54 protein-coding genes (2 of these 54 only partly in view) are annotated in these 55,499 nt (G+C 71.5%); 35 read left to right on the top strand and 19 right to left on the bottom strand.

The annotated features are described in order from the left end of the window. The 8 genes from ACGFX9_RS29370 to ACGFX9_RS29405 form a co-directional block, all read left to right on the top strand. Window positions 1–876 carry the 3' portion of an ABC transporter permease gene (locus ACGFX9_RS29370; protein WP_393478845.1) on the top strand. Its footprint begins 75 nt before the window's first position, so only the last 876 of its 951 coding nucleotides appear in the window; the start codon falls outside the window, past its left edge; its stop codon occupies window positions 874–876. Beyond that, on the top strand, window positions 873–1,787 hold the full coding sequence (locus ACGFX9_RS29375) for an ABC transporter permease (protein WP_393478849.1): 915 nt from the start codon (window positions 873–875) through the stop codon (window positions 1,785–1,787). The genes ACGFX9_RS29370 and ACGFX9_RS29375 overlap by 4 nt, the downstream gene beginning before the upstream one ends. 15 nt (window positions 1,788–1,802) lie before the next feature. Continuing rightward, the gene (locus ACGFX9_RS29380; RefSeq protein WP_393478854.1) at window positions 1,803–3,875 is read left to right on the top strand and encodes a dipeptide ABC transporter ATP-binding protein; all 2,073 of its coding nucleotides are present in this window, start codon (window positions 1,803–1,805) and stop codon (window positions 3,873–3,875) included. Then, on the top strand, window positions 3,872–4,786 hold the full coding sequence (gene mmuM / locus ACGFX9_RS29385; RefSeq protein WP_393478857.1) for a homocysteine S-methyltransferase: 915 nt from the start codon (window positions 3,872–3,874) through the stop codon (window positions 4,784–4,786). The genes ACGFX9_RS29380 and mmuM overlap by 4 nt, the downstream gene beginning before the upstream one ends. Window positions 4,787–4,942: 156 nt before the next feature. Further along, window positions 4,943–6,034: a WD40/YVTN/BNR-like repeat-containing protein gene (locus ACGFX9_RS29390; RefSeq protein WP_393478862.1), complete on the top strand. Its 1,092-nt coding sequence runs from the start codon at window positions 4,943–4,945 to the stop codon at window positions 6,032–6,034. A gap of 33 nt (window positions 6,035–6,067) precedes the next feature. Continuing rightward, entirely contained in the window at window positions 6,068–6,745 is a 678-nt protein-coding gene (locus ACGFX9_RS29395; RefSeq protein ID WP_393478867.1) for a uracil-DNA glycosylase, read from the top strand. After that, window positions 6,742–7,737 (top strand): N-acetylglucosamine kinase, encoded by a 996-nt coding sequence (locus ACGFX9_RS29400; protein WP_393478870.1) that lies wholly within the window; start codon window positions 6,742–6,744, stop codon window positions 7,735–7,737. Before ACGFX9_RS29395 ends, ACGFX9_RS29400 begins: the two co-directional genes overlap by 4 nt. 140 nt (window positions 7,738–7,877) lie before the next feature. Continuing rightward, the gene (locus ACGFX9_RS29405; protein WP_393478873.1) at window positions 7,878–8,822 is read left to right on the top strand and encodes a sirohydrochlorin chelatase; all 945 of its coding nucleotides are present in this window, start codon (window positions 7,878–7,880) and stop codon (window positions 8,820–8,822) included. A 94-nt stretch (window positions 8,823–8,916) separates the two neighbouring features. On the opposite strand, the gene ACGFX9_RS29410 is transcribed toward ACGFX9_RS29405, so the two are convergent. The 4 genes from ACGFX9_RS29410 to ACGFX9_RS29425 all read right to left on the bottom strand — a co-directional run bounded on the left by ACGFX9_RS29410 (window position 8,917) and on the right by ACGFX9_RS29425 (window position 12,370). Continuing rightward, a complete protein-coding gene (locus ACGFX9_RS29410; protein ID WP_393478876.1) occupies window positions 8,917–9,972 on the bottom strand; it encodes a lactonase family protein in 1,056 nt (351 codons plus the stop codon). A gap of 73 nt (window positions 9,973–10,045) precedes the next feature. Next, window positions 10,046–11,419, bottom strand: a complete 1,374-nt coding sequence (locus ACGFX9_RS29415; protein ID WP_393478879.1) for a nitric oxide synthase oxygenase — start codon at window positions 11,417–11,419, stop codon at window positions 10,046–10,048. Between the two features lie 181 nt (window positions 11,420–11,600). Next, window positions 11,601–11,831: an XRE family transcriptional regulator gene (locus tag ACGFX9_RS29420; RefSeq protein WP_393478882.1), complete on the bottom strand. Its 231-nt coding sequence runs from the start codon at window positions 11,829–11,831 to the stop codon at window positions 11,601–11,603. A 65-nt stretch (window positions 11,832–11,896) separates the two neighbouring features. Then, on the bottom strand, window positions 11,897–12,370 hold the full coding sequence (locus ACGFX9_RS29425; RefSeq protein WP_393478886.1) for an ATP-binding protein: 474 nt from the start codon (window positions 12,368–12,370) through the stop codon (window positions 11,897–11,899). Window positions 12,371–12,583: 213 nt separating this feature from the next. On the opposite strand from ACGFX9_RS29425, the gene ACGFX9_RS29430 reads away from it, so the two are divergent. Together ACGFX9_RS29430 and ACGFX9_RS29435 are read left to right on the top strand one after the other, a co-directional pair. Then, entirely contained in the window at window positions 12,584–13,429 is an 846-nt protein-coding gene (locus ACGFX9_RS29430) for an RNA polymerase sigma factor SigF (RefSeq protein ID WP_393478891.1), read from the top strand. A 16-nt stretch (window positions 13,430–13,445) separates the two neighbouring features. Further along, window positions 13,446–13,868 carry a DUF6003 family protein gene (locus ACGFX9_RS29435; protein WP_393478895.1) on the top strand — a complete coding sequence of 141 codons (423 nt, stop codon included), beginning with the start codon at window positions 13,446–13,448 and terminating at the stop codon, window positions 13,866–13,868. A 60-nt stretch (window positions 13,869–13,928) separates the two neighbouring features. On the opposite strand, the gene ACGFX9_RS29440 is transcribed toward ACGFX9_RS29435, so the two are convergent. The 4 genes from ACGFX9_RS29440 to ACGFX9_RS29455 form a co-directional block, all read right to left on the bottom strand. Next, entirely contained in the window at window positions 13,929–14,492 is a 564-nt protein-coding gene (locus tag ACGFX9_RS29440) for a VanZ family protein (protein ID WP_393478898.1), read from the bottom strand. A gap of 102 nt (window positions 14,493–14,594) precedes the next feature. Then, window positions 14,595–14,987, bottom strand: a complete 393-nt coding sequence (locus ACGFX9_RS29445) for a DUF2267 domain-containing protein (protein ID WP_393478903.1) — start codon at window positions 14,985–14,987, stop codon at window positions 14,595–14,597. After that, window positions 14,959–15,714 carry a GAF domain-containing protein gene (locus ACGFX9_RS29450; protein ID WP_393478908.1) on the bottom strand — a complete coding sequence of 252 codons (756 nt, stop codon included), beginning with the start codon at window positions 15,712–15,714 and terminating at the stop codon, window positions 14,959–14,961. The genes ACGFX9_RS29445 and ACGFX9_RS29450 overlap by 29 nt, the downstream gene beginning before the upstream one ends. A gap of 97 nt (window positions 15,715–15,811) precedes the next feature. Then, the gene (locus ACGFX9_RS29455) at window positions 15,812–17,323 is read right to left on the bottom strand and encodes an FUSC family protein (protein WP_393478913.1); all 1,512 of its coding nucleotides are present in this window, start codon (window positions 17,321–17,323) and stop codon (window positions 15,812–15,814) included. A gap of 292 nt (window positions 17,324–17,615) precedes the next feature. Here ACGFX9_RS29455 and ACGFX9_RS29460 point away from each other — a divergent pair, with 292 nt between their 5' ends. After that, a complete protein-coding gene (locus ACGFX9_RS29460) occupies window positions 17,616–17,762 on the top strand; it encodes a hypothetical protein (RefSeq protein WP_393478918.1) in 147 nt (48 codons plus the stop codon). Here ACGFX9_RS29460 and ACGFX9_RS29465 read toward each other — a convergent pair. Then, complete coding sequence (locus ACGFX9_RS29465; protein ID WP_393478924.1) at window positions 17,746–18,438, bottom strand: response regulator; 693 nt, start codon at window positions 18,436–18,438, stop codon at window positions 17,746–17,748. The two genes, ACGFX9_RS29460 and ACGFX9_RS29465, sit on opposite strands and share 17 nt — an antisense overlap. Further along, window positions 18,435–19,736, bottom strand: coding sequence for a sensor histidine kinase (locus ACGFX9_RS29470; RefSeq protein WP_393478928.1), 1,302 nt, complete (start codon window positions 19,734–19,736; stop codon window positions 18,435–18,437). Before ACGFX9_RS29470 ends, ACGFX9_RS29465 begins: the two co-directional genes overlap by 4 nt. A 223-nt stretch (window positions 19,737–19,959) precedes the next feature. Here ACGFX9_RS29470 and ACGFX9_RS29475 point away from each other — a divergent pair, with 223 nt between their 5' ends. Together ACGFX9_RS29475 and ACGFX9_RS29480 are read left to right on the top strand one after the other, a co-directional pair. Next, window positions 19,960–20,661: an ABC transporter ATP-binding protein gene (locus ACGFX9_RS29475; RefSeq protein WP_393478931.1), complete on the top strand. Its 702-nt coding sequence runs from the start codon at window positions 19,960–19,962 to the stop codon at window positions 20,659–20,661. Further along, window positions 20,658–23,030, top strand: coding sequence for an ABC transporter permease (locus ACGFX9_RS29480; RefSeq protein WP_393478934.1), 2,373 nt, complete (start codon window positions 20,658–20,660; stop codon window positions 23,028–23,030). The genes ACGFX9_RS29475 and ACGFX9_RS29480 overlap by 4 nt, the downstream gene beginning before the upstream one ends. Window positions 23,031–23,038: 8 nt before the next feature. Here the strand turns inward: ACGFX9_RS29480 and ACGFX9_RS29485 are convergent, their stop codons facing one another. Next, a complete protein-coding gene (locus ACGFX9_RS29485) occupies window positions 23,039–23,440 on the bottom strand; it encodes an STAS domain-containing protein (protein WP_393478938.1) in 402 nt (133 codons plus the stop codon). A 79-nt stretch (window positions 23,441–23,519) separates the two neighbouring features. Beyond that, window positions 23,520–24,377: an RNA polymerase sigma factor SigF gene (locus ACGFX9_RS29490; protein WP_393479605.1), complete on the bottom strand. Its 858-nt coding sequence runs from the start codon at window positions 24,375–24,377 to the stop codon at window positions 23,520–23,522. 248 nt (window positions 24,378–24,625) lie between these two features. Here ACGFX9_RS29490 and ACGFX9_RS29495 point away from each other — a divergent pair, with 248 nt between their 5' ends. The 9 genes from ACGFX9_RS29495 (at window position 24,626) to ACGFX9_RS29535 (ending at window position 30,132) form a co-directional block, all read left to right on the top strand. Next, window positions 24,626–24,772, top strand: a complete 147-nt coding sequence (locus ACGFX9_RS29495; protein WP_393478943.1) for a hypothetical protein — start codon at window positions 24,626–24,628, stop codon at window positions 24,770–24,772. After that, entirely contained in the window at window positions 24,769–25,383 is a 615-nt protein-coding gene (locus tag ACGFX9_RS29500) for a PRC-barrel domain-containing protein (protein ID WP_393478947.1), read from the top strand. The genes ACGFX9_RS29495 and ACGFX9_RS29500 overlap by 4 nt, the downstream gene beginning before the upstream one ends. Next, window positions 25,380–25,820, top strand: a complete 441-nt coding sequence (locus ACGFX9_RS29505; RefSeq protein ID WP_393478950.1) for a PRC-barrel domain-containing protein — start codon at window positions 25,380–25,382, stop codon at window positions 25,818–25,820. The genes ACGFX9_RS29500 and ACGFX9_RS29505 overlap by 4 nt, the downstream gene beginning before the upstream one ends. A 93-nt stretch (window positions 25,821–25,913) precedes the next feature. After that, window positions 25,914–26,282 carry a DUF3662 domain-containing protein gene (locus tag ACGFX9_RS29510; RefSeq protein ID WP_393478955.1) on the top strand — a complete coding sequence of 123 codons (369 nt, stop codon included), beginning with the start codon at window positions 25,914–25,916 and terminating at the stop codon, window positions 26,280–26,282. A 308-nt stretch (window positions 26,283–26,590) separates the two neighbouring features. Continuing rightward, on the top strand, window positions 26,591–26,794 hold the full coding sequence (locus tag ACGFX9_RS29515; protein ID WP_355810863.1) for a cold-shock protein: 204 nt from the start codon (window positions 26,591–26,593) through the stop codon (window positions 26,792–26,794). A 307-nt stretch (window positions 26,795–27,101) separates the two neighbouring features. Continuing rightward, on the top strand, window positions 27,102–28,655 hold the full coding sequence (locus tag ACGFX9_RS29520) for a DEAD/DEAH box helicase (protein ID WP_393478960.1): 1,554 nt from the start codon (window positions 27,102–27,104) through the stop codon (window positions 28,653–28,655). 47 nt (window positions 28,656–28,702) lie between these two features. After that, window positions 28,703–28,969, top strand: coding sequence for a CBS domain-containing protein (locus ACGFX9_RS29525; protein WP_393478963.1), 267 nt, complete (start codon window positions 28,703–28,705; stop codon window positions 28,967–28,969). Between the two features lie 52 nt (window positions 28,970–29,021). Beyond that, entirely contained in the window at window positions 29,022–29,333 is a 312-nt protein-coding gene (locus tag ACGFX9_RS29530) for an SCO5918 family protein (protein WP_393478966.1), read from the top strand. A gap of 460 nt (window positions 29,334–29,793) precedes the next feature. Next, on the top strand, window positions 29,794–30,132 hold the full coding sequence (locus ACGFX9_RS29535; RefSeq protein WP_393478970.1) for a MerR family transcriptional regulator: 339 nt from the start codon (window positions 29,794–29,796) through the stop codon (window positions 30,130–30,132). Window positions 30,133–30,156: 24 nt separating this feature from the next. Here ACGFX9_RS29535 and ACGFX9_RS29540 read toward each other — a convergent pair whose 3' ends face one another. Beyond that, window positions 30,157–30,750 (bottom strand): PAS domain S-box protein, encoded by a 594-nt coding sequence (locus tag ACGFX9_RS29540; protein WP_393479609.1) that lies wholly within the window; start codon window positions 30,748–30,750, stop codon window positions 30,157–30,159. Window positions 30,751–30,927: 177 nt separating this feature from the next. Between ACGFX9_RS29540 and ACGFX9_RS29545 the strand changes: the two genes are divergently transcribed. After that, window positions 30,928–34,185: a bifunctional cytochrome P450/NADPH--P450 reductase gene (locus ACGFX9_RS29545; protein ID WP_393478975.1), complete on the top strand. Its 3,258-nt coding sequence runs from the start codon at window positions 30,928–30,930 to the stop codon at window positions 34,183–34,185. Here ACGFX9_RS29545 and ACGFX9_RS29550 read toward each other — a convergent pair. Both ACGFX9_RS29550 and ACGFX9_RS29555 read right to left on the bottom strand, forming a co-directional pair. Beyond that, complete coding sequence (locus tag ACGFX9_RS29550) at window positions 34,155–34,886, bottom strand: HAD family hydrolase (protein ID WP_393478980.1); 732 nt, start codon at window positions 34,884–34,886, stop codon at window positions 34,155–34,157. The genes ACGFX9_RS29545 and ACGFX9_RS29550 overlap by 31 nt on opposite strands. Before the next feature lie 10 nt (window positions 34,887–34,896). Then, window positions 34,897–35,472, bottom strand: coding sequence for a PadR family transcriptional regulator (locus ACGFX9_RS29555; RefSeq protein ID WP_393478985.1), 576 nt, complete (start codon window positions 35,470–35,472; stop codon window positions 34,897–34,899). 91 nt (window positions 35,473–35,563) lie between these two features. On the opposite strand from ACGFX9_RS29555, the gene ACGFX9_RS29560 reads away from it, so the two are divergent. Continuing rightward, window positions 35,564–35,956 carry a nuclear transport factor 2 family protein gene (locus ACGFX9_RS29560; protein WP_393478989.1) on the top strand — a complete coding sequence of 131 codons (393 nt, stop codon included), beginning with the start codon at window positions 35,564–35,566 and terminating at the stop codon, window positions 35,954–35,956. Between the two features lie 13 nt (window positions 35,957–35,969). Here ACGFX9_RS29560 and ACGFX9_RS29565 read toward each other — a convergent pair whose 3' ends face one another. Continuing rightward, window positions 35,970–36,947 carry a LysR family transcriptional regulator gene (locus ACGFX9_RS29565; protein ID WP_393478992.1) on the bottom strand — a complete coding sequence of 326 codons (978 nt, stop codon included), beginning with the start codon at window positions 36,945–36,947 and terminating at the stop codon, window positions 35,970–35,972. A 108-nt stretch (window positions 36,948–37,055) separates the two neighbouring features. Between ACGFX9_RS29565 and ACGFX9_RS29570 the strand changes: the two genes are divergently transcribed. The 3 genes from ACGFX9_RS29570 to ACGFX9_RS29580 are packed head-to-tail and all read left to right on the top strand — an operon-like array spanning window position 37,056 to window position 39,669. Then, the gene (locus ACGFX9_RS29570) at window positions 37,056–37,751 is read left to right on the top strand and encodes a type 1 glutamine amidotransferase domain-containing protein (protein WP_393478997.1); all 696 of its coding nucleotides are present in this window, start codon (window positions 37,056–37,058) and stop codon (window positions 37,749–37,751) included. A 5-nt stretch (window positions 37,752–37,756) separates the two neighbouring features. Continuing rightward, the gene (locus ACGFX9_RS29575) at window positions 37,757–38,344 is read left to right on the top strand and encodes a TetR/AcrR family transcriptional regulator (RefSeq protein ID WP_393479000.1); all 588 of its coding nucleotides are present in this window, start codon (window positions 37,757–37,759) and stop codon (window positions 38,342–38,344) included. Then, window positions 38,341–39,669 (top strand): aldehyde dehydrogenase family protein, encoded by a 1,329-nt coding sequence (locus tag ACGFX9_RS29580; RefSeq protein ID WP_393479004.1) that lies wholly within the window; start codon window positions 38,341–38,343, stop codon window positions 39,667–39,669. Before ACGFX9_RS29575 ends, ACGFX9_RS29580 begins: the two co-directional genes overlap by 4 nt. A gap of 24 nt (window positions 39,670–39,693) precedes the next feature. On the opposite strand, the gene ACGFX9_RS29585 is transcribed toward ACGFX9_RS29580, so the two are convergent. Next, entirely contained in the window at window positions 39,694–40,905 is a 1,212-nt protein-coding gene (locus ACGFX9_RS29585) for an MFS transporter (protein WP_393479009.1), read from the bottom strand. 64 nt (window positions 40,906–40,969) lie between these two features. On the opposite strand from ACGFX9_RS29585, the gene ACGFX9_RS29590 reads away from it, so the two are divergent. Next, window positions 40,970–41,383 (top strand): MerR family transcriptional regulator, encoded by a 414-nt coding sequence (locus ACGFX9_RS29590; protein WP_393479014.1) that lies wholly within the window; start codon window positions 40,970–40,972, stop codon window positions 41,381–41,383. Here ACGFX9_RS29590 and ACGFX9_RS29595 read toward each other — a convergent pair. After that, the gene (locus ACGFX9_RS29595; protein WP_393479019.1) at window positions 41,378–42,076 is read right to left on the bottom strand and encodes a TetR/AcrR family transcriptional regulator; all 699 of its coding nucleotides are present in this window, start codon (window positions 42,074–42,076) and stop codon (window positions 41,378–41,380) included. The two genes, ACGFX9_RS29590 and ACGFX9_RS29595, sit on opposite strands and share 6 nt — an antisense overlap. Before the next feature lie 112 nt (window positions 42,077–42,188). Between ACGFX9_RS29595 and ACGFX9_RS29600 the strand changes: the two genes are divergently transcribed. From ACGFX9_RS29600 to ACGFX9_RS29630, 7 genes are all read left to right on the top strand, one after another. Then, complete coding sequence (locus tag ACGFX9_RS29600) at window positions 42,189–44,018, top strand: glycosyltransferase family 2 protein (protein WP_393479024.1); 1,830 nt, start codon at window positions 42,189–42,191, stop codon at window positions 44,016–44,018. Between the two features lie 6 nt (window positions 44,019–44,024). After that, window positions 44,025–45,089 carry a UDP-glucose 4-epimerase GalE gene (galE, locus tag ACGFX9_RS29605; protein WP_393479029.1) on the top strand — a complete coding sequence of 355 codons (1,065 nt, stop codon included), beginning with the start codon at window positions 44,025–44,027 and terminating at the stop codon, window positions 45,087–45,089. A 10-nt stretch (window positions 45,090–45,099) separates the two neighbouring features. Continuing rightward, on the top strand, window positions 45,100–46,455 hold the full coding sequence (locus ACGFX9_RS29610) for a UDP-glucose dehydrogenase family protein (RefSeq protein WP_393479033.1): 1,356 nt from the start codon (window positions 45,100–45,102) through the stop codon (window positions 46,453–46,455). Next, complete coding sequence (locus tag ACGFX9_RS29615) at window positions 46,452–47,414, top strand: UDP-glucuronic acid decarboxylase family protein (protein ID WP_393479038.1); 963 nt, start codon at window positions 46,452–46,454, stop codon at window positions 47,412–47,414. The genes ACGFX9_RS29610 and ACGFX9_RS29615 overlap by 4 nt, the downstream gene beginning before the upstream one ends. 5 nt (window positions 47,415–47,419) lie before the next feature. Further along, window positions 47,420–49,102 carry a right-handed parallel beta-helix repeat-containing protein gene (locus ACGFX9_RS29620; protein WP_393479044.1) on the top strand — a complete coding sequence of 561 codons (1,683 nt, stop codon included), beginning with the start codon at window positions 47,420–47,422 and terminating at the stop codon, window positions 49,100–49,102. A gap of 179 nt (window positions 49,103–49,281) precedes the next feature. Further along, window positions 49,282–53,766 carry an aminotransferase class I/II-fold pyridoxal phosphate-dependent enzyme gene (locus tag ACGFX9_RS29625; RefSeq protein WP_393479049.1) on the top strand — a complete coding sequence of 1,495 codons (4,485 nt, stop codon included), beginning with the start codon at window positions 49,282–49,284 and terminating at the stop codon, window positions 53,764–53,766. A gap of 7 nt (window positions 53,767–53,773) precedes the next feature. Continuing rightward, the gene (locus ACGFX9_RS29630; protein WP_393479053.1) at window positions 53,774–54,511 is read left to right on the top strand and encodes a class I SAM-dependent methyltransferase; all 738 of its coding nucleotides are present in this window, start codon (window positions 53,774–53,776) and stop codon (window positions 54,509–54,511) included. Here ACGFX9_RS29630 and ACGFX9_RS29635 read toward each other — a convergent pair. Next, on the bottom strand, window positions 54,460–55,499 hold the 3' portion of the coding sequence (locus ACGFX9_RS29635) for a glycoside hydrolase family 15 protein (RefSeq protein ID WP_393479057.1). 850 nt of this gene lie beyond the right edge of the window; 1,040 of the gene's 1,890 nt are visible here — the last part of the coding sequence; its start codon lies beyond the right edge, outside the window — the gene reads right to left on this strand; the stop codon is at window positions 54,460–54,462. The two genes, ACGFX9_RS29630 and ACGFX9_RS29635, sit on opposite strands and share 52 nt — an antisense overlap.

Here is a 55,499-nt window from a genome sequence, read left to right on the forward strand (position 1 = left end):
CTGCTCCACATGCTGCCCGGCGGCCCCGCGCGATCCATCCTCGGCCCCAAGGGCACGCCTCAGCAGATCGAGCACTTCAACCACCAGCAGGGGTACGACCGTTCGCTTCCCGCGCAGTACGTGATGTATCTGAAGCGGCTCTTCACGGGCGACCTCGGGGAGTCCTTCAAGCTGAACTCGCCGGTCTTCGACCTGCTCAAGCAGCGCCTGCCGAAGACGCTGCTCCTGACGGTGCTCTCCACCGCGCTCGCGGTGGTCATCGCCGTCCCGCTCGGCCTGCTCCAGGCCGTGCGGCGCGGGAAGGCCTCGGACTACGCCCTGACGGGGCTCGCCTTCCTCCTCTACGCGACGCCGGTGTTCTTCCTCGGCCTCATCATGATCATCCTGTTCGCGCAGGTGCTGCCGATCCTCCCGGCCGAGGCCCCACAGGGCGAGAGCGTCGGTGAACTCCTGGGCGACTTCACGGGGTTGGTGCTCCCTGTGGTCACCATGGCCTTCGGCATCGTGGCCATGTTCAGCCGCTACATGCGCTCGGCGGTCCTGGACAACCTCACCGAGGAATACGTCCGTACGGCGATGGCCAAGGGCCAGTCGAGCCGCCGGATCATGGTCCGGCACGTCCTGCGCAACGCGCTGATCCCCCTCGCAACCCTCCTCGGCCTCTATCTGCCGACGCTGTTCAGCGGCGCGCTCGTCGTCGAGTCGATGTTCAACTACCCGGGCATGGGGCTGCTGTTCTGGAACGCGGCGCAGGGCTCCGACTTCCCCGTGCTGCTCGGCGTGACGCTCGTCGTCGGTGTCGCCACCGTCGTCGGCTCGCTGCTCACCGACATCCTCTACGCCGTCCTCGACCCCCGGATCCGGAGCGTGGCATGAGTACCGCGACCGCAGACGTCACCCCCGAGGCAGCCCCGGGGCACGAGGAAGCGGCCCAGGCCACGCCCTCCCTCGCCCGCCGCACGCTCCAGGTCTTCACCGGCAACAAGCTCGCCCTGACGGGCGTGGTGGTCCTGGTGCTGCTCCTGGCCTTCAGCTACCTCGGACCGCTCCTTTACTCCACCGAGCAGGTGCACACCGACCTCACCCAGGCCAACCTCGCGCCGGGCGGCTCCGGCCATCTCCTCGGCACCACCGACCTGGGCTACGACATGGTCGGTCGGCTGATGGTCGCCGGACAGACGTCGCTCGAAATCGGCCTGGCGGCAGGGCTGTTGGCGACTCTCTTCGGGACCGTGTACGGCGCTGTCGCGGGGTACTTCGGCGGCTGGGTGGACGCCGCCATGATGCGGATCACGGACGCCGCGCTCGCGATTCCGGCGATGTTCCTGCTCGTCGTCGTGGCCGCGATCATCACCCCGAGCAAGGGCGTCCTCATCGTCATCATCGCGTCGGTGGCCTGGCTCTCCCCCGCCCGTCTGGTGCGCGGCGAGGCTCTCTCGCTGCGCGACCGCGAGTACGTCCAGGCGATGCGGATGATGGGCGGCGGCGGTGCGCGGGCGGTGTTCAAGCACATCGTGCCGAACGCGATCGGCACGGTCATCGTCAACTGCACCTTCCAGATCGCCGACGCCATCCTCTACGTCAGCTATCTCGCCTTCCTGGGTCTTAGCATCCCGCCGCCCTCGGCCGACTGGGGCTCCATGCTCTCGGCCGGCATCACCTACACCCAGAACGGCTACTGGTGGCTGATCTTCCCGCCTGGTATCGCGATCGTCCTTGTCGTCGCCGCGTTCAACTTCATCGGTGACGGGCTGCGGGACGCGTTCGAAGTACGGCTGCGGAAGTAAGGGAGAACGAAGAAGATGACCGAGCCTCTGCTCAAGATCGACGACCTTCGTGCCGACATCACCGGGCGCGACCGCACCGTCCATGCCCTCGACGGCGTCTCCCTCGAACTCGCCCCCGGGGAAGCCCTGGGCATCGTCGGTGAGTCCGGCTGCGGCAAGACGATGACCGCGCTCAGCGTCCTCGGACTGCTGCCGCCGGGCGGTGAAGTCACCGGCGGGCGCGTCCTGTTCGACGGCCGCGACCTGGCAGCCGCCCCCGCCCCGGTCCTCCAGGGCGTACGGGGCAACACCATCGGCATGGTCTTCCAGGACCCGCTCACCTCGCTGAACCCGACGATGACGATCGGCGCGCAGGTGGCCGAGCCGCTGATCCTGCACCGTCCCGAACTGAGCAGGAAGGACGCGTGGGCCAGGGCGGAGGAGATGCTGCGCCTCGTTGGCATGCCGCAGCCCGCGGAGCGCATGAAGGCGTATCCGCATCAGCTGTCGGGCGGTATGCGCCAGCGCGTGGCGATCGCCATGGCCCTGGTCTGCAAGCCGAAGCTGCTCATCGCCGACGAGCCGACGACCGCCCTTGACGTGACGACGCAGGCCCAGATCCTGGAACTGATCGACGGCCTGCGCGAGCGGCTCGGCATGGCGATGATCCTGGTCACCCACGACCTGGGCGTCATCGCCAGCAGGGTCGACCGGGTCGCGGTGATGTACGCGGGCAAGGTCGCCGAACAGGCGGATGTACGGGACCTGTTCGCGCGCCCCCGGCACCGCTACACGGAGGCTCTGTTCGCCTCGCTCCCCGAGCGGGCGGCGGAGAGCGGCACCGAGCTCCACACCATCCCGGGCCTTCCGCCCAACCTCGCGGTGCGCCCCACGGGCTGCCGGTTCGCGCCGCGCTGTTCCTTCGCCACGGACGAGTGCCGTACGGCGGAGCCGCAGCTCACGGACGACGAACTGGGGGGCGGGGAACTGGAAGGCGGGGAACTGGAGGGCGGGGAGCACCGGTTCGCCTGCTTCCATCCGGTGCCGGACAACGCGTCGGATGCGGAGGTCGTGGTCCCGCCGACCGTGCCCGGGCCGCGCGCTCCCGGGGACGTACTCCTCGAACTCGACTCCCTGGTCAAGGACTTCCCCCTCAAGGGCGGGGCCTTCTCGCGCAGCCGGGGCACCGTGAGCGCGGTCGGCGGGGTGTCCCTTCGGATCCGCAAGGGCGAGACGTTCGGCATGGTCGGCGAGTCCGGCTGCGGCAAGACGACGCTTGGCCGGATCGTCGCGGGCCTGGAGGAGCCGACGGCCGGGCACGTGCGCTTCGAGGGGCATGACCCGGCCCGGATGTCGCGGGCCGAGCGGCGGGCGCACCGGCGGCGCGTGCAGCTGATGTTCCAGGACTCCACGGCCGCCATGGACCCCCGGATGCGGGTCGGCGAGATCCTGCGGGAGCCGCTCGTCATCCAGGGCGTCGGCAGCCGCGCCGACCAGGAGAAGCTGATCGCCGGGCTGCTCGACGCGGTCGGCCTGCCGCGCGGAGCCGTGCACCGCTATCCGCACGAGTTCTCCGGCGGGCAGCGTCAACGCCTCGGCCTGGCACGGGCGTTGACGCTCTCGCCCGACCTGGTGGTGGCCGACGAGCCGGTCTCCGCGCTCGACGTCTCCGTACAGGCGCAGATCCTGAACCTGATGCGCGAACTGCAGCGGGAACGCGGCCTGACGTATCTGTTCATCTCGCACGACCTGGCGGTGGTGCGCCACCTCGCGGACACGGTCGGCGTGATGTACCTGGGCAAGCTGGTCGAGTCGGGCCCCGCCGAGCAGGTGTACGCGCACCCGCTGCACCCCTACACGCGGGGGCTGCTCGACACCGTCAACCTGCCGGACCCGGAGGCGGCGGGCGCCGTCGACCGCACTCCCCTGGTGGGCGAGACACCATCGGCGGCGCAGCCCCCGTCGGGCTGCCGCTTCCGCACCCGGTGCCCCATGGCGCAGGACGTGTGCGCCACCACGGAGCCGCGGGTGAGCACACCGAACGGCGCGGGACACCAGGTCGCGTGCCACTTCCCGCTGTCCGCGCCTCGGCTAGCGTCGGCACTGTGAAACTCGCGGATGCACTGACCCGCCGCCCGCTCGTGCTCGACGGCGGCCTCTCCAACCAGCTGGAGGCCGCCGGGCACGACCTGAGCGACGCCCTGTGGTCGGCGAGGCTGCTCGCCGACGAGCCACAGGCCATCGCGGCGGCGCACCGGGCGTACTACGAAGCGGGCGCGGATGTCGCCACCACGGCGAGCTATCAGGCGACGTTCGAGGGCTTCGCGCGCCACGGCATCGACGCGGTGAGCACCGCCGAACTCCTGCGCCTGAGCGTGGAGCTGGCCCGCGACGCCGGATCCGACGCGGGCCGGGAGGTGTGGGTGGCCGCGTCGGCGGGACCGTACGGGGCGATGCTCGCGGACGGCTCCGAGTACCGGGGCCGGTACGGCCTGACGGTGGCCGAGCTGGAACGGTTCCACCGCCCGCGCCTTGAGGTCCTTGCCGACGCGGCGCCTGACATCCTGGCCCTGGAGACGGTCCCGGACACGGACGAGGCACGGGCGCTGCTGCGGGCGGTGCGCGGCCTTGGCGTCCCCGCCTGGCTCTCGTACACCGTCTCCGGAGGCTATACGCGCGCGGGCCAGCCCCTGACGGAGGCGTTCGCCCTCGCGGCCGACGCCGAGGAGATCCTCGCGGTCGGCGTCAACTGCTGCGATCCGCGGGACGCGGAGACGGCGGTGCGTCTCGCCGCGCGGATCACCGGCAAGCCGGTGGTGGCGTACCCGAACAGTGGCGAGACGTGGAACGCCACGGCGAGGACGTGGGAGGGCCCGCGCCACTACACGGCGGGGCACGCCGGTGCTCTGCGGGACGCGGGGGCACGGCTCATCGGGGGCTGCTGCCGGGTGGGGCCGAAAACGATCGCGGAGATGGCGGCGGAGCTGCGGGGGCGGGACGGGACGTCCGCCGGCGGATGAGCCCGCGGGGAGCTGACCGACGAGCCGGGCCGGTGAGCCGACTTGCGTGCGGACACCCCACCTGAACTGCGGGAACGCCACGTCCAGGGGTGACTGTCAGTGGCGGGGTGCAGACTGAGCCCTACCTGAGACAACGTCGTCCCGAAGGTGGCCATCATGGCTGAGATCATCCTGACCGTAGGCACCCGCAAAGGCCTCTTCATCGGCCGTAAGCGCACCGGCACGAGCGACTGGCAGTTCGACGACAAGCCGTACTTCAACGCCCAGGCCATCTACTCGGTGGCCATCGACACCCGCCGCGACACCCCCCGCCTCCTCGTCGGCGGAGACAGCTCGCACTTCGGCCCGTCCGTCTTCCACTCCGACGACCTCGGCAGGACCTGGACCGAACCCGCCAAGGCCGCCGTCAAGTTCCCCAAGGACACCGGCGCCTCCCTTGAGCGGGTCTGGCAACTGCACCCCGCCGCCGCCGAACCCGATGTCGTCTACGCGGGCACGGAACCCGCCGCGCTCTACCGCTCGGAGGACCGCGGCGAGACCTTCGACCTCGTACGCCCCCTCTGGGAACACCCCACCCGCGACAAGTGGGTGCCGGGCGGCGGCGGAGAAGGCCTGCACACCATCCTCACCGACCGGCGCGACCCGAACGCGGTGACGGTCGCCGTCTCCACCGCCGGCGTCTTCCGCACCCTCGACGGCGGCAAGAGCTGGGCCCCGTCGAACCACGGCGTCTCCGCGGCCTTCCTGCCGGACCCCGACCCGGAGTTCGGCCAGTGCGTGCACAAGGTCGCGCGGGACGCGGCCGACCCGGACCGCCTGTATCTGCAGAACCACTGGGGCGTGTTCCGCAGCGACGACGCGGGCGCGCACTGGACGGACATCGGCGAGGGGCTGCCCTCCGACTTCGGCTTCGCCGCCGTCGCCCACCCGCACCGCGCGGACACCGCCTATGTCTTCCCGATCAACGCCGACATGGACCGCGTCCCCGCCGACCACCGATGTCGCGTCTACCGCACGGCCGACGCGGGCAAGAGCTGGGAGCCCCTGAGCGAGGGCCTCCCGGCGGGCGACCACTACGGCACGGTGCTGCGCGACGCGATGTGCAGCGACGACCAGGACCCGGCGGGCATCTACTTCGGCAATCGCAACGGCGAGGTGTACGCGTCGGCGGACGACGGCGACAGCTGGCGGGAGTTGGCCTCCCACCTGCCCGACGTACTGTGCGTGAGGGCGGCGGCCATCGGTTGATCGTCACCCCCGTTACGGCAGTAGGGTGACGCCGTGGCACCACGACCCTTGCATGAGATTGTCGAAGCGGGCTGGGCGAAGGCCCTCGAACCCGTCGCCGGACGCGTCGCCGCGATGGGTGACTTCCTGCGCACGGAGATCGCCGCCGGACGCACCTACGTCCCATCGGGGGCGAACGTCCTGCGGGCGTTCCAGCAGCCCTTCGACGAGGTGCGGGTGCTGATCGTCGGCCAGGATCCCTATCCGACCCCCGGGCACGCGGTGGGTCTGTCGTTCTCGGTCGCGCCCGAGGTGCGCCCGCTGCCCGGCAGCCTCATCAACATCTACCGCGAGCTGGGCTCCGACCTGGGCCTGCCGCAGCCGTCGAACGGCGACCTCACGCCCTGGACGCAGCGGGGCGTGCTGCTGCTCAACAAGGCGCTCACCACGGCCCCGGGGCGTCCGGCCGCGCACCGGGGCAAGGGCTGGGAAGAGGTCACCGAGCAGGCCATCAAGGCGCTCGCAGCACGCGGGCGCCCTCTCGTCTCCATCCTGTGGGGGCGTGACGCCCGCAATCTGCGGCCGCTGCTCGGCCCGCTGCCATCGGTCGAGTCCTCGCATCCCTCGCCCATGTCGGCGGACCGCGGTTTCTTCGGCTCGCGGCCGTTCAGCCGGGCCAACGAGCTGCTGGTCCAGCAGGGGGCACAGCCGGTGGACTGGCGGCTGCCGTGACGGACGCCTCGTGGGTCCTCGGGGTCGACTCGGGCGGCTCCGGGATGCGGGTCGCCCTCAGCGGCCTTGACGGGGTGGGGTGCCCGGCCCCGATCAGCTCGAAGGAATCGGTGCGTACCGGTGCGCGCGGAATCGACGCCGGGGACTTCACGGAGCAACTGCTGCCCATGGCACGGGAGTTGCTGGAGCAGGCGGGCGGGGGGCGGGTAACCGCTGTCGGCATCGGCGCGGCGGGCATGGCGACCCTCGGTGACGACCTGCGCGCCGAGCTGCCGGCCGCGCTCCACCAGGCCCTGGGCGTACGGCGCCTGGCTCTGGCCGCGGACGCCGTCACCGCGTACGCGGGTGCGCTCGGCGAGCGGGCGGGCGCGGTGGTGGCAGCGGGCACCGGCATGATCGCGGTCGGCACCGATCTGATGTCCTGGCGGCGAGCTGACGGATGGGGGCATCTGCTCGGTGACTGCGGCGGCGGCGCGTGGATCGGCCGCGCGGGGCTGGACGCGGCGATGCGGGCGTTCGACGGCCGGCGTGGTGGTTCGAAGGCGCTGCTCACCCGCGCCGAAGAGCTGTTCGGCCCCGCGCCGGGACTGCCCGGTCAGCTCTATCCGCGTACGGACCGGCCCGCGCTGCTCGCCTCGTTCGCTCCCGAAGTGGCGCTCTGCGCCGCCGACGATCCCGTGGCCGAGGAGATCCTGCGGGACGCCGCCCGGCACATCGCCGAAGCCGCGGCGGCCGTCTGCCCCACGTCCCACGCGATGCGGGAGGGCGAGGCCGAGCGGCCCGACGTCGCCCTCACCGGCGGCCTGTTCCGGATGGGCGAGGCACTGCTGGGCCCCGTTCGCGCCGAGCTGAAGGACCTCCTGCCGCACGCGCGACTCGTTCCGGCCGCGGGCGACCCGCTGGACGGCGCCGTGCGCATCGCCGCCGATATCGCCACGAACCGGCTGCGGCTGCCGCTCGATCCGCGGATGCTCACCGTGCACACGGAGTAGAGCGGTTGACCACTCCGGATGACCACTCGGCGGTGTGACAGTCGACCTCTACGTAACTCATAAGACAAAAGCGGACTTATACCGCCCACCTGTACCCTCCCCGAACAGCGAAGCCCCGGAGACCAGTAGCATGCGGGGCCATGAGCTCCCCCACCGGGCCCGCATCAGGCCTGCCCGTACGAATGCCGCGACCCCGCCAGCCGGGGCGGCACCGCCGCCCGGAGCCCGTGGCGGCTCCCGAGAACGCGCCCGCGCTCGTTCTCGCCGTACCGGGCGTACCCACCACCGCCACGCGCAGCCTCGCCGAAGAGGTCGTGAGCATCGCCCGCTCCGAGCTGCCCGGCCTTGACGCCCGCATCGGGTACCTCGACGGGACCGAGGACGCCACGACCGCGTCGTTCCCCGAATTCCCCTCGCTGCAGTCCGTGCTCGCACACGCCGTCGCCGAGCGCACCGCGCGCTTCGAGCAGGCGCGCGCGGCGGGCTCCGACGCCGCCGAGCCCGACGGCCCCGTCGCCGTCGTGGTGCCTCTCCTCGCAGGACCCGACAACGCGCTGATGCGGCGCGTGCGCCAGGCCGTGATGGACAGCCGCGCCCCCGCCGAGCTCACTGATGTCCTCGGCCCGCACCCGCTGCTCGCCGAGGCCCTGCACGTGCGCCTGTCGGAGGCCGGTCTCGCCCGCGCCGACCGCGCCCGCCTGTTCACGGTGGCGACCGCGGCGGACGGCATCATCCTCGCCACGGTCGGCGGCGAGGAGGCCGTGCAGGCCGCCGGGATCACCGGCATGCTGCTCGCGGCCCGCCTCGCGGTGCCGGTGATGGCCGCCGCGCTCGACCAGGAGGGCGCCATCGCGGACACCGCCGAGGAGCTGCGCGGCTCCGGTTCCACGCAGCTGGCGCTCGCCCCGTACCTGATCGGCCCCGAGATCGACCCGAGCCTGCTCGACGCCGCCGCCAAGGAGGCCGGCTGCTCGGTCGCCGAGTCGCTCGGCGCCTACCCGGCGATCGGCAAGCTCGCCCTCTCGAAGTACACGTCGGCGCTCGGCATCGCCCCGCAGCAGCCGTCGGGCGCGCCGGTCCACTGACCGCACCGCGCAGGCAGACCTGATGCCGTCACGCCGATGGGCCCGCCCCCTGATGCAGGGAGCGGGCCCATCGGCGTGAGCGCGACCCGTCGGCTCAGCCGAAGATCACGCAGGACGCCGCTGGCGCCTCGACCGAGCCCATCCGGCGCGGGATGCCCGTCGCCGGGTCGATCGCGAACCAGGTCACGTCGCCGGACCGCTCATTGGCCGCGTACAGAAACCGCCCCGAGGGGTCGATGGCCAGGTCACGCGGCCAGTGGCCGCCGCACGGCACGGTGGCGGCGAGCCGCGGCCGCGTCCCCGCATCGTCGAGCGCGAGGACCGAGATGACGTCCTGGCCCCGGGTCGCGGTCCACAGGAACCGCCCGTCGGGCGCGACGACCACCTCGGAGGGGAACGCCTCGCCGTCGCCGTCCGTGGGACCCGGCAGGACGGCCGCCTCACCGAGCGGCTTGAGGGAGCCCTCGACGGCGTCCCAGGCGCAGATCGTGAGGGTGGGGGCGAGCTCGTTCAGGACGTAGGCGCGATCACCCCGCGGGTGGAACGCGAGATGCCGAGGGCCTGATCCTGGCCGCAGCGCGACCTCGCGGTGCAGGACCGGCTCGCCCGCCTCAGTGAGCTCGCAGACGCGTACGGAGTCGGTGCCGAGGTCGACGCTCAGCACCCAGCGGCCACTGGGGTCGCCGAGCACCTGGTGGGCGTGCGGGCGCTGCTGGCGCTGCGGGTGGGGGCCCGAGCCGGTGTGCGCGAGGACGCCGGAGGGCGCCGGTGCGAGAGCCCCGTCGCGACGTACCGGGACGGCGGTGACGCTGCCCGATCCGTAGTTGGCGGTGAGGACGTGCCCCGCGTGCACGGCGAGATGTGTGGGAGCCGCCCCGCCGACCGGCACCGGCGGCCCGGCCTGCTCGAGCTTGTCGCCGCTGAGGCGGTACGCGGCGACCGCGCCGTCGGACGTCTCGCTGACGGCGTAGAGGGTGCCGCCGTCGGCCGAGAGCGCGAGGTACGAGGGATCGGCGAGGGTGCCGACGGCGCCGAGGACGGTCGGCGCACCGGTGTCCGCGTCGATGGCCGCGGTGAGGATGCCGGCTCCGCCCGCCGCGGTGAAGGACCCGATGTACGCCCGTTGTCTGTCGCCTTGCCTGCCGATCACTGCGTTCCCCTCTCGACTCCCGACCGAGCGCCATGTCCAGGGGGCGCACGTGCGGCAGACGCTAGCAGGCGGTCTAGACCAACGCGCCGCCGCTTTCGCCGCGCGTCCTGGCGACTGCCTCCGGGTGATGGACGTAGGCGGGGTGCCGCTCCACGGTGTCGTACGTGCGGTGGAAGACGGGCGTCACGCTGCCGGACAGCGGCGGCACGATCCAGGACCAGTCGGCGCCGACGGTCCTGCCCTTGCTCTCCTCGCGGCCGAGGTGGGTCAGGAAGCGCCGGGACTCGGTGTGGTGATCGGCCATGGTGACACCGGCCCGGTCGAACGAATGGAGCACCGCCCGGTTGAGCTCGACGAGAGCGCGGTCCTTCCAGAGTGAACGGTCGCTTCCGGTGTCCAGCCCGAGCCGTTCGGCGACGCGCGGCAGCAGGTCGTAGCGGTCGCTGTCGGCGAGGTTGCGGGCACCGATCTCGGTGCCCATGTACCAGCCGTTGAAGGGCGCGGCGGGGTAGCAGACGCCCCCGATCTCCAGACACATGCAGGCCAGCGCGGGCACGGCGTGCCAGCGCAGCTCCAGCTGCGTCCACCAGGCGTAATCGGGGTGCTCGATCGGCACTTCGAGGACCGCGTCGGGCGGCAGCCGGAACCAGCGGGGCTCGTCGCCCGCCCCCTGGACGACCAGCGGCAGTACGTCGAAGGGGCTGCCGGGGCCGCCCGGCCAGCCGATGCGGCGCGCGAACGCGGTGATCCCGACGTTGCGCGGGTCGCCGACGACCCGCCCGCCCGGCTGCTCGTACCCGGCGTACCGGATGAGCTGCTCGTTCCAGATGCGCGGACCGGGGCGGCCGGGTGCGTCGGGCGCGAAGACGGTGATGAGCGGCCTGATCCGGCGCCCGCCGCGGGCGGCCTCCCGCAGATGTTCGGCCGAAGCGGCGGCGACGTCCTCGGCTCCGGTCAGCTCCCTGCGGTCCAGGACGCGCAGGGAACGCCAGTAGAGGCGGCCGATGCACCGGGCGGCGTTGCGCCAGGCGAGCCGGGCGCCGAACACGAGCTCTTCGTGGGTGTGGCGGTACGTCCCCGTCTCCGCGATCTCGGCGAACACCCGGGCGATCCGGGGATCCGGGTCGCCGAGGCGTGCCTCGCCGTGGTGGAGGCGGATGAACTCGGCCGCGGCCCGGCGCAGTTCGGGACCCTCCGGTGCCTGGACGGCGGGGCGCGGCGCCACAGGGGCGGCGGCGTCCGCGTTGTGGTGACCCGGGGTGCGCTCCGGGCAGGCCGCGTCGGGAGCTCGCCGGTGCGGCTCCGCCGGGTCGGCGGACCCGGCGGGGTCAGCGAGGTCAGCCGCGTCGGCGGGGTCGTCCGCCGGGCGGTGCCCCTCCGGTCCGCTCCCCCGCGCTTCGCGGTCCGCAGGATTTCCGTATCCGGCCCTGCGCAGGAATTTCCGCATGGTGCACCCCCAAGTGGCTCCGGGGCACGGGCCGCTCCCGCGCGGTCCGCGTGGCTGTTAGCCGCGGGGTTACCCCTCCGGTGAGGTGATCCACCCTGTATGTGCCCGGTGAACATGCCTCAGACGAGGCCTACTTGTCCACGGTGGGCCCAGCGCCGCAGGCCGGCGGCGGGTTTGGCGGTCAGGAGGCGGTCGCCGCCGTGGGGCGCGTGGCGTCCTTGATGGCGGGCAGTGCGAGGGCGCCGGCCAGTTCGGCCAGTTCGTCGTCGGTGGGGCGAACGGGTCCGTCGGCGCCGTCCTCGGCGAAGGCGCGGATACGTGGTGTGCGGATCCCGGTCTTGTCGGCGATCGCCTGCGGCGTCAGGTGGCGGCGGCGCATGGTCTGCTGGAGTAGCTGCGAGAGGTCGTCCATCAGCCTCTCCTGCCCGGCGGGAGCTCCCTCATGCCACGGGGCCACCACGCGGGCCTCGGCCACCACTAGCGCGGCAGGACCGCCCGGATGGTCTTGCCGCCGGGTCCCCTGGTCACCGAGACCGCGGTGGCCAGGTGCTGGACCATGGGCCAGCCGAATCCTCCGGTGCCGCCCGCGAGGTCGGGGGCCCGCTCCTGCGGCGGTCGCGGGTCGGAGTCGCCGACAAGGATCGCGATGCCGTCGGGCTGGGCCCGCAGCTGCAGGGTGCAGGACGTCCCGCTCGCGTGCCGTACGACGTTGGTGACGAGTTCGGAGACGGCGAGTTCCACGCTCGCCGCGTCCTGGGGATCCACGGCCGGGCGGAGCCCGCTGACGAAGGCGCGGGCGAAGTCCCGCGCGTGGGCGACGGCTTCGGGCCGCTTGTCGAAGACGGCCGGGCCGACGGCCGTGGGGCCGGGGGCCGCTCGGCCGGGATTCTCCTGGTGGGGGGTCGCTCGGTCCGGCGATCGGGTGTCGGGTCGCTTCTGCTGCGTACGCATGAGCACCTCCTCGTATGGCGGTGGCCTGTGTCCGGGTTGGGCCGGCCTCTGTCCGAGCTGCTCACTTGCCCGTCATGCGGGATCCGTAACGCTCGGACACATAACGGATCTTGATACATCTGCGCGCGCATGAAGCACCCACAGGCGGGTACGTGCGGTGCACCGGCCAGTCGGGGGACGACGGAAGGGCCGGGCGAACTCGGGAGGGAAACCATGACAGCGGCAACCGGTACTTCTACGGACACTGGCATCGCGGAACTGCCGGAGATCGTCTCCCCGCAGACGGTCGGACCGAACGATGCCCGCGAACTGTCGCAGCTGTTCTTCACCAGGCTCGCCACGCTCGAAGAGGGCACGCCGGAATATCAATATGCCCGTAACACCCTTATCGAGATGAACATGTCGCTCGTCCGCTACGCCGCCGGACGGTTCCGCCACCGCAGCGACGACATGGAGGACATCGTCCAGGTCGGCACGATCGGCCTGATCAAGGCCATCGACCGCTTCGAGCTGTCACGCGAGGTCCAGTTCGCGACGTTCGCGGTGCCGTACATCGTCGGTGAGATCAAGCGGTTCTTCCGCGACACGTCCTGGGCCGTCCACGTGCCGCGCCGCCTCCAGGAGGCCCGTGTCGAACTCGCCAGGGCCACCGACGAACTCAGCAGCCGCCTGGGCCGCGCCCCCAAGGTCGGCGAACTGGCGGAGCTGATGGACCTCACCGAGGAGGAGGTCATCGAGGCCCGCACCGCCTCGAACGGCTACAACTCCACCTCCCTCGACGCCACCGTCCGCGGTGACCGCGACGACAGCGAGGCCGCCCTCGCGGACTTCATCGGCGAGGAGGACCCCGCCATGGAACTCGTGGAGGACTTCCACGCTCTTGCCCCGCTGCTCGCCCAGCTCGGCGAGCGCGACCGGGAGATCCTGCGTCTGCGCTTCGTCGACGAACTCACCCAGTCACAGATCGGCGAGCACCTCGGCGTCTCGCAGATGCACGTTTCCCGTCTGCTGTCCCGCACTCTGGCGCGCCTGCGCGACGGAATGCTCACCACTCGCTGACGGGCGGTCGCGCACGATGGCCGATGACGCTTTCCTCTTTCTCCTCCCCGACCGTCACCCCCGTCTCGGGACGGCCCTGGCCGCCGCGGGCGATCTGGAGTGCGTGGAAACACCCGCCGTTCACGGCTGGCTGCGGGCCCACGACGTGTCGGAGTCCTCGGAGGAGGTCCGGATCCTTCCCGCGGAAGCGGAGGCGTTCATCCCCGAGGGAGCAGAGCGCCTGCCCATTCCGTTGAGCGAGGACGAGGCGCTGCGGGTCCAGCAGGAGTGTTCGCCCCGGACCGTCACGGACATGGAGAGCGAACTGCTGGACTTCCGGGACACGACGCAGGACTGGGAGGCTCTGGTGCACCGCGCCCTGGCCGCGGGCATCTCCGCGCCGCGCATCGCCCGTCTGACCGGCCTCGACCCGCAGGACATCGGCCGCTTGGGCGTGTGACCTGCCCGGCGTGCGACGCCCCGGCCCCGCGACCGCGGCCGGCTGACGGCTCCCTGGCCGTCAGTCGGCCGCGGTCCGCCTTTTCGTGAAGCGGTGCCACCAGTGCCGGCGGCGGGGGTGCACGGCGCGGCCGAGCCTGCGGCCGATCAGCAGGTAACCGAGCACGGCGCCGGTCGTGTTGAGCACCACGTCGTCGACGTCGAAGGCCCGCCCGGTGACCAGAGCGCCCTGGGCCAGCTCGACCAGGAGCATCACGAGCGCCGTGACGGCGATGACGCGCAGGAGCCCCCGGGCGCGGGGCACGAGCACCGGCAGCAGCATCCCGAACGGCAGGCCGAGGACGATGTTGCCGCCGAGCTGTTTGACGGTGTCGCGGAACGCGGGCTGCGCGAGATAGTCCCGGATCGAGTCGCCGGGGCGCAGGTTGCTGTGCGTCAAGGACTCGGAGGCCACGGAGGGTTCCAGCGTGAGCCGGGCCAGCAGCACCGCGAAGGCAACCGTGCCCGCGAAGGCCACCAGCATCGCGACCGCGCGCGCCCACCGGGAGAGCGGCGGTGTGCCGGGAGCGCTCCGGTCGCCCCCTGATTCCTTCGAGGTCTTGCCGTGCGGGACTGTCCGTGCCATCACGAGCCTCCACTCAGGGTGTGTGCCGTGCGCCTTCCGGCATCCGCCTCCCCGGTACCCCGTGTGCGTCTCCGCACGCGGGGCGCGAGGGTTCAGATGGGTTCACGTGGGGTCGGTGCGTCCGAACAGCCCGGCGTGGCCCGGCGGGAGCTGCGTCAGTATGCGGCGCAGCAGCGCGTCGTCGGCGACCTCCGCGACCGTCGCGAGCACCGCGGTGACGGCGCGGCGGGCCCGCGTCGCGTCGAGCCCGAGGCGTGCGCCCACCGCTTCGATGAAGGCGGTGGGCGTCAGGGGTTCGCTGGCCGGCGGGACGTCCGTGAGGAGCGGTCCGCACGGCCTGGGCAGCAGGCGGGCGAGGTCGGTGCGGTCGTCGCCCACCAGATGCGCCCCGAGGACCTCGAGGACGCTCTGCACGGCCCCGGCCGCCTCCTGGCGCTCCGGGTAGCCGGCGCGTTCCTGGACGCGGTCAAGCAGCACTTCCACGGGCTCGTTCATGGCCGCTCCTCTCTCCGGTCACTTCGGCCTGGTGCGCGCGCGAGGGCTGCAGGACGGTGTCGGCCACGTCGAGCAGCGAGAGGCCGTCGCGGCTGCTGACTTCCTGGAGCCACGCGAGGCCTTCGGTGACGGGGCAGTCTTCGCGGGCGGCGACATAGTCGGCGGCCCGGTGGATGCGCTCCCAGCGTGCCGCGCGGGTGCTGGTGGTCCATACCGGGCGCCGGCGGCCGGGGTTGGCGTGCACGGGACGCCAGCGCAGCAGCGCGTCGAGTGCGAGGGCGGCGGCGCGCTCCGCGTGGGTGATGTGGTCGGCGGTCACGTGCGAGTGCTCGGTGTAGTAGAGGCACATCACGCCGACCGGGGTGTCCCGATCGTGCAGCGGGAGCGCCAGGACCCGCCGGGTGCCGGGCAGTTCCTCGGTCAGGGGCGGTCCGGTGCGGCACGGGTAGTCGCGCAGATCGGGTACGAAGACGGGGCGCATCCCGAGCGCGGCGCTGACCGAGGGGCCGTCGGCCCGGGTGAACTGGGCTGCCTCGGCCTGCAGCGCGGACTCGTCGGTGGCGTGCAGCAGTTGCCAGTGTTCGAGCCGGGGCAGCCAGGACAGGGCGGCACGTTGGGCGCCCAGTGACTGGGTGAACGCGGTGCACAGCCGGTTCGGCAGCGCCTTTCGCCCGACGGCTGCCGCCACCGAGACGTCGTGCACGATTGACGGTGATTCCTCCGGCATGGTCAGCATCCCTTTCCTCGCGAGGAGCGGGAGTTCGTCTACCACGCGAGAGGCGACCTCATGTGTCGTCCATTGGGGTGTGAGGGATTTCCCCCGTTCAGGCGCCGAGCACGGGGGTACGGGTGGAGACCCGCAGGGGTACGGCGAGTTCGGCGAGCGCCTTCTCCAGACCGTGTACGTGCGCCAGGGCGGGCCCCGTCGCGGACGCGTGCGGCAGGGCGACGGAGTCGGCCGCGGGCCGCCGGTGCGCGGGCTCCGGTGACGTCAGTGCCTCCACGGCTGCCTCCACGCGTCGGCACGCGGCGGTGAGGCGGTCGTCGTGCGAGGCCTCGGGGTCGGCCGCGACGGAGGCGAGGCCGCGGACCTCGCGGGCGCAGTCGTCGAGGAGCGCGAGGACCTGGCGCGCACGCTCCTTGCGGGACCGCAGCGGGCTCAGCGGGTGGACGAGCGGGGCGAGGGAGAGCCGCACCTTGCCGAGCAGTTGTTCCAGCTCGCTCACGTGCGGCGCCGGGTCGGCCGTGTCGGAGCCCGCGAGGCGTGCGGCGGCCTCGGCGGCGCAGGTGTGCACGGACCGCAGGGCGCGCTGGATCCAGGCGTTGGTGGTGGCGTGGGTGGTGACCGGCAGGACGAGGAGCACCGCGATGACGGCGCCGAGCGCTCCGGCACCGGTCTCCGCGACGCGCAGGGCGAGCAGGCCCGGGTTCAGCACGCCGAGCAGTCCGTAGAGGAGCCCGGCCATGACGGTCACCGCGAGCATCATCCAGGTGTACGAGACGGCGGCCGTGTAGAAGATCCCGAAGACGCTGACGGCGACGAGGATCGCCGTGGGGACGGGCGCCCCGTGCAGGGGCACCGCGATGACGAGGCCGACGGCGATCCCGATCACGGTGCCCAGGACGCGCCGGAAGCTGCGCACCAGGGTCTCTCCGCTGGACGCGGTGTTCACGAAGACCCACCAGGTGGCGCCGACGGCCCAGTACCACCGCTCGTCCGAGAGCACCTGCCCCAGCGAGAGGGCGAAGGCGCCGCCCGCTGCCGCCTGGACGGCCTGCCGAGTCGTCGTACGTGCCAGACCCCGGCCGCCCGGCGGCGCGGGTACGGCGGCGGGCGGCGTCCGGCGTTCGTAGCACCAGAGGCCGAACCGTACGGCCGATGAGGCGCACAGCGCGAGCAGGACGGCGGCGAACAGCTCGGGCAGCTGGCCGGGCACCGTGTGCAGGAACTGCGTGGCGAAGAACATCATGAAGCCGAACACGCCGAGCGAGTGCCCGCGGGGCCCCCACCGGCGGGCGTACACCCCCACGCCCATGACGGCGAGGAAGGCCACGTCCCTGGCCACGGGGTGGTCGTGAAGGAGCGCCGCGAGGGCGAGTACCGGCAGGCCGACGGCAGGCAGCAGCGCGGTGGTGACGGCCTGCCCTCGCACGGTGGGGTCGCTCACGGTGAAGAGCGCGAGCAGCGCGGCGAGTCCGCCCGTGATGGCCGCGGCGAGCGAATGCCCCGCCACGCCGCAGAGGACCACCGCGAGACCGATGCCGAGGACGGCCCGGGCGGCGAAACGCAGCCGCATCCGTCCTGGATCCGGTGCCACGAACATCCCCTTCAGCACAGCTGCCCGCCCCTTCGACGTACCCACATGAAAAAGGCGCCGCAGAAGTCCGCAGCGCCATCGACAGGAACATCACAGCATCAATGCACCCTTTGGCTCAACACGGGCCCACATGACTGGGCCATTGGCACAGTCCCTGTCCGTGGACCGGTGCCACGAGGGGGCCAACGGACCAGATCCCGGTGCTCCCCGCGACGGCCGGGCTCCGGGGAGCATCACCCGGCGGTTGCCGGGTAGGCGGGGGATGAACGCAGCGCCGTACGCTGCCCGTTCTCAAGCCTCAGGAGACGACATGCCCGGAGTCATCGACCGCATCAAGCGATTCGCCCGCAGCCCTCAGGGGCAGCGCACGATCCAGAAGGCCCGCCAGGCATCGGCCGACCCCAAGAAGCGGGCCCAGGCCAAGCGCCTGTTCGGCAAGCTCAAGGGTCGCCACTGAGCCCGCCTCCGGGTGAGATCAGTCCGGTCTCATAGGCGAGTACGACGGCTTGGACGCGGTCCCGCAGTTCCAGTTTGGACAGGATGCGGCCTATGTGCGTCTTGACCGTGGTCGGGCTGAGGAACAGACGCTCCGCGAGCTCCGCGTTGCTGAGGCCCGTCGCGAGCAGGCGCAGCACCTCGAGCTCGCGAGGGGTCAGACCGGACAGGTCACGGTGGAGCGCGGCCGGCTCGCCCTCTTCCCGGGTGGCGAAGCGTTCGATGAGGCGGCGGGTGATGGCGGGCGCGAGCAGCGCGTCACCGGACTGCACCAGGCGCACGGCGGCCACCAGGTGCTCGGGGGTGACGTCCTTGAGCAGGAAGCCGCTGGCGCCGGCGGTGAGCGCGGCGTAGACGTAGTGGTCGAGGTCGTACGTGGTGAGGATGATGACCCGGGTCGCGCGGGGGCCTTCGCCGTCCAGGATCAGCCGGGTCGCCTCGATGCCGTCCATTCGCGGCATCCGGATGTCCATGAGGACGACGTCGGGCCGGGTGCGCCGGACCGCGGCGACCGCGTCGGCACCGTCGGCCGCCTCCGCGGTCACCTCGATGCCGTCGGCGGCCAGGATCATCCCGAAGCCGGTGCGTACGAGCGCCTGGTCGTCGGCGATGACGATGCGCAGCGAGGGCCAGCTCATGGGGTCCGCCAGGGTATTCGGGCCGTGACGCGGTAGCCGTCCGCGAGGGTCGGCCCGGCGGTGAGGTCACCCCCGTACACGGCGAGGCGTTCGCGCAGTCCGATCAGTCCGCGGCCGTTGCCGCTCGGGGGCGGGGCGTCGCGCACGGCGCCGGTGTCGGTGACCTCGATGTCCAGGCAGTCGTCGGCGTGGCCGATCGTGACGCGGGCTTCGGCGCCGGGCGCGTGTTTGATCGTGTTGGTCAGCGCCTCCTGGACGACGCGGTAGGCCGCGAGATCGACGCCGGGCGGCAGCGGGTCCTGCGGCAGCGACACCGTGACGTCGACCGGTGTCCCGGCGGAGCGCACCCGTTCGGTCAGGGCGTCGAGTCGCGCGAGGCCGGGCTGGGGTTCGAGTCCGTCCGCGGGGCTGTCGGCCCTTCCGGTGTCGGGGGCGGCCAACAGGCCCATCACATGGCGCAGTTCTGCCATGGCGGCCCTTCCCCCGGCCTCGACCGCGAGGAGCGCCTGCTTGGAGCGTTCCGGCGCCGCGTCCATGACCTTGCGTGCGGCGCCCGCCTGGATGAGCATCACGCTCACATTGTGGGTCACGACGTCGTGCAGTTCGGCGGCGATGCGAGATCTCTCCTCGTCCACCGCCCGGCGCATGGCCTCCCCCTGGGCCTCCTCAAGGCGCACGTAGCGCTCCCTGCTCGCCGCCAACTGCCGCTGCCAGAGCCGGACAAGGGCGGCCAGCGCCCCCACGGCCAGGAGCACGACCGCAGGGCTCGACCAGCCCGGGAAGACGGGTTCCGTGTCCCGGAACGCGATGCCGGCCAGGACGGCCGCGAAGAGGAGCAAGGCCACTGCCCGTATCCGGTGGCGGCTGTGGACAACGGCGCTGTACGCACCGATGACGCAGGCCAGCACATTGATCCAGGAGGTCCTGTCCTCGCCGATGGCCAGCGCCACGCCGAGGACCGCCGCGAACGCGGCGAGCGGATAGTGGCGCCGGGCCACCAGCGGCACCGCCGAGAGCGCGACGAGCGGCCAGGGGACCGAGGAGGGCCCGTGCTCGGGAGCCCCGGGAGGAGGCGGCGGGGGCGGCGGCGCACCCGGGGGCGACGACACGTGCTTGCTGAACTCGACAGGACCGCTGTCGGGATAGCGCGCGGCGATGACCAGAGCGACGACGGTGAGCACGACCGCGAGGATGACGTCGACCCGCACCGCCCGGCGTGAGGGCGGTGCGGGCCGCGCCAACGGACGCAGCGCATCGCGCAGTTGCTGACGCCATCCGAGCCGGACTCCCGTATCCACCGGCTCATTGTGCGACCCGCCCGCCCGGTTCCGCATCGGCCTGTGCGACCGGAGCGCCGTCCCCCGGGAGTACGTCGCAGTGATGACCCCGCGGCGGGGTCCTCCGCGGGGACGGCCGGATGTCGGTGCCGCGGCCGACGCGGCGCGACTGCCCCCGCTCCTACGTTCGCTGCACGGCAACCGCAACCCGCCTGGCCCTTTCGACCGTAAGGACGGACACCCCATGACTCACGTGATCGAACTGGAAGGCGTGACCAAGCGCTACGACAGCGCGGACTCGCCCGCGCTCGGCCCGCTCGACCTCGGCGTCGGACAGGGCGAGGCCCTCGCGGTGACAGGACCGTCCGGCAGTGGCAAGTCCACGCTCCTGAACCTCGTCGCCGGCCTGGACCAGCCGACGGAGGGCGCGGTCACGGTGGCGGGCCGGCGGGTCGACGGACTGAGCGAGCACGCGCTCGCCCGGTTCCGCCGCGAACAGATCGGCATGGTCTTCCAGTTCTTCAACCTCCTCGACGACCTCACCGTCGCCGACAACATCCGCCTCCCCGCCCAACTGGCCGGTACGGCACGGAAGAAGACGGCGGCCCGCACCGACGAGCTCATGGAGATCCTCGGCATCCAGAAGCACGCCCAGGCCTATCCGGGCCGTCTCTCCGGCGGCGAACGTCAGCGGGTCGCGGTCGCCAGGGCTCTGGTCAACCGGCCCGCGCTGCTCCTCGCCGACGAACCGACCGGCGCCCTTGACACCGCCTCGGGCCACGACGTCCGTGAGCTGCTCCTGGAGCTGCACCGCGGCGGCCAGACCATCGTCCTGGTCACGCACGACCTGGCCCTCGCCGAGGCCTGCGCGAGCCGCACGATTCATCTGGTCGACGGTCAACTCGCCCTCGACACCCATCACATGTCCGCGCAGGCCCTGCGGTGAGCCGCTCCGGCGGCGGCGCGCTCGGCCGCGTCGTACGTTCTGGAGTGGGGCGGCGCAGAGTGCAGACCGTGGTGATCGCCGTGGCCACGATGATGGCCGTGGCCTCCGCCGTGGTCGCCGGGGCCCTCATCGTCGCCTCGAACGCCCCCTTCGACCACGCCTTCGCGCAGCAGCGGGGCGCGCACATCTCCGCGCAGTTCGATCCGGCGAAGGCGAGTACGGCGCGGATCGCGGCCACCGAACAGGTGGACGGCGTCACCGCGAGCGCGGGGCCCTACCCGTCCCAGACGATCAAGCCGATGGCTCCGGGCGGCGGACGTATGCCGTCCCTGACGCTGTCCGGGCGGACCGGTCCGCACGCCGACGTGGACGATCTGGACCTGAAGTCCGGCCGGTGGGCGGCGAGGCCGGGGGAGATCGTCCTGTCCGAGTCGATGGCCGGACCCGCCTTCGAGCCGGGCTCCACGCTGAAGACGTCGGACTCCGCGGGCGCCACGACCCTCAAGGTCGTCGGCACCGCCGTGTCGGTCAGCAGGACCGCCGACGCCTGGGCGACGCCCGAGCAGGTCACGGCGCTGGCATCGGAGGAAGGCCGGCTCACGAGTCAGGTCCTCTACCGCCTCGACTCCGCGGGCACGAAGGACGAGATCGCCGAGGGACGCGCGAAGCTCACCGCAGCCGTGCCGTCCGGGGCGCTCCTTGGCACCCAGTCCTATCTGGACACCAAGCGCGCCGCCGACCAGGGCGCGGCGCCGACCATCCCCTTCCTGATCGCGTTCGGTGTGCTGGGCATCGCGATGTCGGTGATCATCGTCGGCAGTGTGGTGAGCGGCGCGGTCGGCACGAGCCTGCGCAGGATCGGCATCCTGAAGGCCATCGGGTTCACACCGCGCGAGGTCGTACGCGCCTATGTGGCGCAGGCGTTGATCCCGGCCGGTGCCGGGATCGCGCTGGGCGTGGTCCTGGGCCACCTGCTGGCCGTCCCGCTCCTCGAGGACACCGAGGAGGTGTACGGCACCGCCCCCCTGGCGGTGACCTGGTGGGTGGACGCCGTGGTGCCGGCCGCCGCGCTGCTCGTCGTCGGCGTCGCGGCCCTGGTCCCCGCGCTGCGGGCCGGGCGGCTTCGCACGGTCGAGGCCATCGCGGTGGGCCGGGCGCCGCGCACCGGGCGCGGCCAGTGGGCTCACCGGGCCGCGGGACGGCTTCCGTTGCCGCGGGCGGTGACCTACGGCCTCGTGAGCCCCTTCGCACACCCGGTCCGTACGCTCGCGATGCTCCTCGCGGTGGCCTTCGGCACCGTCGCGGCGACCTTCGCGGTGGGTCTGACGTCGTCCCTGAACGCGGTCGGGGCCGCCTCCGACCCCGAGGAGCGCGCCGCGGTCACCGTGTTCAGCGGCGGGCCGACCGCAGGACCCGGCGAACCCGGCCCCACGGAGGGCGACGCGCGGCCTCCGTCCGCCGACCCGGCGAAGATCCGCGCCGCCGTCGAGGCGCAGGCGGGCACCGCTTCGTACTACGGCCTGATGGAGAGCGAGGTCACCGTGGGCGGGATCTCGGGGCCGGTCCGGGCCAGCCTCTACGAGGGCGACATGGGTGACGGCGGCTACGAGATGATCGCCGGGCACTGGATCACCGGGGCGGGACAGCTCGTGGTGTCCACGCGGTTCCTCGAACGGACCGGCACCGACATCGGCGACACGGTGCGGGTGACCCTCGCGAAGGACACGCGGAGCCTGCGGATCGTCGGCGAGGCCTTCGATACCTCGGACGACGGCCTGCACCTCCACACGGATCTGGCCGGATTCGCCGCGGCCGAGCCCCAGACGTTCCGGGTCGAGGTGAAAGCGGGCGTCTCCCCCGCCGCGTACGCGAAGAAGCTCGCCGCGGTGGTGGAGCCGCTGGGCGGCGACGCCATGGCCAACGCCACCTCCGAGCAGGAGAGCACGATCCTCATCCTGGACGCGATGGCGGTGCTGCTCACCCTGATGCTGGTCTCCGTGGCGGGCCTCGGCGTGCTCAACTCCGTCGTCCTCGACACCCGGGAGCGCGTCCACGACCTCGGCGTCTGCAAGGCGCTCGGCATGTCACCGCGGCAGACCGTGGGGCTCGTACTCGCCTCGGTGGCGGGGATCGGTGTGCTCGGCGGCCTGATCGGGGTGCCCGCCGGGTTCGCGTTGCACGGCTACGTGCTGCCGGTGATGGGGCGCGCGGCGGGCACGGGTCTTCCGCCGTCGGTCCTTGAGGTGTACGAGCCCGCGCACCTGGTCCTGCTGGGCCTCGCGGGGGTCGCCATCGCGCTCCTGGGAGCGCTGCTCCCGGCGGGCTGGGCGGCGAGGACCCGGACGGCCACCGCGCTGCGCACGGAGTAGCAGCCGTCTTACGCGCAGGAGGGGCTCGGCGGCCACTGGGGCCGCTCCTGTGGCGGCAGCGTCGAAAGGGCCTGGCCGACCGTCCGGTGGACCGGAAGCAGTTCCGTACTGCCGGTCAGTGCCAGCATCTCCGACAGCCGCCGTCCCGCCCCCGCGAGGAGCAGGCTGCCCTCGCGGCGGGCCAGGAGCCACCGGATGGCGAGCAGGCAGTTCAGTCCGCGTGAGTCGCAGAAGAGCAGCGCGGTGATGTCCAGGACCAGATGCCGGTGCCCGGCCTCGACCGACGCACCGAGGGTACGCAGGAAGAAGTCCTCGCAGGACTGATCGAGCTCGCCGCTGACCCTCAGCACCGCGGAGTCGGAGCAACTCGCGAGTTCGGTGATGGTCACGCGATGGGTCTCAGTAGACATCGCACCCCCAGGGGGGCCATCGTACCGAGATCCACTGGGATGGCTGTCCGCGAGCGGTTCGGCCCGACTCGCCCCCCGGCTACCTCTTGTCGACGAGCTTGGTCCGCAGCCGGCCGAGAATGCGCGTGAGGATGCGGGAGACGTGCATCTGGGAGATGCCGAGCTCCTCGCCGATCTCGCTCTGCGTCATGTCGGCGCCGAAGCGCAGCGAGAGGATCGTGCGCTCGCGTTCGGGGAGCGCTGCGATGAGCGGCTTCAGGGAGTGCAGGTCCTCGACCTTGTCCAGCTCCGGGTCGCTGTAGCCGACGTGGTCGGCCAGCGTGTCGTCGGAGTCCACCCCGTCGGCCGGGAAGTCGAGGGAGGCCGTGGTGTAGCCGTTCGCCGCGGTCAGGCCTTCGCTGATCTCGGCCTCGTCCAGGCCCAGGTACTCGGCGAGTTCCGCCATGGTCGGCTCGTGTCCGTTGGCCTGTTCGAGGTCGGTGGTGGCCTTGACCAGGTCGAGGCGGAGTTCCTGGAGGCGGCGGGGGACGCGCACGGCCCAGGTGGTGTCGCGGAAGAAGCGCTTGATCTCGCCCATGATGGTCGGCAGCGCGAAGGTGGTGAACTCCACTCCCCGCTGGAGCTCGAAGCGGTTGATCGCCTTGATCAGGCCGATCGTGCCGACCTGGACGACGTCTTCGTACGATTCGTCGCGCGGGCGCATCCGGTGGACCGCGTACCGCACGAGGTTGAGGTTCAGCTCCACCAGCGAGTTGCGTACGTAGGAGTGCTCGGGCGTCCCTTCCTCGACCTCGTCGAGGCGGGCGAAGAGCGCCTTGGACAGGCCGCGGAGCTCGGCGGTGCGCTGTCCGGTGGGGAACGGCTGGGGGAGCTCGGGGGCCTGCGGCTCGGCGGTGGGGATGTCGGGGCCGTCGGTATGTCGCTCGGCGGACGGCATCGTGGGTGCCGGCGTGCTGCTGGTCGAGGCGGCCACCATCGTCACTCCCGTAACAGGGGGCGTTCTCCCGTGAGAACGCGCTGTGCATCGGCTCTTACCCACCATCTCCCGTTACATTCCCGTGACTTGACTCTCCGTAAAGAACGAGCCGTCTCCGTATGGAACCAGCCGTTTCCGTATGGAACGGGCCGTCAGGGGAACTCGGACGAGCCGCGGGGATGACGGGCATGACACGGAGGTGGACGGCTGTGAACTGGTTGATGTGGCTGGTCGCGGTAGTGGTCGCACTGCTCCTGCTGACCGGTGCGGTGCTGTGGACGCAGGCCCGGCGCCGTGGCGGCGGCGCGATCGTCGTCCGCCGGGGTCACCGTGCGGGGCGCGGGAGGATGCGATGACGGCGCTGATGCTCGCCGCCGGGCTGACGAAGCGGCCCGTGGTCACGCTGGGCGGGGAGGCGGTGGCCCAGGTCAAGGACACCGTCTTCGACGCTTCGGGCGGACGGATCACGGGTTTCACCCTGGCGGGCCGCGGGCTGCTGTCCGGTCCGCTCAAGCAGAGCCTGCCCTGGTCCGGCGTCCACGCGCTGGGAGCGGACGCGGTGATGATCCCCTCCGCCGATGTACTGCAGGGCAAGGACGCGGTGGTGGACAAGGGTGAGGCCGGTACCGGTCAGGTGCGCGGGGCGCGCGTACTGAGCGATGCGGGGCTGGAGTTGGGCACCGTCCTGGACGCGGTGGTCGAGAGCGGCACCAGCGGCAGGGTGGCCGGCTTCGAGATCGCCACCACCGAGGCGATGGGCCGCCACGAGCGCAAGGCGTTCCTGCCCGCGCACGGTCAACTGGCCATGACCGGGGACACCCTGGTGATCCCGGCAGGACTCGCCGGACAGGCGGTGGACGACCTCGACGCGCTGGCCGCGTCCTGGGACCGGAGCCGGGCCGCGGGCGGCACAGGGTTCTGGGAGGGCGCGGGCGGGACGGGGCCGCGGAAGGGGGAAGAGCGATGATGCTGCTCAGCCAGATCCTTGGACACCCGGTCATCAGCGCCGAGGACGCGCGCCCGGCCGGGGCGGTGGCCGGACTCGGCATCGATCCGGCGACCTGCCGCGTCACGGAGCTGTATCTGCGGGACGCCAAACAGAGCGGCGACAGCGTCCCCTGGGCGCAGGTGCGCGGGGTCGGCCCGGACGCGGTGATCATCGACACCGCCGCCGCGGGCGACCACGGCCCCTCGCACTCCCGCGCGCGGAAGAAGCTGCTGGGCAAGCGGATCCTGACCGAGTACGGCGAGGACATCGGCACGCTCACCGATCTCACTTTCGACCCGGAGACCGGCGGCATCGGCGATCTGCACATCGGGCACGAGCAGGTTCCCGGCAGCCTCCTGCTCGGTCTGGGTTCGTACGCCCTGGTCATCGGGGCCAGGGGCGCCGCCACCCGCTGACGCGGCACACCGGCACCCTTTTGGGCGAGTGTGCGCCGCAAGGCCCTGGGAACCCGAAACGCCATGCGATACATCAGCACGATCGAACACACCATGGAGCGATGGACAACGACCCTGTGGACTCTGCTCCTTCCGCCCAAGCTGCTGCCGTCGCACGAGGAGGAAGGGGAAGTGGTCGCCACACTTCGCCGGGAGTGCGATGACAGCGCCTTGATCCTCGGGCGCGAGCGCGTTCTCGTACCCAACTCGTTCGTCATCGACCTGCCGCCGGAAAGCCACCGCCAACTGAACGGCAGCGGCTCCGAGTTGAGCCGACAGCTCGCCGCTCAGGTCCTTCGCCACGCCGCCGAACAGGGTTACACCTTCGCGGGCCCCGTCGCGGTCAGCCTGCGCTCGGCCGGGGGCGAGGCGGTCGGCCGGTTCCAGATTCACGGATCCATCGATCCGCAGACCACCGGTTGACCCCCAAGACGCACCTGTCGACTGCCGAGAAGAATATGTGTGCCCGCCGCGAGAGAAATCAGCGCGACGCCCCCTGAGGATTTCTCGCGCGACTGGCAGAAAAGCATTTACGACCACGCAGCGCCGACCGTACCGTGCTACTGTCGATCTCAGTTGCAGTTGTGGTTCCCAGAAACTTCAAGTGCCCTCACCGTGTATCTACCGGTGGGAGCACTTTTGTATTTCCGGTCTATTCCGGCGGGGTAATCATCGCGGCGACGCGGAATTCGCACAGTGTGGATTCCGGGACTGCCCCGAAGGAGATTAAAATGGCTAACGGTACCGTGAAGTGGTTCAACTCGGAAAAGGGCTTCGGCTTCATCGAGCAGGACGGCGGCGGCCCCGACGTCTTCGCCCACTACTCGAACATCGCCGCCCAGGGATTCCGTGAGCTCCTTGAAGGCCAGAAGGTGACGTTCGACATCGCCCAGGGCCAGAAGGGCCCGACGGCCGAGAACATCGTTCCCGCCTGACGCTCACGCGCACTTCGCAGCTGGGGCCCGCACCTTGGGGTGCGGGCCCCAGCTCGCTGCATTCCCTTTATTACCAAGGACCGCGGATTTATCAGGCCGGCACCTTTCCGTTGCTTTCGCGCCTACCGCGTCACCCTGCCCGGAACACAACACGTTCCTTTCCGTGCACCGACCCGCATATCAATTGCCGTCGGCCGGATTCGCTCACGCATTTCGCTCGGCCCGTTCCCGCGATTCTCCGCGCTGCGCACTCGCTGCACTCGCTGCGGAATTTCCTTGGTACGTGCCGCATCAAGGAAGGTTCCGCATGAACCGCGCACGCACGAACGACCGCTCCCCCCGCACCCGCACCGGCGGCTCGAACTACGGCTCCAGCTACGGCTCCGGTTCCGGCTCCGGCAGGAGCGGTGGCAGCCGCTTCGGTGGCCCCTCCTCCGGCCGCTCCGGCGGCCCGAGCCGTTCGGGTGGCTACGGACGCCGACCGTCCGCGCCCCAGGGCGAGTTCGCCCTGCCCGTGACGGTCACTCCCCCGCTCCCGGCCGTCGAGGCGTTCGCCGACCTCGACATGCCCGCGGAGCTGCTCGCCTCGCTCGCCCGTCTGGGCATGGCCGTGCCGTTCCCGATCCAGGGCGCGACCCTGCCGAACTCCCTCGCGGGCCGTGACGTCCTCGGCCGCGGCCGTACCGGTTCCGGCAAGACCCTTGCCTTCGGCCTCGCGCTGCTGGCCCGTACGGCCGGTCAGCGCGCCGAGCCCCGCCAGCCGCTCGCCCTGATTCTCGTTCCCACCCGTGAGCTCGCCCAGCAGGTCACCGACGCCCTCACGCCGTACGCACGCGCCGTGAAGCTGCGGCTGACCACGGTGGTCGGCGGCATGTCCATCGGCAAGCAGGCCGGTGCGCTGAGGGCCGGCACGGAGGTCGTCGTGGCGACCCCCGGACGCCTCAAGGACCTCATCGACCGCGGCGACTGCCGGCTGAACCAGGTCGGCATCACCGTCCTGGACGAGGCCGACCAGATGGCCGACATGGGCTTCATGCCCCAGGTCACCGCGCTGCTCGACCAGGTGCGCCCCGAGGGCCAGCGGATGCTGTTCTCCGCCACGCTCGACCGCAACGTCGACCTGCTCGTGCGCCGCTACCTCAACGACCCGGTCGTCCACTCCGTCGACCCGTCCGCGGGCGCGGTCACCACGATGGAGCACCACGTGCTCCACGTGCACGGCGCGGACAAGAACCAGGCGACCACCGAGATCGCGGCCCGCGACGGCCGCGTGATCATGTTCCTGGACACCAAGCACGCCGTCGACCGGCTGACCGAGCACCTGCTGAACAGCGGTGTCCGCGCCGCGGCCCTGCACGGCGGCAAGTCACAGCCGCAGCGCACCCGGACCCTGTCCCACTTCAAGACCGGTCACGTGACGGTCCTGGTGGCGACCAACGTCGCGGCCCGCGGCATCCACGTCGACAACCTCGACCTCGTCGTGAACGTCGACCCGCCGACCGACCACAAGGACTACCTGCACCGCGGCGGCCGTACGGCCCGCGCGGGCGAGTCCGGCAGCGTCGTGACCCTGGTGACGCCGGGCCAGCGCCGCGACATGAGCCGTCTGATGGCCGCCGCCGGCATCACCCCGCAGACCGCGCAGGTGCGCTCCGGTGACGAGGAGCTGAACCGCATCACCGGCGCCCAGGCCCCGTCCGGCGTCCCGGTCACCATCACCATGCCCGCCGCGGAGCGCCCCCGTCGCGGCAGCTCCTCGTCCTCCCGTGGCCGCCGCAGCCGCAGCGCCCTGGACCGCCGCACCGACCGCGCCCCGCGCCGCTCGGCTCCGGGGCAGTCAGCCACCGGCACGGCGGCCTAGAGCCACCCTCGCGACCGCACGGCTCACCCACCCCGCAGGAGACACCTTTGACACCGGTTCAGACACAGCACCGCCCGGCGGACTCCGCCACCACCACCACGGTCGACGCGGCCGGGCCGCAGGTCCGTGATGACATGACCGTCGAGCTCGCGCTCTCCGTCATGGACGGTGAGGGCTCCGGTCAGCTGTTCCTCTGTGACGCGGACGACCAGTGCACGGGCCTGATCACCCGGGAGCGGCTCATCGCCGTACGGGACAGCCCGGCCTACACGGACCAGATCCGTCTACGGGACGTTCTCGCCCTCTCGCGTTGATCGCCTCACCCTCACCCTTGTCTGCTGGCCCCCTCCCCCTCTGTGAGGCATCATGCGCTGCGTCATCGCCCGTTTCCCGTTCGACCTCACCAAGAGTGGGGTGATCGCCACGATGAAGGGCGTCAAGCCCGAGCCCATCACGGGCGACTCGGTCATCATCGGCCGCCGTCACTACCCCATCAAGCAGGTGGGCGCGGTCGTCACCCGGCAGGACCGTCGTGACTTCACCGCCGGAGAGGTCACCCGCGCGATGGCGCACCTCGGCTTCACCTGCCGTACCCCCTCCGAGGACGCGAACCAGCCCGACCTCACCCCGCTGCAGAACGCGTCGGCCCTGCTCGGCGCCACCACCTCCGCTGTGTAGCACCTGAACCACGAGAAGGGCCCTGCCGGCATTCGCCGGCAGGGCCCTTCTCGTGTGTCCGGACGGCAGGGCACGGCGTCACCGCCGCCTCGTACGTGAGCCGCGTAACCTCTACCTCAAGCGCCCCAAAATCTATGCTGGCGAGAGTAGACATTGGGCAGTCGCATGATTAAGGTTTCTTCTGTAGTCATAAGACGAGAGAAAGAACGGAGGGAGCAGACGCCATCAGGATCGCCCGGTCCGAGTTCGTCTTCGGCCCGGGTACCGCAAGACCCCGGAATGGAAGGTGGTCCTCGGTCAAGCATCAGCGATCCCCGCACTCCCGCCCAGTTCTGGGGCCGGACGGCGGAAACAAGAGGTCGGCGGAGCAGTAGAGCCGACGGATGGTGTTGAATTTCCTTCGGGGCCCTGGTGCCGTACGGCACCAGGGCCCCTCGACGCGTTGGCATAACGAGGTGACATGACAGCAGATACACCACTTGGTGGTCGTCTGGACGACGACGACTACCCCGCCTACACCATGGGGCGGGCAGCCGAGATGCTCGGCACCACTCCCGGGTTCCTGCGAGCCATCGGTGAGGCCCGCCTGATCACGCCGCTCCGGTCGGAGGGCGGACACCGGCGGTACTCCCGCTACCAGCTGCGGATCGCCGCCCGCGCCCGCGAGCTGGTGGACCAGGGGACCCCGGTCGAGGCGGCGTGCCGCATCGTCATTCTCGAGGACCAGCTCGAGGAGGCCCAGCGCATCAACGCCCAGTACCGCCGCGCCGAGGCCGAGCCGGAGGAGAGCCCGCGCTGACGGCCGGGTGACGGCCGGGCCGGATCACTCGGCGCGGGCGGCCGGCGGCCACACTCCCGGGGCGAGAACGCCCGACGCGTAGGCGCGCGCGACCAGTTCCGTACGGTTCGCCGCGCCCCACCGTTCCGTCAGCCTGCGCAGGTGATAGGTGACGCCGTCCAGGGTGAGGCCCGTGTCGCGGGCCGCCTGGGCCGTGGTGGCGCCGCCCGCCAGCAAGGCGAGGATGCGGGTTTCGGCGGGGGTGGCGGCGGCTTCGGCGGGGGCCGGGTCGGGGGTGCGGTGCTCGCCGAGTACCCGGAGCATCACAAGCAGGCCCGGGACGTCGTCGGCCGTGTCGCTCACCGGCTCCGCCGTCATCTCACCGTGGCGCCGCACCCCGTCGGCCGCGTTCCAGCGCACCGCGACCGGATAGCGGGAGCGGTGCCGCAGCCGCAGCGCCTCGGCGATCCGCAGGACCTGCGTCTTCTCCTCGGGGCGGAACAGTTCCAGTACGTTCCGGGCCCGCAGGGCGCCCGAGGTCTCGCCCCACTCCGCCGCCATCGCGGGGTTGGCGAGGATGATCGCGCCGCTCGCGTCGCACACGGCGACCGGCATCGGGATGCGGTCAAAGAGAGTCATGGCGCGGTTGCGCCAGAGCACGGAGTCCACAGGGCGGCTCCTTCCAGCCGGAGACAGTCAAGAGCGGCGCGCCCCTGACCGCTACACAATCATGTAGTGGCGCGGCACGGAGCCGCGGGCCCCCGGGATCAAGCTGGGAGCAGTGACCTCCGTACGGCGAAAGGCAGTTGTCACGCCATGCCCCCCACCACCGCACTGCTCCCCCAGGAACCCGGCTCCCTCGCGGACGGCGTTCCACTGGTCGACATCTCCGCCACCGGGCCCGGACCGGCCCCGCTGCAGCAGGCCATGGAGCTCGTGCGCCGCCACGGCCCGGTGCTGCGGCGCCGACTGCACGGCCGCGACGCGCTGTTCGTGAGCGATCTCGATCTCGTCACCGAGCTGGCCGACGAGTCCCGCTTCGCCAAGCACGTGGGCCCCGCCCTGGAGAACGTGCGGGAGTTCACCGCCGACGGTCTGTTCACCGCGTACAACGACGAGCCCAACTGGGCCCGCGCCCACGACATCCTGATGCCCGCCTTCGCGCTCGGTTCGATGCGTACGTACCACCCGGTGATGCTGGACGTCGCCCACCGGCTGATCGCGTCGTGGGACCGCGGTGCGCGGGACGGGCACCCCGTGGACGTACCGGGCGACATGACGCGGATGACGCTGGACACGATCGGACTCGCCGGGTTCGGCTACGACTTCGGGTCGTTCGCGCGGGCCGAACCGCATCCCTTCGTCGACTCCATGGTCCGCTGCCTGGAGTGGAGCATGACGCGGCTGAGCCGTACACCGGGCAGTGACCACGCGGCGGCGGACGCGGCCTTCCGCGCCGACGCCGACTACCTGGCGGGGGTGGTCGACGAGGTCATCTCGGCGCGGGCGGGCGCCGCGCCCGGAGCGGGTCCGGCTCAGGATCTGCTCGGCCTCATGCTCAGCGCCCGGCATCCCGGCGACGGCACGAAGCTCGACACCGCGAACATCCGCAACCAGGTCATCACCTTCCTAATCGCGGGGCACGAGACGACGTCCGGCGCGATGTCGTTCGCGCTGTACTACCTCGCCAAGCACCCCGCCGTGCTGCGGCTCGTACGGCGCGAGGTCGACGCCCTCTGGGGCGACACGGCCGATCCGGAGCCGACGTTCGACGAGGTCGGGCGGCTCACGTACACCCGTCAGGTGCTCAACGAAGCGCTGCGCCTGTGGCCGACTGCCGCCGCCTTCGGCCGCCACGCCCGCGAGGACACGCTCCTGGGCGGACGCGTCCCGCTGCGCGCGGGGCAGGGTGTCACCGTGCTCACGCCGATGCTGCACCGGCAGCCCGTCTGGGGCGACAACCCCGAGCTGTTCGACCCGGAGCGCTTCACCCCGGAGGCGGAGGGCGCGCGTTCCCCGCACGCGTTCAAGCCGTTCGGCACGGGTGAACGGGCCTGCATCGGGCGGCAGTTCGCGCTGCACGAGGCGACCATGCTCCTCGGGATGCTGGTGCACCGCTACCGGCTGCACGACCACGCCGACTACCGGCTCACCGTGAAGGAGACGCTCACCCTCAAGCCCGAGGGCTTCACGCTCACTCTCACGCCCCGCACCACGGCTGACCGTGTGCACGGCGAGCTGCCCGGCACGGTGTCCCGCCGCACGGTGGCGGAGACGGACGCCGCCGCCCTGCCCGCTCGCGTACTGTCCGGCACCCGCGCGCTCTTCCTGCACGGCAGCAACTACGGCACCTGCCGGGACTTCGCCGCCCAACTCGCCGACGAGGCGGCCTCGGTGGGCTGCGTGACGGAGATCGCGCCGCTGGACGAGTACGCCGGGGCGCTGCCCGCCGACCGTCCGGTCGTCATCACCGCCGCCTCCTACAACGGCCGCCCCACCGACGACGCCGCCGAGTTCGCCTCCTGGCTGGACGGCGCCCCGGCGGCCACCGCCGAGAACGTCACCTACGCGGTGCTCGGCGTGGGCGACCGCAACTGGGCCGCCACCTATCAGCACGTCCCGACGCGCTTCGACGAGCGGCTCGCGGAGCTGGGCGGCACCCGGCTCCTTGAGCGCACGGCGGCCGACGCCTCGGGGGATCTCGGCGGCACCGTGCGCGAGTTCACGGCCCGGCTGCGTACGGCGCTGCTTGAGCGGTACGGCGACCCCGACGCGCTTCAGGGGCCGGACCTCCAGGGCCCTGATCTTCAGGCCCTGAATGCCGGTGTCCCTTCGGATGCGTACGAGGTGCGCGAGCTGACCGGTGGCCCGCTCGACGCTCTCGCCGCGCGGCACGGGCTCGTCCCGATGACTGTCACCGAGGCTCGCGATCTCACCGCTCCCGGCCATCCCCGTACGAAGCGCTTCGTGCGGCTCGCCCTGCCGGACGGCGTCACGTATCGCACCGGCGACCATCTCACCGTTCTGCCGGTCAACGACCCGGCGCTCGTCGACCGGGCGGCCGACGCGCTCGGCGTCGACCTGGACGCGGTTCTCGACATTCGCGCGGGCCGACCGCGTCGCGACGGGCTTGCGGTGGACCGCCCGGTGACGGTACGTCATATTCTCGGTCATTACGTGGAGTTGCAGGAGCGGCCCACCGCCGGGCAGTTGTCCGCGCTCGCCGACGCCAATCCCTGCCCTCCGGAGCGGGCGGCGCTCACCGCCCTGGCCGAGGACGCCGGTGCACGCGCGGCCGACGGGCGAACGCTGCTCGAAGTGGTCGAGGCCCACCCCGCCCTGCGCGGAGCCCTGGAGTGGCCGCGGCTGCTCGAGCTGCTCTCGCCGCTGCGGCCCCGCCACTACTCGGTGTCCTCCTCACCCGCCGTGCACCCGGGCCATGTCGACCTGATGGTGTCCCTGCTCCAGGCCCCTGCCCGCTCCGGGAACGGACGGCTCTACCGGGGCACGGGCTCCGGCCACCTCAACGGCGTGCGTCCGGGCGACATCGTCCTGGCCCGCGTCCAGCCGTGCCGTGAGGCCTTCCGGATCGACCACGCAGGCCCGGCGCCGGTCATCATGGTCGCCGCGGGAACCGGCCTCGCCCCGTTCCGCGGAACCATCGCCGACCGTGCGGTACTGGCGGCGCAGGGGCACCAACTACCGCCCGCTCTCTGCTACTTCGGGTGTGATCACCCGGACGCCGACTTCCTGCACTCCGATGAGCTGCGCGCCGCGGAGGCCGCGGGTGCCGTCGCCCTGCGGCCCGCCTTCAGCGCCGCCCCCGTCGACGGCGTCGCCTTCGTGCAGCACCGCATCGCCGCCGAGGCCGACGAGGTGTGGGAACTGCTGGCCGCCGGGGCCCGCGTGTACGTGTGCGGCGACGGCTCCCGCATGGCACCTGGCGTGCGCGACGCCCTGCGCGCACTCCATCGGAACCGTACGCCGGGTGCCACGGCGGCGGACTCCGAGGAGTGGCTGAACGAGCTGACCGCGCAGGGGCGTTACGTCGAGGACGTGTACGCGGCCGGATAGGCCGGGAGGCCGGTCACACGGCCGGGAACAGCTGCTCCAAGGCGCGAGCCGTCTCGGCGCTGTCCACGTGGTGCAGACCACGGATTCCGAGCCGGGCCGCGCAGATTGTGCTCCAGATCGTCGATCATGACGCAGGCGGACGGTTCGACGCCCAGGCGTTCGCAGGCCGTGCGGTAGATGCGGCGGCCCGGTTTGCGGGAGCCGATCTCGCTGGAGATGACGACGACGTCGGCGAGCCCGTCCAGGTCGTATCCCTCGTAGCAGTCGTCGCCGAGTGCGTTCGACACGATCGCCACCGGGATGCCCTGGGCGCGCAGCCCGCGGAGCGCCGCGAGCATCGTCTCGTCCGGGCGCATCCCCGTCGCGATGGCGGCGAGGAGGCCCGCGGGCTCCACGTCCACGCCCTTCTCGCGCAGCCGCCCCGCGAGGCCACGCTCGAAGTCGGCCTCGCTCAGCCGTCCACACTCGTGCTCCACCAGGAGCGCCGAGGCCTCCTTGTCCTCCCGGAAGAGGCGCTCGATCAGCAGCGGATCGTCGCCGACCCGCTCGGAGTAGGCGCGGAACGAGTCCAGGACGCTGGTGGTCAGTACCCCGCCGAAGTCGGTGAGCACGGCACTGGGCGGGGTGTCCGGACGCTCGTCGGGATCGACCCCCAGCTTCGGCTCCGGCCCCTGATCCGTCCCCATGGACAGCTCGCTCATCCCTGCCTCCTCAAGTCCCGTCACTGTTCGCATAGTTGAGACGCCCGGCGAGGATCTCAAGGACCCGCTCGCCCCAGCGCAGGTTCGACTCTTCCAGGGACCGCCCCGCCATCAGCGTGAGGTAGGGGCCGACGCGCTCGGCGTCCCTCAGGTATTCGGCCTCGTCACGGCCGCCGAGGAGGTGCAGGCGCAGCCGCTCGTAGCGCGCCAGCTTCCCGCGCGACCACTCCATGCGCTCCTCGATCAGCGCGCGGGTGGCTTCCGGGTCGCCGCCGTCCATCGCCTGGACCTTGACCATGAGCTCGTCCCGGATGGCGATGGGCCGGGGCGGCTCGGCGGCGAAGGCCCGCAGGTCGCGGCGGCCGACGTCGGTCAGCGTGAACATCCGCTTGTTGGGCCTGCGTTCCTGCTCCACGACCCGCGCGTCGATCAGGCCGTCGCCCGCGAGGCGTTCCAGCTCGCGGTAGAGCTGCTGAGGAGTCGCCGACCAGAAGTTGGACACGGACACGTCGAAGATCTTGGCCAGGTCGTAGCCGGACGACTCTCCCTCCAGGAGCGCCGCGAGCACCGCGTACTTCAGAGACATCTGGACACCGTACACCGATGCGATTAATCTCCTCCGCACCTACTCAACAAGTTGAGTATCGGTGATGATCGAAACTATGCGAGGTGTGGGCATGCAGGCTTTCCGCAAGGCCGTCGAGGCCGGCGATCACGCGGCCATCGAGGCGCTCCTGGCCGAGGACGTCGTCTTCAGCAGCCCGGTCGTGTTCCGGCCCTACCCCGGTAAGGCGACAACTGCCGCGATCCTGCGCGGTGTCACGCGGGTCTTCGAGGACTTCCGGTACGTACGGGAGATCAACGACGCCGGAGGGCGCGATTCCGCGCTCGTCTTCGAGGCCCGGGTCGGCGACCGGCAGATCACCGGCTGCGACTTCCTGCACCTCGACGAGGACGGTCTCATCGACGAGTTCATGGTGATGGTCCGCCCGCTGTCGGCCGCCCAGGCGCTGGCCGCGGCCATGGGTGCCCAGTGGGAGCGGATCATGGAGGACGCCGCGGGGGCCTAGCCTCCCTCCCCGGCTACCAGCCGCGGGCCGACTCGACCAGGCGGTCGCGTACGAGGGCGACATGCGGGTTGTCCGCGGACCCGGGGCGCTGGACCAGGAAGCCGGTGTTGATCGGGGCGTCCTCCGGGTCGTGGAGGAGGACCAGGCTGCCTGCGGCCAGCGCGTCGCGGCAGAGGTAACGCGGCAGCACGGAGAATCCGGCGCCCGCGACGACGGCCGCGAGGACGCCGCGCAGATCGGGGACCGTGACGGAGGCCTCGCAGGTCAGGCGCTTGCCGAAGACGTGCCTCCAGTAGCGGCGGGCGATCGGCAGGTCCTCGGCGTACGTGACGAGGGGAACGCCGTGCAGCACCCCTGGGCCGTCGGCGGCGATGCGTGCCTCGCCCCCGACGCGCTCGGCCCAGGACGCCGCCGCGACCAGGACGAACTCCTCGTCCGCGAGCGGTACGGCGCTCAGGGAGCGGCCGCGGGGGCGGGCCGTGGCGATCACCAGGTCGTGCCGTCCGGCCCGCAGTTCATCCAGGAGCGGATCAGTCAGGCCGGTGGTCACGCGCAGCCTCACGCCCTTCTCTGCCAGGGGCGCGAGCGCGGGCAGCGCGCAGTGGCAGAGCATCTCGGCGGGGCCCGCCAGGTGGACGGGTTCGGCGGGGGCGCCGTCGAAGGGGCCGCCGTGTCCGGTGACCGTCGCCAGGGCGTCGAGAGGATCCACGACGCGGGCGGCGAGCGCGTCGGCGTACGGAGCGGGCGCGACACCGCGCGGCAGCCGCTCGAACAGCTCCCGGCCGACCTGCCGCTCCAGGGCGCGGATCTGCGTCGTGACGGTGGGCTGCGAGAGGCTGAGCAGGCGGGCCGCCGCCGTGAAGGAACCCGACCGGTACACGGCGAGGAACGTGCGCAACAGGTTCAGGTCCAGGGGGCCCGCGGATCCCGGTGCTGTTCCCGCCGAGCCGTTCGCTATTCCCGCCGAGCCATTGGAATTCCTATCTTCCATATGGGTCAGCCTATTGGAATTCATGAGGCATGCCGACCTACCTTCGGGAATGCACCCACTGACGCTCTGAGCACAGAACGTCAGAGATTCCAGCCCCGGAGAGACACCATGTCGAAGATCCTGTTCGTTGTGACCGGCGCCGACCACTGGACGCTGGCCGACGGCACCGAGCACCCGACCGGCTTCTGGGCCGAGGAGGCCGTGGCGCCCTACCAGGCGTTCAAGGCGGCCGGGCACGAGATCGTCGTCGCGACGCCGGGCGGCGTCGTGCCCACCGTCGACCAGGCGAGCCTCGCGCCCGAGGTCAACGGCGGCAAGGAAGGCGCCGACAAGGTCGCCACGACCCTCGCGGAGATCGCCGAGTTCCTGTCGCCGGTCAAGCTGGAGGAGGTCGACCTCGCCGAGTACGCCGCGGTCTTCTACCCCGGCGGCCACGGCCCCATGGAGGACCTCGCCGTCAGCGCCGAATCCGGCAGGCTGCTCGCCGCCGCCCTTGAGACGGGCATGCCGCTCGGCGTCGTCTGCCACGGTCCGGCCGCGCTCCTGGCCGCCACCAAGGAGGACGGCTCCAACGCGTTCGCGGGGTACGAGCTGACCGGCTTCACCAACGTCGAGGAGACTCAGGCCGGCTTCGCCGACAAGGCCAAGTGGCTGCTCCAGGACCGGCTCGTGGCGGCGGGCGCCGACTTCAAGGAGGGCGAGGCGTGGGCCCCGAAGGTGGTCGTCGACCGCAACCTGGTCACCGGTCAGAACCCGGCGTCCTCCGCTCCGTTGGCGGAAGAACTCCTCAAGAAGCTGGCCTGACCCTCATGGGCACCGACCGGCTCGACGAGGTCCTCGACGCCGCCTACGACTGCCTGACCAGGTACGGCGTACGGCGCACCACGATGGACGACATCGCCTCCACGATGGGCGTGTCCCGGTCAGCGGTCTATCAGTACGTCCGCAACAAGGACGACGCGTTCCGGCAGCTCGCCGAGCGCCTGCACGACCAGGCGCTCACGCGGGCCCGGGAGGCCGCCACCGCGGACGCGCCGTACGCCGAGCGCGTCCGCGGCGTCCTGGCCGCCAAGCTCGGCCTGGTCCTCGGCCTGGCCGGGGACTCCCCCCACTCCGCGGAGCTCCTGGACGAGAAGGGGCGCTTGTTCGGCGACATCTGCCACGGCTTCACCGGCTCGCTGCGGAGCCTGCTGATCGAGCTCTTCAGCGAGGCGGGGAGCGCGGTGTCCGTGGCGCCCGCCGAAGCGGCCGACATCTGCGTCGCCCTCGTCATCGGCCTGGAATCCGTGTCCGACGGAGCACGTTTGTTCACGCCCGCGACGGACACTCTGCTCACCGGACTCCTGGGCCCACTCCCCCCACCCCCGCCCCTCACCACGCAAGGAAGCCCCTCATGAAAGACTCCGCCGCGCTCGACCCCCAAGCGCTTGTCGCCGGGCTCCGGGCCACGTTCGCCACCGGCCGCACCAGGCCCCTGGACTGGCGCACCGAGCAGCTCCACCAGCTGCGGGCGCTGTTCACGGAGCACCGCGAGGACATCGCGGACGCCCTGTACGCCGATCTGCGCAAGCCGCACTCCGAGGCGTACACCGCCGAAGTCGACTTCCCCGTACGGGAGATCGACCACACGCTCGCGCACCTGGAGGAGTGGCTGAGCCCTCAGCCGCTGGCGTCCGGCGCGCTGGCCGGGCTGCCCGAGGGATCGAGCGCCGGTACGCAGTACGAGCCGCTCGGCACCGTCCTGATCATCGCGCCGTGGAACTACCCGGTCCAGCTCCTCCTCGTCCCTCTGGTGGGCGCGCTGGCCGCGGGCAACACGGTGGTCCTCAAGCCGAGTGAAGTCACCCCGGCCACCTCGGAGTTGATCGCCCGGCTCATCCCGCGGTACCTGGACACGGAGGCGGTCGCCGTCGTCGAGGGCGGCGTCCCGGAGACCACCGCGCTGCTCGCCCAGCGGTACGACCACATCTTCTACACCGGCAACGGCACCGTCGGCCGCATCGTGATGCGCGCCGCCGCCGAGCACCTCACCCCGGTCACCCTCGAACTCGGAGGCAAATCACCGGCGTTCGTCGACCGGAACGTCGACCTGGCCGCCGTGGCCACACGCCTGGCCGAGGCCAAGTTCCGCAACGCGGGCCAGACGTGCGTGGCCCCCGACTACGTACTCACCGACCCGGCGACCGCTCCCGTGCTGGCCCAGGAGCTGCGCACCGCCGTGGAGCGGGTGTTCGGCGCGGACCCGAAGTCCTCCACGACGTACGGGCGCATCGTCAACGAGCGGCACTTCGACCGGGTCCAGGCGCTGCTCGGTTCCGGTACGACGGCGTTCGGCGGGCAGAGCGACCGGGACGACGTCTACATCGCGCCGACCGTGCTCACCGACGTGAAGCCCGACGAGCCGGTGATGCTGGAGGAGATCTTCGGTCCCGTACTGCCGATCGTGAACGTCGACGGGCTCGACGAGGCCATCGCCTTCATCAACGACCGTGACAAGCCGCTCGCCCTCTACGGATTCACCGAGAGCGACACCACGCGCCGGCGCCTCGCCGCCGAGACGTCGTCGGGCGGGCTCGGCTTCGGCCTTCCGATGGCCCATCTCCGCGTCCCCGAGCTGCCGTTCGGCGGCGTCGGCGAGAGCGGCGTGGGCAACTACCACGGCCCGCACTCCATCGCCACGTTCAGCCACCGCAAGGCCCGCCTCGACGTTCCGCTGAGCTGACGGGGACTGACGGGAGCTGACGGTTCAGACGCGCCGGGCGGGGAATCCGTGCCGCCGGGCGGCGATCACCACGACGAGGACCGGAACCAGGAGCGCGAGGACGCTCGAGGGGAAGGACTCCGCGCCGAGCCGCCCGAGGAGGATGCCGCCCACGACGCCGCCTCCGGCCATGGCCGCGTTCCACAGGGTGACCAGCATGGCCTGCGCCGCGTCCGCCGAGTCGCCCCCGGCGTCGCCGACAGCGGTCTGCAGGAGGGTGGGCGCGCCACCCCAGCCGAGGCCCCAGAGCGTGACCGCCACGTAGACGAGCGCGGGGCTTTCGGCGAGGACCGCGAGGAGCGCCGCCGCCACGGCCACCAGGAGGGTGCTCGCGATGGTGAGCGTACGCAGCCTGCGGTGGATGTGCGCGCCCACGATCCAGATGCTCAGCAGGGAGGCGGCCCCGAAGACCAGGAGGACGACGTCGGTCGAGTCGCCCATGCCGAGGTGGTCGAGGAACGTGGCGATGTACGTGTAGAGGATGGTGTGGGCGAGGACGAAGACCAGGGTGACGGTCAGGACCGGGGTCACGCCCGGCAGGCGCAGGGTGCTCAGGACCGGGGTGCGGCCTTCGCGACGCTGCCCGGGGTGGTCGGGTACGGACGCGGTGATCCAGGCAAGGAGCACGACGGTGAGCACGGTCATGAGCAGGAACGCGACGCGCCAGCCGAGCGCCTTGCCCAGGAAGGTCCCGGCGGGCACGCCGAGCGACAGGGCGAGCGGGATGCCCGCCATGGCGATCGCGATCGCCTTGCCCTGCAGATGGACGGGGGCCAGGCGGCGGGCGTATCCGGCGAGCAGCGCCCAGGCGAGGCCCGCGGCCACCCCGGCGACGAACCGGGCGACCATGGTCAGGGAGTACTCCCCGGACAGCGCGGTGACGGTGTTGGCGGCGGCGAACCCCGCCATCGCGGTCAGCAGCAGCCGCTTGCGCCGCCATCCGGCGGTCGCCGCGGTCAGGGGGATCGCGGTGAGGGCGGTGCCGATCGCGTAGATGGTGACGCTCTGCCCCATCGCCGACTCGCCGACGCCCAGGTCGGCGCTCATCGCGGGCAGCAGGCCCGCGGGCAGGGTCTCGGTGAGGCTGGTGATGAAGACGGCGGTGGCAAGGGCGAGGAGGGCTGCCAGGGGCAGCCGCAGTTTCCGGTCGCCGGATCCGGCCTGGGAATCCACGAGTTGTGCGGTGTGATCGCTCATGCCGAGTATGCTCGAACCCTCACATTGATGTGAAGGTCAAGCGAGAGTCCGAGAGGCCGACCTGATGCGTATCGGAGAGCTGTCGGAGCGCACCGGGACATCCCGGCGGCTGCTGCGCTACTACGAGGAGCAGGGCCTGATCATGGCCGAGCGCGCGGCGAACGGCTACCGCGAGTACGACGAGCGCATCGTGGACCGGGTCGTGCAGATCAAGGGACTGCTCGACGCGGGCCTTCCCACCCGCATCATCAAACAGATCCTGCCCTGCCTCGACAAGCCCCGGACCATCTACTTCCCGGACGCCACCCCGGAGATGATCGCCACCCTTGAGCACCAGCTCGACCGGATGACCGAGCGCGTCAACTGCCTGGCCCGCAACCGTGACGCCATCGCGGAGTACCTCGACGCGGTACGCGACGGAAGCCCTCCGGACGTGGCGCCGCGGGACCCGCGGCCTCATGAATCCGCTGCCTCATGATCCGAGCAACGCGTCGAGTCCCGCTGCCAGTTGGGCGGGCCCGCCCTGTCCGTCCAGGGAGATGGCGGTCGCCCTGAGCCGGGGGTACTCCCGCGCGGGCATGCGGTGCAGGCCGAGGCGGAAGGCCGGGTCCGGTTCGCCGGGCTCGTCGTCCATGGCCCGCAGTTCGACGAGGAGATAGCCGAGCAGCCACGCCGTGAACGCCCGGTGCAGCTCCACCGTGCGGCGCTCGCTCAGACCGGCGTCGTGGAGCAGCGCGAGGACGCGCTCGTCGCTGCGCAGTACGGCGGGCGGGCGGCGGGCCAGCGGGGTGGAGAGCAGGCGGGTGGCGAGCAGCGGGACCATGTTCGGGTGCCGCAGTGCGACGCCGTGCGTGGCCAGTGCGATGCGGCGCAACTCCTCTCGCCAGTCGGCCTCTTGGGGGTTCGCGGCCAGATCTTCCTCCAGCTCCTGACAGAACGCCTCGACGAGGCCGTCGAGCAGTGCGCTCTTGCTGGACGCGTACCGGTAGAGCGCCATCGCCTCCACACCGAGCTCCGCGCCGAGCTTGCGCATGCTCAGGCCGGAGAGCCCGTCGCGGTCGACGACGTCCAGGGCCGTGGCCAGGACGCGCTCCCGGCTGAGCCGTCCGTAGCGCCCTCGGTCGCTGGCGCGCCGCCCCTGGGGCCCGGGCTCTTCTCTCTCTTTCGCCATGACGGCCGCCTCTCCCTTGACCTCAAGGAACATCGGGTGCAAAGTCGTACATATACGACGTAAACGTACGTAGTCAGCGTACAACGTCAGGACTCCTCAGGAGCGTCATGTCATGACGCACAGCGAGCCGATGTCGGCGGATGTGATCCAGGTGGAGCGCGAGCTCGCGCGGATGTCGGACGGCAACGTCGTCCGGGTCACCGCGGGCGGCCCCGTCTTCGGCCATCCGTTCCCGGTGCGCACCGTCCGCCCTGACACCTTCGTGCACGCGCTCCCCCGGCACGACCGGGCCGCCCTCAAGGTGATCGCCGCGTGCTGGGCGCTGAGCTTCCTGTGGTTCTGGTCCTGGTGGCTGCAGCCGGAGCACCGGGTGGGCTGGGCCGGTCTCGTCATCAACAGCGTTCTGCTGCTCTACCTCACCGGCCTGCCCTGCTACTTCTTCGTCGCGGCCCTGCGCCTGCGCCGGGTCGACCCGGATCTGCCGGTCCCCACGCTGCCGGTCGCCTTCGCCGTGACCCGCGCGCCGTCGGAGCCCTGGCCCACCGCCCGGCGGACGCTCGAAGCGATGCTGACCCAGGACTTTCCGCACGCCTACGACGTGTGGCTGTGCGACGAGGACCCGACCGAGGAGATCACCGGCTGGTGCCGCAGCCACCGGGTGCGGATGTCCTGCCGTCGCGGCGTGAGCTCGTACCACCGGGCCGGATGGCCGCGCCGCACCCGCTGCAAGGAAGGCAACCTCGCCTACTTCTACGACCGTTGGGGCTATCAGCGCTACGACGTCGTCGCGCAGCTCGACTGCGATCACGTGCCCGCGGCGACCTACCTCGCCGAGATGGTCCGCCCGTTCGACGACCCCGCCATCGGCTACGTCGCCGCGCCCAGCGTGTGCGACGCCAACGGCACGGAGTCCTGGGCGGCACGGGGACGGCTGCACCGCGAGGCCGTCTGGCACGGCGCGGTGCAGCTGGGGCACAGCGACGGGCTCGCGCCGATGTGCATCGGCTCGCACTACGCCGTACGCACCCGGGCGCTGCGGGACATCGGAGGCCTCGGCCCCGAACTCGCCGAGGACTTCTCCACCACGTATCTGCTCAACTCGGCGGGCTGGCACGGCGCGTTCGCCATCGACGCCGAGGCGCACGGGGACGGGCCGCTCACCTTCGCCGACATGATCACCCAGGAGTACCAGTGGTCACGGAGCCTGACCACGATGCTGCTCGGCCTGCTGCCCCGCCATCTGCGCCGGCTGCCCCTCGTCCTGCGGCTGCGCTTCTCCTACGCGCTGGCCTACTATCCGCTGCTCGGCATGATGATCATCGCGGGGCTCACGCTCCCGCCGATCGCCGTCATCAGCGGCCTGCCGTGGATGAACGTCAACTACTTCGACTTCCTGGTCCACTTCTGGTCCATGCCGGTGTGGCTGCTCGTGACCCTGTACCTGATGCGCCGCCGCGGCCTGCTGCGCCCGCGCACCGCCCCGCTGATCAGCTGGGAGACCTGGCTGTTCGCGCTCGCCCGCTGGCCGTTCGTCATCCTGGGCATGCTCGGCGCGATCGTCCAGAAGCTGCGCTCGCGGCCGGTCACCTTCAAGGTCACCCCCAAGGACACGGGCGGGCCCCGGCCGTTGCCCGCCCGGCTCACACTGCCCTTCGTCGCGCTCGCCACCGCCCTCTCATCGATAGCCGTGCTGGGCGAGCTGACCAGCCCATCGGCCGGCTACATCTTCCTCTGCCTCCTGGCCGCCGCGACCTACGCGGCAGTGGCCCTCACCGTCCCACTGCTCCATGTGCGCGAGACGGCACGCGCGGCGGACGTCCACTTCATCCGGGCACTGCCGACCGCGCGGCTCTCGCTGGGCCTCGGCTTCCTGGCGGCGCTGCCCGTCGCCACCGGCATCGTCTTCTATCCGGCTTACGCCGCCGCCGTCCTGGGCTGGTGAGCGGCCATGAGCGCACCCTCCACCATCCTCGTGACCGGCGGCGCCGGCTTCATCGGAAGCCACACCTGCGTCGAACTCCTCGACCATGGCTACGAGTTGATCGTGATCGACGACTACTCCCACAGCACCCCGCAGGTCTTCACCCGAGTGGAAAGGATCGCCGACCGCTTCGTCGGTGCCGTATATGAGCTGGACATCCGTGATCGACGCGCCCTCTCCGCGGTCTTCGACCGACACTCCGTGGACGCCGTCGTGCACTTTGCCGCGCACAAGGCCGTGGGCGAGTCGACACGGATGCCCGTCGAGTACTACGACACCAACGTCGGCGGCACGACCGCGCTGCTGCGGGTCATGCGGCAGCACGGGGTGCACCAGCTGGTGTTCTCCTCGTCCTGCTCGATCTACGGCGACGCCGGGCGCGGGCCGCTCGACGAGTCGACGCCCGCCCGGCCCACCAATCCGTACGCTGCCTCCAAGTGGCTCTGCGAGCAGATCCTCGCCGATGTGTGCGCACGCTGCCCGGAGTTCACCGTTCTCGCCCTGCGCTACTTCAACCCCGTCGGCGCCCACCCCAGCGGCCTGCTCGGCGAGGATCCCGGTGGGGTCCCCGACAATCTGATGCCGTACGTGGCACAGGTGGCCGTCGGGCGGCGTGAGCGGCTCCCCGTGTTCGGTGACGACTACGCCACCCCCGACGGCACCGCGATCCGCGACTACCTCCACGTCATGGACACCGCCGACGCGCACCGCGTCGCCCTTGACCACCTCGCGGACGGTCCCGGTATGCGGGTGTACAACCTCGGCGTGGGCGCGGGCCGTTCGGTGCTCGACGTCATCTCCGCGTTCGGCGCGGCCTGTGGTCGGGCCATCCCGTACCAGATCATGCCGCGCCGCCCCGGCGACGTGAGCGAACTGGTCGCCGACGTGCGCGCCGTCGAGCGCGCCTGGGGCTGGCACGCCACCCGGGACCTGGCCGACATGTGCCAGGACGCGTGGCGCTTCCAGCAGCTCAACCCCCATGGCTATGCCGGCCCCGGCCGACGGCCCCACAACAAGCACCATGACCGTTAGGAGCGACATCATGCGGATGACAGTCATCGGCACCGGATACGTGGGAACGGTGCACGCCGCGTGTATGGCCGACATCGGCCACGAGGTCCTCGGCATCGACATCGACGCCGACCGGATCGCGTCCCTCTCCGCGGGCCGCGCCCCCATCCACGAGAGCGGCCTCGACGAACTGCTCGGCCGGGCCGTCGCATCGGGCAGGCTGCGCTTCTCCACCTCGCTCGCCGAGGGCGCCGCGTTCGCCAAGACGCACTTCGTGTGCGTGGGGACCCCGCAGCGCGCCGACGGCCAGGCCGCCGACCTGCGGTACGTGGACGCCGTCGTGGACGGTCTGGCCCCGCATCTGCGGCCCGGCAGCCTGATCGTGGGCAAGTCGACCGTGCCGGTGGGCACGGCGGCTCGGCTCGCCGAGCGCCTCGCCGACATGACGCCAGGTACGGAGGTCGCGTGGAACCCCGAGTTCCTGCGCGAGGGATCCGCGGTCCAGGACACCATGCGGCCCGAGCGGCTCGTCGTGGGCGTGACATCACGGCACGCCGAGGACGTGATGCGGGCCATCTATACGCCGATGATCCTCGCCGGAGTGCCGTTCTTCTGCACCGATCCGGCCACCGCCGAGCTGGTCAAGGTGGCGGCGAACTCCTTCCTCGCCACCAAGATCTCCTTCATCAACGCGATGGCCGAGGTGTGCGACGCCGCGGGCGCGGACGCGTCGGTCCTGGCCAGGGCCATCGGCGCTGACTCGCGGATCGGTTCCCGCTTCCTCGACCCGGGGCTCGGCTTCGGCGGAAGCTGCTTCCCCAAGGACATCCGGGCCTTCGCCGCCCGCGCCGAGGAGATCGGCGCCGGTGAGTCGGTGGTGTTCCTGCACGAGGTCGACAGGATCAACACCCGTCAGCGGCAGCGCGTCGTCGGCCAGGCCCGCCGCCTCCTCGGGGGCTCGTTCACCGGGCGCAGGATCGCCGTGCTCGGCGCCGCCTTCAAGCCCGGCAGCGACGACGTCCGCGACTCGCCGGCGCTTGCCGTGGCGGTGGCCCTGCGGGAGCAGGGAGCGGAGGTCCGCGTGCACGACCCCGAGGCCATCGACAACGCGCGCGCCGTCCATCCCGAGCTGACCTACACCCTGGACGTCGACAAGACATGCGAGGACGCCGACCTGGTCCTGCATCTCACCGACTGGCCCGAATACCGCGACCTCGACCCCGTGGCGCTCGCCTCGCAGGTGCGCTCCCCCGTCCTCCTGGACGGCCGCAACGCCCTCGACGCGCGCTCCTGGTCCATGGCGGGCTGGACCGTGCACGCCCCGGGCCGCCCGCGGCTCTCCCCGGCCCCCGCCAAGGTGGCCGCGTTCGCAGGAGGCGCGTCATGAGGGTCGTGGTGACAGGCGGCGGCGGATTCGTCGGGTCGCATTTGTGCGAGGCCCTGCTGAACAGGGGCGACACGGTCCACTGCCTGGACAACTTCTGCACCGGGCAACCCGAGAACGTCGCGCATCTCCTTGGTGAGCCCCGCTTCCGGCTGGTCCGCGCCGATGTGACGGTGCCCTTCGACGTGCCGGGCCCGGTGGACGCCGTCGCCCATCTGGCGAGCCCCGCGTCGCCGCCCGACTACCACCGCCTGGCCCTGGAGACCCTGGCCGTGGGCAGCCACGGCACCGAGAACGCCCTGCGCCTGGCCCAGCGGCACGGCGCCCGCTTCCTGCTCGCCTCAACCAGCGAGGTCTACGGCGACCCTGAGGTCCATCCGCAGCCCGAGGAGTACTGGGGCCACGTCAATCCGGTCGGCCCGCGCAGCGTCTACGACGAGGCGAAGCGGTACGCGGAGGCGCTCGCCATGGCGTACCGACGCAGCCTCGGCACCGACGTCGGCGTCGTACGCATCTTCAACACGTACGGCCCCCGCATGCGGCCGCACGACGGGCGTGTGGTCTCCACCTTCATCCGCCAGGCGCTGGCGGGCCGGCCGCTCACCCTCTTCGGCGACGGGAGCCAGACGCGGAGTTTCTGCTACGTCGACGATCTCGTCCGGGGCCTGACGGCGATGCTCGACAGCGACCACCGCGGTCCGGTGAACCTGGGCAACCCCGGCGAGCGCACCGTCCGCGAACTGGCCGAGCTCGTCCTGCGCATCACGGGATCGGCCTCGCGGATCGTCTTCCGGCCGCTGCCCGTCGACGATCCGACCCGCCGCCGCCCGGTGATCAACAAGGCCGTCGAGCAGCTCGGCTGGGTGCCCCGCGTCCCCGTCGAAGAGGGCCTGCGGCGCACGGTGGCATGGTTCGCCGCGCAGTCCGCCGCCCGTCCCGCGCGGGTACCTGTGGAGGCCTGATTCCCATGCTCAGGAGAGCCGCGGAAGCCGCCGCCGGACGCGTCGGGCGCTTCACCGTCCCTGGTGCATTCGCCGCCGCGATCGCGCTGACGGCCACCGCGGGCTGCGCGGCCACCACGCCCCACTACACTCCGGCGGCGGTCACGTACTACGTCAGCCCGCAAGGCGACGACCAGAACGACGGCTCCTCGCCCGGTAAGGCCTGGCGCTCCCTCGCCCGTGCCGAACGCGTGGCGCTCGAACCCGGCAACCGGCTGCTCCTGGAGGGCGGCGCCCGGTTCAGCGGCACCATCACCGTGAACGGCACCGAGGCGGGCAGCGCGGACCGGCCCGTGGTCATCGGGTCGTACGGAGAGGGCCGGGCGACGGTCGTGGCCAAGGGCACCCCTGGTATCTCCGTGCACAACACCGCGGGCGTGGAGATCCGCGATCTCACCGTCACCGGGAACCGCGCCGCCTACACCGGCGACGGCGGCATCAACCTCTACGCCGACCGGCCCGGTGGCGGCAGACTCGACCGGGTCTCCATCTCCGGCGTCACCGTCTCCGGATTCCAGGTGGGCATCGCCGTCGGCGGAAGCGAGAAGCACGACGGATTCAAGAATGTGACGGTCAGTCAGTCCAAGCTGCACGGCAACAAGGACGCCGGCCTGCTGACGTACGGTCCCGAGTTCAAGCCCGGTGAACCGGCTTACGCACACGAGGATTTCAAGATCACGGACGTCGACGCGTACGGGAACTCCGGTGACCCCAAGGCGGTTGAGCGCCACACCGGTGACGGCATCATCCTCGGCGCCGTGCGCCACGCCATGGTGCGGGGCTCCAGCGCCCACGACAACGGAGGCAAATCCGCCACCACGGCGCCTTCGGGCCCGGTGGGCATCTGGGCCTACGACGCCACCGACGTGGTCCTCGAACACAACACCGCCTACCGCAACCACACGGGCTCCGACGTCGACGGCGCCGGGTTCGGATTCGACGAGAACGTCTCGCACTCGAAGATGCAGTACAACCTGGCGTTCCACAACGACGGACCCGGCTTCTACACCTACACGCGCAAGGTGAACGGCGCGCACACCGACAACACGATCCGTTACAACCTGACCTCCGACGACGGCCGCAAGCTGCCGCGCTTCGGCGGTCTCGCCGTCTACGGCCACGACGTGCGAAACCTGCGGATCTACCAGAACACCGTGGTCATGACCGCCACCAAGAGCGGCAGGAGCGGCCCGGCCCTGCGGCTGATGGACGGCGAGCGCGGCGTCACCGTCCGGAACAACGACTTCGTCACCGACGGTTCCCCGCTGGCCCTGGTGGACAAGGGCCTCACCGCCAAGAACGTCCTCCTACAGGGCAACAACTACCGGGCGGCGCAAGGAAAGTGGACCGTGCAGTGGGGCGGCAGCGCCTTCTCCGGCCTGAAGACGTGGAGCAAGGCGACCGGACAGGAACGCCTCGACGGGCGGCTGGTCGGCCTGACCGTCGACCCCTGCTTCGCCGGCGGCAAACTGCCCGCCGTCAACTCCCCCGATGACGCCCACCTGCTCGCCCCGGACTGCTCCGCCCTCGCGGACAAGGGGCTCGACCTGGTGACACTGTTCGGCACCGACCCCGGGTCCGTCGACTACTTCGGCCGGAGTGTCGGTACGCCGCCCCCGGTCGGGGCCGCGCTGCCCCAAGGCGACTGAAGATGCAGGCGCCCGGCGACCGGGCCTACGATCGAAGAAGCGAGACCCCAGGGTTGACGCGTGATTCTCGGCCCGGTGTCCCTGCCACGCAGGGAGGCGCTTTGCCATTGCTTCGGGCACATCTTCGGGGACATCCGCGGGCCCATCGGCCCGACCGGCTCAAGCGGCTCGATCGCCTCATGGCCGCCTACGTCATCCTGATCGCCGCCCTCACCACCGCGTACATGACGCTTCCCGGCCTGCGCGCCCCGCTGTGGGCGCTCATCGGCCTCGGCGGCGTCATCGCCGTACTCGTCGGCGTGCGCGTTCACCGCCCCGCGCACCGCTGGCCGTGGTGGGTGCTGGCCTGCGGGCTGCTCGCGTTCGCGGCGGGCGACACGTACTACAACGTGGTCGAGGAGTACCTCCACGAGTCCAACCCGTTCCCGTCCCCGGCCGACGCCTGCTACCTGGCGGTGTATCTCCTCTTCGCGGCGGGCCTCTTCGGTCTCGTCCGCTACCGCTGGGCGGGCCACGACCTGCCGGGCCTCCTCGACGCCCTGATCATCACCGCGGGGCTCGCGCTGCCCGTCTGGGTCTACCTCGTCCAGCCGCTCACCGAGGTGGAGGGGCTGACCTGGACGCAGCGCGCCATCAGCATCGCCTATCCGCTCGGGGACGTCCTGGTCCTCGCCCTGCTCGCCAGACTGCTCACCCCCGGCTCCGTGTCCGGCCGCAACCACGCCGTGCGGCTCCTGGTCATCGGCACCCTCACGCTGCTCTGCTTCGACATCGCGTACGGGATCCTCCAGCTCAACGGGGCGTGGCAGGCCGGCACGCTCCTCGACACGGGCTGGATCGTCTTCTACACGGCCTGGGGCATGGCCGCGCTGCACCCCTCGATGGTGGAACTGACCGCCTACGCGCATCAGCGGCAGTCGCTGCTCCCGCCGCCGCACCGGCTCACGCTCCTCACCGTGGCCACGCTCATCGCGCCGGGGATCCTGCTCGCCGAGGCGCTCGTCGGCCGCGCCCATGACGCGGCGGTGATCGCCGCGTTCTCCGGCGTCCTGTTCCTGCTGGTGATCCTCCGGCTCGCGGGCATGGTCGTGGCGCACCGCAGGGCCGTCGACCGTGAGCTCGCGCTGCGCGCCGCGGCCTCCTCGCTGGTGGCGGCGGTGACGACGCAGGAGATCACGGAGACCTGTGAGAGGACGGTCGCCGCGCTGTCCGGGCCGGGGACCGAGCCGCTGGTCCTCGCGGCGGGCGGAACATCACCCGACCTGCCCGCATCGCTCGACCTGCACCGCACACATCTGGTGCCGGTCGCCGTACTCGGCCCTGCCATCACCGCCCGCTTCGGGGCCGCGCCCTGCGCGCTGGTCTCCCCGATGATCCAGCGCGACCGTCCCTGCGACGGCGAACCACCGGGTGTGCTGGTCGCCGCCGGAACCGAGAAGCAGCTGACCGAGGTCTGGGGCTCCCTGGACATCCTCTCCTCGCACGCGGGTCTGGCGATGGAGCGGATCATGCTCCGGGAGGAGATCATCCGGCGGGAGAGCGAGGCGTACTTCCGCACCCTTGTGCGCAACGCCTCCGACGTCATCCTCATCGTCGACGACGACGACACCGTCCGGTACGCGAGCCCGTCCGCGCAGGCCGTCTTCGGGGCGGCGCCGCTGATCGGGGCGCTCCTGCCCGAGCTGGTGGACCCGCGGGACCGGGACCGGGCGGCCCGGGTGCTCACGGCCATGCGGGGCAGCGGGCAGCAGGAGCCCCACGACTACTGGTGGCTGCCGCGGGACGGCGGGCGCATCGAGGTGGAGGTGCGGTGCAGCGATCTGCGCCAGGACCCGACCGTACGGGGGCTCGTCGTCACCCTGCGGGACGTGACCGAGCAGCGTCAGCTTGAGCACGAGCTCACCCAGCGGGCCTTTCACGACGCGCTGACCGGCCTGCCCAACCGGACGCTCCTCCTGGAACGCATCGAGCGTGCGCTGCTGCGCGGCCGTAGGGAGTCGATGCTGACCTGCGTGCTCTTCATCGACATCGACGACTTCAAGGTCGTCAACGACACGCTGGGGCACTCGGTCGGCGACCGGCTGCTCGCCGCCGTCGGCGCCCGCCTCTCGGGGACCCTGCGCCGCAGTGACACCGCGGCCCGCCTCGGGGGCGACGAGTTCGCCGTCCTCATGGAGGACGCCAAGGAGCCCGTCGACGCCGAGATCCTCGCCGCACAGGTGGTGCAGGCCCTCAGCAGGCCGTTCCAGCTGCCGGGCGACTGCCTGAGCGTCTCCGCGAGCGTGGGCGTGGCCACCGCGGCGGACAGCGCCGGTGCCGAGGAGCTGCTCGCCCACGCCGACCTCGCCCTGTACGCGGCTAAAGCGGCCGGGAAGCGTCAGTGGCGCCGCTTCCAGCAGCGGCTGCATGTGCGCATGCTGGAGCGGCACGAGCTGCAGGCGAGCCTGGATCGGGCGATCGCCGACGAGGATTTCACGCTGCGCTATCAGCCCGTCGTGGACTTCTCCGGGAACGGCGGCCCGGCCTCCGCCCACAGCGCGGCGAGCGCCGAGATCGTCGGCTTCGAGGCCCTGGCCCGCTGGCCGCACCCGCGCCGCGGCCTGGTGCCGCCGCAGGAGTTCATCCCGCTCGCCGAGGAGACCGGGCACATCATGCCGCTGGGCGCCTGGGTCCTGGGGAACGCCGCCTCCGCCATCGCCGGACTGCAGGGGGTGGGGCGCTATCCGGCCCCTCATCCGTACGTGAGCGTCAACGTGTCCGCGCGCCAGTTCCGCGACTCGGGCTTCCTGGACGTGGTGCGCGGGGCGTTGGAGACGCCGGGCCTGGCTCCGGGGTCGTTGCAGCTCGAACTCACCGAGTCGGTGCTCATGCGGCAGGACGCCCAGATCCAGGCGGTCATGGGGGCGTTGAAGGACCTCGGTGTGCGGATCGCGGTCGACGACTTCGGCACGGGCTTCTCCTCGCTGCGATATCTCCGCGAGTTCCCCATCGACGTACTGAAGATCGACAAGAGCTTCATCGACGACATCGCGCGGGACGCCCGGCAGGTCGCCCTCGTCGAGGGCATCGTGCACCTCGCCGACACGCTCGGCATGCAGATCATCGCCGAGGGGATCGAGGAGTCCGCGCAGCGGGATCTGCTGGCGGGGATGGGGTGCCGGTTCGGGCAGGGATACCTCTTCGCTCGGCCGCTGACGGCGGAGCAGGGGGAGTCGCTTCTGCGACGGCGCCGGGGGAACGGGGCTGCTGGGGCTCGCGGTGCCGCCGGGAGTCGGGGGAACGGTTTTACCGGAGGCCGGGCGAACGGTTTCGCCGGAAGCTCCGGAGCCGGAACCGTCGTGCGGGGCGGGCGCGACGCCCCCGCTGCCGCTGCCGCCCCACCCGCCCCCATCAGCCCGGAGAGGGAGAGTGCCATGAGCGACACGGACACCGAACTCCCGGAGTCACGGCGCGATCCCCGGTGGGGCGATCTCGAACACCTGCGGCGGACCAGCCCGATGAGCGACGCCGTCCTTGACGAAGTCCGCGGCCGGCACATCCGCAGCCAGGACCACTGGCTCATCGACTTCGCCTCCTGCAACTACCTCGGCTTCGACTGTGACCCCGAGATCATCGCCGCCATCGAACCCGCCGTACGCCGCTGGGGAACGCACCCGAGCTGGTCCCGGCTGCTCGGCAGCCCCCGGCTCTACCCGGAGATCGAGGAACGCCTGGCCGCCCTGCTCGGTGCCCCCGACACACTGCTCCTGCCGACCGCCACCCTGATCCACGCCTCGGTGATCCCCGTCCTCGCGGACAAGGGTCACGTCTTCGTCGAGGCCGCGGCGCACCGCACCGTGTACGACGGCTGCGTGGCCGCCCGCGGGCAGGGCGCGACACTGCGGCGGTTCCACGCCCAGCGCCCCGACGAACTGGCCGCGATGCTGCGCCAGGTCCCGGCGGGAGCCGCCCGCCTCGTCTGTCTCGACGGCGTCAACAGCATGAGCGGGGACATCGCCGACGTACCCGAACTGGCAGGAGTCTGCCGGGACTTGGATGCCACGCTGTACATCGACGACACCCATGGGTTCGGCGTCATCGGGGAGCGCGGCGCCGGTGAACCGTGCCCGTACGGCTTCCGCGGCAACAGCGTCGTACGGCACACGGGCGAGACGTACGACAACATCGTGCTCGTCGGCGGCTTCTCCAAGGCGTACTCGTCGCTGCTCGCCTTTCTCGCGCTGCCGTCCTGGCTCAAGGACCATCTGAAGGTCACCGCGGCCCCCTATCTGTACTCCGGGCCCTCCCCTACGGCCTCGCTCGCCACCGCGCTCGCCGGTCTGGAGGTCAACGACCGGCGCGGCGACGCCATCCGCGCCGATCTGCACCGCAAGACCGTCCGGGTGCTCGACCACGTGGCCGGTCTCGGTCTGGAGACGCTCAACTCCGATCAGCTGCCGATCGTGGAGATCCCGCTGGTCAACGCATCGGACCTGGACGCGGTCGCCGGTTTCCTGTGGGAGCAGGGGATCTATGTGACGCTGGCGGCCTATCCGCTCGTACCGCGTGACCGTGTCGGCTTCCGTGTGCAGCTCACGGCCCTCAACTCCGATGAGGACATCGACCGGCTCAACGCCGTGCTGACACGCCTCAGCGAACGGTTCCCGCTGCGGCCGGGGAGCTGACACCGCCATGGCCCCGACCCGCAACGACGACGTGGACTGGGACAGCTGGCCCGTCCAGGACTACCTCGGTGAGAACTACCGTGAGCTGCATCCGTCCGACGCCGCGGTCATCGCCCACCACTCCGCCTTCTACCGGCGGTTCGCGCCCGGCAGCGCCGCCCGGTCCCTGGAGTTCGGGGCCGGGCCCAATCTCTACCCGCTGATGCTCGCCGCCGCCGCGAGCCGCCGTGTCGACGCCGTCGAGGCGAGCGCCGCGGGTGTCACCTATCTGACCCGGCAGCTCGAACAGGCCCCGGACGAGAGCTGGTCGCCGTTCTACGCGCTGTGCCGCCGCCTCAACCCCGGGCTGCCGCCGACGCTGCCGGAGGCGCTCGAAGCGGTCCGTGTGGTCCACGGCGACCTGCGGGCGCTGGAGCCCGGCATGTACGACATCGCGTCGATGAACTTCGTCGCCGAGGGCGTCACCGAGGACTTCGCGGAGTTCACCGACTTCTGCCACCTCTTCGTACGCTCCGTCGTCCCGGGCGGGCAGCTCGTCGCGGCGTTCATGGAGAACATGCCCACCTACCGCATCGGACCCGCCTCCCGGTGGCCCGGCTGCCCCGTGGACCCGGCCGTCGTCACCGAGGTGTTCGCCCCGCTCACGGAGCGGCTCGCGGTCACCCGCATCGACGCCGATCCGGCACTGCCGGACTACGGCGACTCGGGCATGGTGCTCATGACGGCGGTCCGGCGCGGGGTCTGACCGGCTGTCGCGTGCGCGGACTCCGCCGCCGCCTCCGCCTCCGCCTCCTGGAGCGTGAACGCCGTCTCCACCAGTGCGATGTGGCTGAACGCCTGGGGTGCGTTGCCCAGTTGGCGGTGGTTTTCAGGGTCCCACTGTTCGGCGAGCAGGCCCACGTCGTTGCGTACGTCCAGGACGCGCTCGAAGGTCTCACGTGCCTCGCGGAGGTGACCGGTCGCCGCCAGCGCGTCGGCGTACCAGAGGGAACAGGCCACGAACGTGCCCTCGGATCCCCGCATGCCGTCGACTCCGTCGTGCGCGTACCTTCGTACGAATCCGTGGTGGTCCAAGGCGCGCATCGCCCGGACGGTGTCACGTACGCGCGCGTCGTCGGCGGCAAGGAAGCCGACCTTCGGTATCAGCAGCGCCGAGGCGTCGAGCGCGGCCGATCCGTAGGACTGCACGAACGATCCCTGTTCCGCGTCCCACCCCTCGTGGCACACCTCCCGGCGCACCGCGTCCCGTATGGCGCGCCACTCCTCCGCGCATTCGTTCCTGCCGAGCATCTCGCCCATCCGCAGGGCACGGTCCGCGGCGACCCACACCATGACCTTGGAGTGGACGAACTGCCGTCTGTCGCCCCGTACTTCCCACAGTCCCTGGTCGGGCTCACGCCAGTGGTCCCGCAGGTGGCTCATCAGGGATTTCACCAGGCTCCACAGGTGGGGCCTCATCGGTATCCCCGCCCGCATCGACAGATAGAGCGTGTCGAGGACTTCGCCGTAGACGTCGAGCTGGGGCTGGTTCACCGCGGCGTTCCCGAAGCGGACGGGCCGCGAGCCCTCGTAGCCGGGCAGCCACGGCGCCTCGCTCTCCGGCAGCCGCCGCTGTCCTCCGAGCCCGTACACCGCCTGGAGGTCGGCGGGGTCGCCCGCCACGGCGCGCACCAGCCAGTCGAGCCAGGCGGTCGCCTCCTCCCGGTACCCGCTGCGCAGCAGGGCGGAGAGGG

Source organism: Streptomyces sp. NPDC048436, assembly GCF_043200355.1.
Lineage (GTDB): Bacteria > Actinomycetota > Actinomycetes > Streptomycetales > Streptomycetaceae > Streptomyces.

Excerpts from the sequence above, each read along its gene's own strand:
- ACGFX9_RS29375 (WP_393478849.1), top strand. The coding sequence starts at position 873 with ATGAGTACCGCGACCGCAGACGTCACCCCCGAGGCAGCCCCGGGGCAC.
- ACGFX9_RS29380 (WP_393478854.1), top strand. The coding sequence starts at position 1,803 with ATGACCGAGCCTCTGCTCAAGATCGACGACCTTCGTGCCGACATCACC.
- ACGFX9_RS29390 (WP_393478862.1), top strand. The coding sequence starts at position 4,943 with ATGGCTGAGATCATCCTGACCGTAGGCACCCGCAAAGGCCTCTTCATC.
- ACGFX9_RS29405 (WP_393478873.1), top strand. The coding sequence starts at position 7,878 with ATGAGCTCCCCCACCGGGCCCGCATCAGGCCTGCCCGTACGAATGCCG.
- ACGFX9_RS29415 (WP_393478879.1), bottom strand. The coding sequence starts at position 11,419 with ATGCGGAAATTCCTGCGCAGGGCCGGATACGGAAATCCTGCGGACCGC.
- ACGFX9_RS29420 (WP_393478882.1), bottom strand. The coding sequence starts at position 11,831 with ATGGACGACCTCTCGCAGCTACTCCAGCAGACCATGCGCCGCCGCCAC.
- ACGFX9_RS29425 (WP_393478886.1), bottom strand. The coding sequence starts at position 12,370 with ATGCGTACGCAGCAGAAGCGACCCGACACCCGATCGCCGGACCGAGCG.
- ACGFX9_RS29430 (WP_393478891.1), top strand. The coding sequence starts at position 12,584 with ATGACAGCGGCAACCGGTACTTCTACGGACACTGGCATCGCGGAACTG.
- ACGFX9_RS29435 (WP_393478895.1), top strand. The coding sequence starts at position 13,446 with ATGGCCGATGACGCTTTCCTCTTTCTCCTCCCCGACCGTCACCCCCGT.
- ACGFX9_RS29440 (WP_393478898.1), bottom strand. The coding sequence starts at position 14,492 with ATGGCACGGACAGTCCCGCACGGCAAGACCTCGAAGGAATCAGGGGGC.
- ACGFX9_RS29445 (WP_393478903.1), bottom strand. The coding sequence starts at position 14,987 with ATGAACGAGCCCGTGGAAGTGCTGCTTGACCGCGTCCAGGAACGCGCC.
- ACGFX9_RS29450 (WP_393478908.1), bottom strand. The coding sequence starts at position 15,714 with ATGCCGGAGGAATCACCGTCAATCGTGCACGACGTCTCGGTGGCGGCA.
- ACGFX9_RS29460 (WP_393478918.1), top strand. The coding sequence starts at position 17,616 with ATGCCCGGAGTCATCGACCGCATCAAGCGATTCGCCCGCAGCCCTCAG.
- ACGFX9_RS29465 (WP_393478924.1), bottom strand. The coding sequence starts at position 18,438 with ATGAGCTGGCCCTCGCTGCGCATCGTCATCGCCGACGACCAGGCGCTC.
- ACGFX9_RS29475 (WP_393478931.1), top strand. The coding sequence starts at position 19,960 with ATGACTCACGTGATCGAACTGGAAGGCGTGACCAAGCGCTACGACAGC.
- ACGFX9_RS29485 (WP_393478938.1), bottom strand. The coding sequence starts at position 23,440 with ATGTCTACTGAGACCCATCGCGTGACCATCACCGAACTCGCGAGTTGC.
- ACGFX9_RS29490 (WP_393479605.1), bottom strand. The coding sequence starts at position 24,377 with ATGCCGTCCGCCGAGCGACATACCGACGGCCCCGACATCCCCACCGCC.
- ACGFX9_RS29500 (WP_393478947.1), top strand. The coding sequence starts at position 24,769 with ATGACGGCGCTGATGCTCGCCGCCGGGCTGACGAAGCGGCCCGTGGTC.
- ACGFX9_RS29505 (WP_393478950.1), top strand. The coding sequence starts at position 25,380 with ATGATGCTGCTCAGCCAGATCCTTGGACACCCGGTCATCAGCGCCGAG.
- ACGFX9_RS29510 (WP_393478955.1), top strand. The coding sequence starts at position 25,914 with ATGGAGCGATGGACAACGACCCTGTGGACTCTGCTCCTTCCGCCCAAG.
- ACGFX9_RS29515 (WP_355810863.1), top strand. The coding sequence starts at position 26,591 with ATGGCTAACGGTACCGTGAAGTGGTTCAACTCGGAAAAGGGCTTCGGC.
- ACGFX9_RS29520 (WP_393478960.1), top strand. The coding sequence starts at position 27,102 with ATGAACCGCGCACGCACGAACGACCGCTCCCCCCGCACCCGCACCGGC.
- ACGFX9_RS29530 (WP_393478966.1), top strand. The coding sequence starts at position 29,022 with ATGCGCTGCGTCATCGCCCGTTTCCCGTTCGACCTCACCAAGAGTGGG.
- ACGFX9_RS29535 (WP_393478970.1), top strand. The coding sequence starts at position 29,794 with ATGACAGCAGATACACCACTTGGTGGTCGTCTGGACGACGACGACTAC.
- ACGFX9_RS29540 (WP_393479609.1), bottom strand. The coding sequence starts at position 30,750 with ATGACTCTCTTTGACCGCATCCCGATGCCGGTCGCCGTGTGCGACGCG.
- ACGFX9_RS29545 (WP_393478975.1), top strand. The coding sequence starts at position 30,928 with ATGCCCCCCACCACCGCACTGCTCCCCCAGGAACCCGGCTCCCTCGCG.
- ACGFX9_RS29550 (WP_393478980.1), bottom strand. The coding sequence starts at position 34,886 with ATGAGCGAGCTGTCCATGGGGACGGATCAGGGGCCGGAGCCGAAGCTG.
- ACGFX9_RS29555 (WP_393478985.1), bottom strand. The coding sequence starts at position 35,472 with ATGTCTCTGAAGTACGCGGTGCTCGCGGCGCTCCTGGAGGGAGAGTCG.
- ACGFX9_RS29560 (WP_393478989.1), top strand. The coding sequence starts at position 35,564 with ATGCAGGCTTTCCGCAAGGCCGTCGAGGCCGGCGATCACGCGGCCATC.
- ACGFX9_RS29565 (WP_393478992.1), bottom strand. The coding sequence starts at position 36,947 with ATGGAAGATAGGAATTCCAATGGCTCGGCGGGAATAGCGAACGGCTCG.
- ACGFX9_RS29570 (WP_393478997.1), top strand. The coding sequence starts at position 37,056 with ATGTCGAAGATCCTGTTCGTTGTGACCGGCGCCGACCACTGGACGCTG.
- ACGFX9_RS29575 (WP_393479000.1), top strand. The coding sequence starts at position 37,757 with ATGGGCACCGACCGGCTCGACGAGGTCCTCGACGCCGCCTACGACTGC.
- ACGFX9_RS29580 (WP_393479004.1), top strand. The coding sequence starts at position 38,341 with ATGAAAGACTCCGCCGCGCTCGACCCCCAAGCGCTTGTCGCCGGGCTC.
- ACGFX9_RS29585 (WP_393479009.1), bottom strand. The coding sequence starts at position 40,905 with ATGAGCGATCACACCGCACAACTCGTGGATTCCCAGGCCGGATCCGGC.
- ACGFX9_RS29590 (WP_393479014.1), top strand. The coding sequence starts at position 40,970 with ATGCGTATCGGAGAGCTGTCGGAGCGCACCGGGACATCCCGGCGGCTG.
- ACGFX9_RS29595 (WP_393479019.1), bottom strand. The coding sequence starts at position 42,076 with ATGGCGAAAGAGAGAGAAGAGCCCGGGCCCCAGGGGCGGCGCGCCAGC.
- ACGFX9_RS29600 (WP_393479024.1), top strand. The coding sequence starts at position 42,189 with ATGACGCACAGCGAGCCGATGTCGGCGGATGTGATCCAGGTGGAGCGC.
- galE (WP_393479029.1), top strand. The coding sequence starts at position 44,025 with ATGAGCGCACCCTCCACCATCCTCGTGACCGGCGGCGCCGGCTTCATC.
- ACGFX9_RS29610 (WP_393479033.1), top strand. The coding sequence starts at position 45,100 with ATGCGGATGACAGTCATCGGCACCGGATACGTGGGAACGGTGCACGCC.
- ACGFX9_RS29615 (WP_393479038.1), top strand. The coding sequence starts at position 46,452 with ATGAGGGTCGTGGTGACAGGCGGCGGCGGATTCGTCGGGTCGCATTTG.
- ACGFX9_RS29620 (WP_393479044.1), top strand. The coding sequence starts at position 47,420 with ATGCTCAGGAGAGCCGCGGAAGCCGCCGCCGGACGCGTCGGGCGCTTC.
- ACGFX9_RS29625 (WP_393479049.1), top strand. The coding sequence starts at position 49,282 with ATGGCCGCCTACGTCATCCTGATCGCCGCCCTCACCACCGCGTACATG.
- ACGFX9_RS29630 (WP_393479053.1), top strand. The coding sequence starts at position 53,774 with ATGGCCCCGACCCGCAACGACGACGTGGACTGGGACAGCTGGCCCGTC.